This is a genomic window from Lacrimispora sphenoides (assembly GCF_900105215.1).
Lineage (GTDB): Bacteria > Bacillota > Clostridia > Lachnospirales > Lachnospiraceae > Lacrimispora > Lacrimispora sphenoides_A.
In genome coordinates this window covers 1,959,857-2,017,527 of record NZ_FOIP01000002.1, presented here as the reverse complement: position 1 = coordinate 2,017,527, position 57,671 = coordinate 1,959,857, and the positions used below count along the sequence as shown (strand labels likewise).

Sequence of the window (57,671 nt, the reverse complement as noted above, 5' to 3'; positions counted from 1 at the left end):
CCAGATGGAATGGACAAAGGAGCGGATGAAATATGTCATGTGTTTTTTCCCCCTTATCGGGGCAGTCATCGGTTTGCTGGAATTTGCAGTTTTTCGGGGCTGCGATGCCCTTGGCTTCCGTCATTTCGGGCAGATTCTCCCGGTAGTAATTCCGATCCTGATTACAGGAGGCATTCATATGGATGGATTTCTGGATGTGATTGATGCAAAATCCTCTCATGGGGACAGGAAGAAAAAGCTTGAGATATTAAAGGATCCCCATACAGGCGCTTTTGCCATCATCGGATGCTGCGTCTATCTGATACTCTATCTGACCGCCTTTTTAGAAATGAGTCCGGCCATGATCCCGGCCTATTCCATAATATTCGTAGTTACAAGGGCATTAAGCGGCCTGTCAGTCGTTACATTCCCAATGGCTAAGGAGAGCGGACTGGCGGCTTCTTTTTCTGGTGCTGCACAGAAACGGACCGTGGCAATTACTATGATTTTGTATCTGGCTGCGGCAGAATGGGGGATATGGTATTTGGGAGGAACGATACCAGCCGTCATGACTCTTTTCGTTTCCATTCTTGTTTATTGGTATTATTATGCTATGGCAAAGAAGGAATTCGGTGGAATTACCGGCGATTTGGCAGGATATTTTCTGCAGATATGTGAATTGGCTCTTGTGGCGGGGCTGGCTGTGGTTTCTCATCTGATGTCTTTATAAAAGCGGGATGTGCATTGCCCAGAAAACGTGGGCAGGAAAGAGGAGATATGATATTAATTATTGGCGGAGCATGGCAAGGGAAGCTGGCATTTGCCTTGGAGCTGGCAAAGAGTGCTGATAAAATAACGAATCCGCTTGATTCATTCGTGTATAAAAAAGGAAAAAAGGAAGAGTATGAGATTGCAGAAGGCAGTAGGGACAGCTTTGAAGCTGCCATGAAATTCCCAATCATCCATGGTCTTCATGAGTATATAAGGCGTCTTTTAAAAGAAGGAAAAAGCGTTGAAGTATTTATTGATGCGATTGAGGAACAAAATCCCAATGTTATTATTACCTCCAATGAACTTGGTTGCGGTATCGTGCCTCTTGACCCGGAAGACAGAGATTGGAGAGAAGTTTCGGGAAGGTCCTCTGTAAGATTAGCCCGGACTTCTAAGGAAGTTTACCGCATGGTGTGTGGCATTGAAACTAGGATTAAATAGACAGAAGGTCAGGAAATAAAAGAATGATACGATTACATTTAGCAGCAGTGCTAACAGGATGCTTTCTGGACCTGTGCTTTGGAGATCCCCGCTGGCTTTGGCATCCGGTCTGCGGCATAGGCTCTCTCATAAGCTGGCTGGAGAAAAAGCTAAGGGAAATGTTTCCTAAAGGAGAAGTGGGGGAAAGAAGAGCCGGTTTATGGCTGGTGATCCTTGTGCTATTAATCACTGGTACCGTATCCGGGGCAATTCTCTGGACTTCCTATTTCTTTTCCCCCTATGTAGGGTTTCTTATAGAAAGTATAATGTGTGGTCAGATGATGGCTTGGCGTTCCCTACGGGAAGAAAGCATGAAAGTCCATAAGGCCTTTTCCAATGGAGATGTGGAAGGAGCCAGGCAGGCCGTATCCATGATTGTAGGCCGCGATACGAAAGTATTGTCGGAAGAAGGGATCACAAAAGCAGCGGTGGAAACCGTAGCGGAAAACACTTCGGATGGAATCATTGCCCCTTTGCTCTTCATGGCTCTTTTTGGAGGAGTGGGAGTGTATTTATACAAAGCAGTAAACACTATGGATTCCATGGTGGGCTATAAAAATGATCGGTATCTCTGGTTCGGGCGGGCAGCAGCAAAGCTTGATGATGCCTGTAATTTCATACCGGCCCGGCTATCCGCAGCCCTAATGATAGGGGCAGGATATGTGTGCCAGCTTTTTTATGGAATCAGGAAAAAGAGGAACCCATACAGCGGCAGGAATGGCCTGGTAATATTTAAGAGGGACCGCTTCAATCACAAAAGTCCTAATTCAGCCCAGACAGAGGCGGTCTGTGCAGGAGCGCTGCAGATCCAGCTGGCGGGAAATGCCTGTTATTTTGGAAAGCTTTATGAAAAGCCTACCATTGGAGATGCGGTAAGACCGGTGGAATACGAGGATATCCCCAGAGCCAATTGCCTCATGACAGTTACCTATGTGTTAGCCCTGATCCCTGTATTCTTGCTGTTCCTTATAGTTTTTTAGAATAATCAATCGTTTGATCAGGAGAATAATAATATGGTATACCAGCATGGCGGTGATATATACACCAACAACGTAACAATGGACTATTCAGCTAACATAAATCCCCTGGGGCTTCCCCTTGGAGTAAAAGCGGCTCTTTATAAAGCGGCAGATAGTTGTTCCTTCTATCCTGACAGCCAATCCATGAGGCTTCGGAAGGAACTGGCAGGGTTTCACGGCGTTTCGGCAGAGAACATTATCTGCGGAAACGGAGCAGCAGATTTAATCTTTCAGGTCGTACAGGCATTAAAGCCGAAAAATGCCCTGCTGATCGCCCCTTCTTTTCTTGAATATGAACAGGCCCTTAAGGCCTCTTCCTGCAGCATCGTGCACTATTGTTTAAAAGAAGAACACGGGTTCCGGCTATCTGAAAAAGAATTGATCGACTGGCTGGAGAAAAACAGGATTGATGTTCAAATGCTGTTTTTATGCAACCCCAATAATCCCACCGGATATGCCGTAGAGAAGGAAGCGATGGAAGGGATTCTTAAATACTCCAGGGACCGCGGGATCTTTTGCGTAATAGATGAATGTTTTAATGAATTTTTACAGGAGCCTGAGAGATATTCGGTCCTTGATCTCATAGGAGACGGCGGTTATGAGAATGTCTTCCTTTTAAAGGCATTTACAAAGCTGTATGCTATGGCCGGTCTGCGCCTGGGCTATGGGTTATGCACTGGAAAAGAGGTCCTGGACCAGATGAATCTCATACGTCAGCCCTGGAGCGTTTCCAGTCTCGCCCAGGCGGCAGGAGAGGCGGCCCTATTGGAGACAGAATACGTGAAAAGGACAAGACAGGAGATCACCTGTGAAAGGGAATACCTAAAATCAGCCCTTTCTTCCCTTGGTTTTCTGGTTTTTGATTCCATGGCCAATTATATTTTTTTCCGGGATTTAAGACCAGAGGCTCTTGCAAAAGAGAAGCTTCTTTATAAACAGCTTCTGGACCGGAAAGTTCTGATACGTTCCTGTTCCAATTACAGAGGACTTGATGATACCTATTACCGCATCTGTGTAAAGCAGAGGAAAGAAAATGAAGAGTTTCTTTCCATATTAAAATCCATAGTGACAGAAGGGAAATAACCGTATGGCAAAGACGATCATGATACAGGGAACCATGTCCAATGCAGGGAAAAGCCTGATTGCGGCCGGTTTATGCCGGATCTTTAAACAGGATGGCTACCGGGTGGCCCCTTTTAAATCCCAGAACATGGCCCTAAATTCCTATATTACGGAGGAAGGGCTTGAGATGGGCAGGGCCCAGGCGGTTCAGGCGGAAGCGGCAGGAGTTAAGCCAGAGGCAGCCATGAATCCCATCCTGTTAAAGCCGACCAATGATATTGGGTCCCAGGTTATTGTAAATGGCATATCTATTGGCAATATGCCAGCCAGAGAGTATTTTGCATACAAAAAAGAGCTGGTGCCAGAGATAGAACGGGCATTCCAAAAGCTTTCAGAGGAGTACGATATTATTGTCATAGAAGGAGCCGGAAGTCCGGCGGAGATTAATTTAAAGCAGGATGATATCGTAAATATGGGTATGGCAAAAATGGCGGATGCGCCGGTTCTTTTAGTAGGAGATATCGACCGGGGAGGAGTGTTCGCACAGCTTTACGGAACCGTAATGCTTTTGGAGCCAGATGAAAGAACCAGGATCAAAGGCCTGATCGTCAATAAATTCCGGGGAGACAAGACAATTCTGGACCCGGGGTTAGAAATGATTGAAAAACAGCTTTCCATCCCGGTTGCCGGTGTGGTTCCATATATGGATGTGGATCTGGAAGAGGAGGACAGTCTTGGAGACCATCTGGCAGGAACCGTTAGAACGGACCGGACTGCAGTGGAAATCGCCGTGATCCGTTTGCCAAGAATCTCCAACTTCACGGATTTTCAGGTTTTTTCTACGATACCATGGGTAAGCCTGAGATATGTGGACCGAGTTTCTGATCTTTCAAATCCGGATCTGGTCATTCTGCCTGGCAGTAAAAATACCGTCCAGGATCTACTTTGGATGCGGGAGAGCGGCCTGGAGGCTGCAATCCTTAAGCTTCAGGCGAGAGAGGTTCCGGTATTTGGCATCTGCGGTGGCTTTCAGATGCTTGGAGAAAGCATATCCGATCCCTTCCAAATGGAAACGGATGGGGCTGTCCTGCCGGTCCGAGGAATGGGGCTTCTGCCCGTCCGTACTGTGTTTGGAAAGGAAAAGACAAGAACAAGAGTGGCAGGCTCCTGTACCAGCGTAGGAGGGATATTTGAGGAACTGTCAGGTATCGAGGTGGAAGGGTATGAAATCCACATGGGAGAAACCACCAGATCCGTACCGCCTCTTGCCTATGTCATGGAATGCCAGTCCGGTTCCCACCTAGCGAAAATGGACGGCTGCCAGAGGGGAAATGTATACGGTACTTATATCCATGGCTTCTTTGATAAAGAAGGAATTGCAATGACCATTGTAGAAGCTCTTGCAAAGAAGAAGGGCATTACCCTGGATCTGGATGGCAGTTTTAACTACCAGGAATATAAAGAAGAGCAATATGAACGGCTGGCCGCCCTGCTAAGGGACAGCCTTGACATGGAACGGATCTATGGGATAATGTTCACGAAAGCAATGAGCAGTGTGAAATAGGACAGGAGAAGATTTTCGTTGTGCTTGCACATAAGAAAATCTTGTCATGGCCTATTTCAAAGGGCGAATGCCCGTGAGCTCGCAAAACCGCAGGTTTTGCGAGCGGCACTGCGGACTTATAAGGAGAAACAAAGAGAAACAAGGAGAAACAGATGGAGCTTAAAGAACTGGAGCGGGTACTTCCCGAGGAAATAGAGAAGAGAAGTTTTGAACTGATCACCATGGAGCTTGGAGAAAAAGTCCTTGATCCGGAATGTGAATTGGTGATCAAACGGGTGATTCATACCACCGCCGATTTTGAATATGCGGATAATCTGGTATTTTCTCCCCACGCCGTACAGGAAGGGATCCGGGCATTAAAGGAAGGCGTGCGGATCATTACGGATACGAATATGGGAATGGCCGGCATTAATAAGGGTGCCTTAAAACGCAATGGCTGCAGCGTCAGCTGCTTTATGGCCGATGAGGATGTTGCAGAATACGCAAAGCTTCACCATACCACCCGGGCCTGTGCCAGCATGGATAAGGCAGCAGAGCTTTCGGAGAATTGTATTTTTGCAGTAGGAAACGCCCCCACAGCTTTAGTGCGCCTTTATGAATTAATAAAGGAAGGGAAAATCCATCCCCGGCTGATCATCGGCGTTCCGGTGGGCTTTGTCAATGTGGTACAGTCTAAGGAAATGATCATGACCCTTTCTGATATCCCCTATATTGTGGCCAGGGGAAGAAAGGGAGGAAGCAATGTGGCAGCGGCAATCGTTAATGCCCTGCTTTATCAGATACAGCAGCAGTAACCTGGTTTATTGCCCATGGTTTTGGGTTTTAAGTATACCCGACAGGATTATTAGAGGGGAAGAACAGCATGGACTTATACAGCATAATTTTAGTAGATGACGAAGAAGAAGTACGTAAAAGCATTATAAAAAAGATCGAATGGCAGGCAGCCGGATTCCGGGTGGTGGGAGATGCGGAAAACGGGGAAGATGCCATGGAAAAGATCGAGATTTTGGAACCTGACGTGGTTTTAACGGATATCCGGATGCCATACATGGATGGCCTGGCACTTGCAGAAAAGGTACGGCAGCGGTATCCTTCCATGAAGGTGGTGATTTTTTCCGGCTATGATGATTTTGAATATGCCCAGAGGGCAATCAAGCTGAATGTGACGGAGTACATCTTAAAGCCGGTCAATGTGGAAGAACTGACCTCCATATTAAAAAGGATCAAGGGGAATCTGGATCAGGAAATAGAAGAAAAAAGGAATCTAATCCGTCTTCGGGAGAATTACCGGAAAAGCCTTCCCATCATCAGGGAGCAGTTTTTTAATGATCTGGTACACAAAAATCTTCCGGAAGAGCTGGTGGAACAAAAGCTTAGGGAGTATGGGGTGCCTGTCATGGGTGCAAGGAAATGGATCATCGTAGCCATTGATGTGGAAAAGGGGGAGGTCAGGGAAACTCTGTCCCTTCACAATGAGGAGGAACTCATCCCCATATCCGTCATGCAGATTGTAAGGGAAAAATTAGAGGGTTATTGCCGGTTTGCTCTTTTCCAGTCTGTTTCAGAGGCGGAAATGGTGGTGATCGTTGCTCTTGATGATGACAACTCTACCACAGGGCTGATCGATGTACTGGGGGATATCTGCAAGGAAACAAAGCGGATTCTGGAGGTCCCGGTCTCCATGGGCATCGGCAAAAGCTTCCGGGAGATGACCGGTTTTAGAGAAGCTTATCAGTCTTCCATTGACGCTCTAGGCTATAAAGCTATAGCAGGAAGAGGGACCACCATTTACATCAATGATATGGAGCCGGTGGGAGTAGGAAAGCTGGAATTTGATAGTGTAACAGAAGCGGATTTAATCTCAGCCATAAAATTCGGCCCCGACGAAAAGATCGAAGCAGCGGTTTCCAGGATCATTGAAAAGATGGAATCCGCAAAAGTCCATTACCGCCAGCAGCAGGTTTACATGTTCGGTGTATTAAACAGCGTCCTTCAGATGATGCAGCAGTATGACCTGGCCCTTGAGGATATTATGGGCGGAGAGCTAAAGGGCATGGAAATCTTTGATAGGACAAAGAAGAAAGAGGAATTTGGCCAGTGGCTTTTTAAGATTGCAGGGAAAATGAACCAGTTCATTAACCAGGAGCGTGATTTCACCACACGCCAGGTAATCCAGGAAGCAAAGCAGTATATTATGGACCACTACCAGAATCCTGATTTGTCTGTGGAAATGATTTGCCGCCACCTTCATATGAGCCCGGCATATTTTTCTACCATGTTTAAAAAAGAAACCGGACAGGCTTACATCGCCTATCTGACAGATATCCGTCTGAATAAGGCAGTAGAACTGCTTAACAAAACCGACGATAAGACCTATGTGGTGGCAGCGAAGGTGGGATATCAGGAACAAAACTATTTCAGCTATGTATTTAAGAAAAAATTCGGAGTATCACCGACTAAATTCCGCGGAGCCAGGTAATGGAAACACCCTCCGGGTATCCCTTTACACCCGGTGCCCGATAAAGCGGGGCAGGCTCTAAAGCGGGGTGGGCCCTGTCCAAAAGGATAGACGATAATATGGAAAGAAAGAATATAAGCATTCGTTATACTATTTTTGTATATTTTACCGTGACTGCTTTGGCAGCCAGTCTTTTAATAACCTTTTCCTTATATCAGCGCCTTTCCACCCAGGTGGGAGAAATGGTGCAGGAGGAAAACCAGAGCCTTATTCATCAGGTAGCCAGGTCTGTGGAGTCCTATCTGCTTACGGTCATGAAGCTGTCGGATTCCCTGTATTATGGCGCCGTAAAAAACGCCGATCTTTCTTCGGAATCCATTAATAACGAGATCACGCTCCTGTATGACAACAACAAGGATAATGTGGACAACATCGCTCTCTTTACCCAATCAGGCACCATGGTGGAAGCGGTTCCTGCCGCAAGGCTTAAAAGCGGCCTTGATGTGACCAGGGAAAATTGGTTTTTAAATGCTTTGGAGAAGACGGAAAACCAACACTTCTCTTATCCCCATGTCCAGTATGTTTTTGACAGTAATGAAAACCAGTACCGGTGGGTGATATCTTTATCAAGGGCCGTGGAGCTGACGGAAGGCACCTCTACCACCCAGGGCGTGCTTTTGGTGGATTTAAGCTATTCCAGCCTGGAACATCTTTTTGACGGAGTGACCACAGGAAAGGGCGGCTATGTGTATCTGATCAGCAATGACGGGCAGATCCTGTACCATCCCAAGATCCAGCTTATCGATTCCGGCCGGATGCAGGAGAACAATCTGGTGGCAGCCGGCTATAAAGATGGAAACCACCGGGAGGATTTTCAGGGAGAGACCCGGAACATTACGGTAAAATCCATTGGCTATACGGGCTGGAAGATCATTGGAGTGACGCCTAAAAATGTGGTTTCTTTAAATTCCATTAAGACCAGGCTTTTTATCGTGTTCCTCATAACCCTGATCCTGTTTATACTCGCCCTGATTAACTCCTATATTTCATCCCGTATCACCAATCCCATCAAGGATCTGGAAAAATCCGTGGGAATTCTGGAAGAGGGGAATTTGCAGGCGGCAATTTCCATCGGAGGGTCCTATGAAATCCAGCATCTGGGAAATTCCATTAAAAATATGGCAAAACAGATCCGGGTCCTGATGGATGACATCGTAGCGGAGCATGAGGCCAAAAGAAAACAGGAATTTGATACTTTACAGTCACAGATCAATCCCCATTTCCTTTATAATACTCTTGACATCATCGTGTGGATGATTGAAAACGAGCAAAAGGCGGAGGCGGTCAAAGCGGTGACGGCCCTGGCCCGGTTTTTCCGGATCAGTTTAAGCAAAGGAAAGAGCATTATTACAGTCAGGGATGAATTGGAGCACGTGCGGAATTATTTGATGATCCAGCACATGCGTTTTAAGAATAAATTCTCCTACGAGATTGATGCATCCGAGGAATGTATGGAGCTTTCCTGTTTAAAGCTGGTTTTACAGCCGCTTGTGGAAAATGCCATCTATCACGGAATGGAGTTCATGGATGGAGACGGAGAAATTATTTTAAAGGTCTGGAAAGAAGGAGATGACTTATTCTTTATGGTGAAGGACAATGGCCTTGGAATGACAGAAGACCAGGTGGCGGGCTTATTTTCCGATCAGGTCCATGTCACTTCAAAAAAGGGTTCAGGGATTGGTGTGAAAAACGTCAATGAGAGGATCAAGCTGTATTTTGGGGAAAAGTACGGCCTGATCATTGAGTCAGAGCCTGATGAAGGAACGGTGATTACCATCTGCCTTCCCGCGGTTCCCTATAGTTCTGCCTCTATGCCCGAAGAGAATGGGCGATGAAAAGGAATCACCCTTCGGGTATACCTCTATGCCCAAAAAGCATGGGCGATGAAAAGGAAAGTAGATTATGACAAAACAGGAAAAAATATTGTGGACTCTGCTGGCGGGAGTGCTTGTGTTCCTATTTCTTTTATCCTCCACGGATTTGATCATCAAGGAGAAGAAAACAGAAATATATCCGGTTTCCGTCATCATCGGCGATACTTCCGATGACTATTATGTAAATTTCAGAAAGGGTGCTGATAAGGCGGCAGAGGAGTACAACGTAGATATCAGCTTTATTACACTCTATGAGAAAGGGGATGCCTATCAGCAGATAGAACTGGTTCAGAGGGAAATCAACGATGGCGCATCAGCTGTGGTCCTGATTCCCGTAAAGCCGGTAGAATGTGTAAAAAAGATGGATGATATGGTTTTAAACAGTCCTGCCGTTATGTTGGGAAACTTACCTCCCAATGATCAGGTTAAAAGCGGCATATCTCCGGATTATGAGGAGGAAGGAGGATTGCTGGGGCAGGCAATTGCAGCGGAGAATTCTCCGGATATCCCTGTATGGATTTTTACGGAAGGGCTTGAGTACGGGTATAACAGGGAGGTATATGACGGACTGGTATCCGCTCTTTCAAAATCCGGATTTTCCATGAAGCTTTTTGAGAAAAAGGAGGAGGGGATCTTCCGGGAGGCCATAGAGGGCATGGTTTACCCCGGAAGCGGAAAAGCAGTCATTGCAGCGATTGATGTCAGGAGCCTTGATGAGTCTGCGGATATCATTTCAGGGAGCCCGGTATACGGCAATGTCATTGATGGACTTTACGGAATCGGCAGCACGACCAAACTTTTAAAGGAACTGGACAATGGGATTATTAAGGGACTGGTGGTAAGTGACCAGTTTGATGCGGGCTATATGAGCATCGAAAAGGCTGTGGAAGCGGTTCATGGGGGGCTTCAAAGAACACAAATTGTTTTGGATTCTTACTATATTCAGAAGGCCAATCTACGGGAAAGCAAATTTGAAAGGATTTTGTATCCAATTGATTGAGATGGGGGATGGAATATGAAGAAACGATATGGTATCCTGGCGGTGGTGGTTATCCTGCTGCTGACACTTTGGGGAGTGTTTTATCAGAGCAGGAAGGCTGGTGGAAAGGAAGAAAAAAAGTCCATACGTATCGGGGTGACCCTATACCGTGGAGATGATTCATTTATCAATACGCTCAGGGGAAATATTGAGGAACAAGCCAAGGAATATGAAAAGGAAACAGGAATTAAGGTAGTCATGGATATTGTGGATGCCAAGGGGAATCAGAATACCCAGAACAGTCAGGTGGACCGTTTCATTTCCCTTGGATATGATGCCATCTGCGTAAATATTGTGGACCGCTCCGTGGCCTCCAATATCATCAGCAAAGCCATGGATGCCAGCCTTCCGGTAGTGTTCTTTAACCGGGAGCCGGTGGAGGAGGATATGCGGCGCTGGGAAAAGCTTTACTATGTGGGAGAAAATGCGAAAGAGTCTGCAACCTTACAAGGCAACATCCTGGTGGATGCTTATAAGAAAGATCCTTCTTCCCTTGACTTAAATGGGGATGGAAAGGTCAGCTATGTTCTTTTAGAAGGAGAAAACAGCCATCAGGACTCCTTAATCCGTACGGAATGGTCCATTCAGACCTTAAAGGATGGCGGAGTTCCGTTAGAAAAGATCACTGGAGGAATTGCCAATTGGGACAGAAGCCAGGCATCTGCCTGGATGGAGCAGTGGCTTTTGGAGTATCCGGATGAGGTGGAAGTGGTGATATGCAACAATGATGACATGGCTTTGGGAGCTGCCGATGCTCTGGACCGGAAAGGGGACATGAGGCCGGTTAAAATTGTAGGGATAGACGGGACGCCTCAGGGGCTTGAAGGGCTGCGTACGGGAAAACTGTTTGGAACAGTTCAATGTGACAGCCAGGAATATGCAAATGTTATTTTCAAAATCGCTGCTGCGGAATCTCTTGGTCAAAATGTACAGGAAATTGTAAAATTGGACCGGGATAAGTATTATGAATGCAGGCAGAAGGCACTGACCGCCCAGTAATGGGCGGTCAGTTGTGCATAGTGAGTAAAAATATCGAATTTTTTTGATAGAAAAAGGAAGAATCTAAAAAAATCGATACATATCCAAAAAATATTATATGGAAAAATGCACAAAAGAAAGCTATAATGTGCATGTCGGTAAGGTAAAAACACCAATCGATAACAATATAATGATAAGGGAGGATTTATCATGAGATTACTCAAAAAAGCATTAGCAGTAGGCCTTGCGTCAGCAATGGTATTTTCCATGGCAGGCTGCGGAGCAGGCTCCAAGGGAACAACAGCTGCACCAGAGGCGACTACAGCAGCAGAGACCAAGAAAGAGGACACAAGCGCAGAGACCACCGCAGAAGCAGTTAAAGATGCTGTTGGCGGAGATGTAGCGGATAAGAAAGTCGGTATCTCAATTTACAAATTTGATGATAACTTTATGACACTTTACCGTACAGAGCTTCAGCGCTATCTGACAGAGGACTTAGGCTTTAAGAAGGAAAATGTTGTAATCCAGGATGGTAAGGGTGATCAGGCTGAGCAGACCAACCAGATCCAGAACTTCATTACCCAGAAATACGATGTATTGATTTTAAACCTTGTTCAGGCTTCTTCTGCTCCTGAAATCACAGATATGTGTAAGGAAGCAGGAATCCCGGTTGTTTACATTAACCGTGAGCCAGATACTCAGGAAGAGCAGAGATGGAGTGATGACAAGATTAACGCTACTTATGTAGGTTGTGACGCTAGACAGTCCGGTACCTATCAGGGAGAAGAAATTTTTGAAACTTCCAACAAGGGCGATATTAACGGTGACGGCGTTGTTTCTTATATCATGATCCAGGGTGACCCGGAGAACGTAGATGCTCAGTACAGAACAGAATTCTCTGTTAAGGCTCTTACAGATTCCGGCATGCAGGTAAAAGAACTGTTAAAGCAGCGCGGTGACTGGGATCAGGCAAAAGCTCAGCAGATCGCTCAGGATGCTTTAACACAGTATGGTGATCAGATTGAAGTAATCTTCTGCAACAACGATGCTATGGCACTTGGTGCTCTTCAGGCAATCGAAGCAGCAGGACGTACAGTAAACAAAGACATCTATTTAGTAGGTGTTGATGCTCTGACAGAGGCTGTTCAGAACGTTATCGAAGGCAAGCAGACAGGTACTGTATTCAATGACCACTTCTCACAGGCTCGTACAGCAGGCGATATGGCTGTTAAATTTATCAAGGGTGAATCCGTTGATAATGTAAACATGGTAGACTATATCAAGGTTACTAAGGATAATGCTCAGGAAATTCTTGATAAATTAAAATAATTTCCAGCAGCCGGTAAAAGGAACGGGTGTGTCGGTAAGGCACACCCGATTTTTAAAGGCATCCGGAGTTACAGGTATACCTTAATGCCCAGAGAACGTGGGCAATAAAAAGGAAAGGAGAAACGGGATGGCAGAGGAATACAGACTGGAAATGATAGGGGTCAGCAAATCCTTCCCTGGTGTTAAAGCGCTTGATAAAATCAACTTAAAAGTACGTCCCGGTACCGTTCATGCCCTAATGGGTGAGAATGGAGCAGGTAAGTCGACCCTTATGAAATGCCTTTTCGGCATTTATAATATGGATGAAGGAAAGGTTCTAATTGACGGGAAGGATGTGAGCATCGCAAATCCCGATGATGCCCTTCGCAAAGGGCTTGCCATGGTGCATCAGGAGCTGCAGCCGGTTCCGGCGCGTTCCATTGCGGAAAATATGTACCTTGGAAGGTATCCCTTAATAAAAATAGGTCCGCTAAAGATGATTGACCATAAGACCATGAACCAGGAAGCGGAAAAGTGGTTAAAAGATGTAAAAATGAGTTTTAATCCCAGAGCAAAACTTGGGACACTATCAATCGGACAAATGCAGTCAGTGGAAATTGCAAAGGCAGTGAGCCAGAATGCAAAGCTGGTAATTTTGGATGAACCGACCTCATCACTGACTGATAATGAAGTGGAAGCACTGTTTCGGATTGTCAGAGATTTAAAATCCCGCGGTGTTTCTATGATATATATCAGCCATAAGATGGCAGAAATCCGGCAGATCGCCGATGACATTACAATCATGCGAGATGGAACGTACGTAGGCTCCTGGGAGGTCAAGGACATTTCGGATGATGAAATCGTAAAGCAGATGGTGGGCCGGGAATTAAGCAACGTCTACCCTCCTAAGGAAGATTACCGGACAGATGAAACTGTTTTAAAAGTAAGCCATGTAAGCAGCATCCACGCACGCTCCTTCCGGGATTGTTCCTTTGAATTAAAGAAAGGAGAGATTCTGGGATTTGGAGGCCTGGTAGGTGCTCAGAGAACAGAATTGATGGAAGCGATTTTTGGAATGCGCCATATTGCAAGCGGGGAGATCGAGATCCTTGGTAAAAAGGTGACGATCAGGCGCCCCCAGGATGCCATTAACGATTCTGTGGGAATGATCACAGAGGACAGACGTGGAACCGGCATTATTGGCTGCTTAAGCATTGCAGATAATACGGCTATTGCCTCTTACCGGAATTATACCAAAGCCGGAACCATTAACAGCAAAAAGGTGGGGCAGGTTGTAAAAGAGAGCATCGCAAAGCTGAGCATCAAGACGCCAAATGACAGGACCCTGATACAGTCTCTGTCAGGAGGGAACCAGCAAAAGGTGATCATCGCCAGATGGCTGGCGAATAACCCGGATATTCTGATCATGGATGAACCCACCAGAGGAATTGACGTCGGTGCAAAATATGAGATTTATCAGATCATGATAGATCTGGTAAAGCAGGGAAAATCGATTATCATGATTTCTTCCGAAATGCCGGAACTGATCGGCATGTCAAACCGGATTATCGTTATGTGCAATGGCCATATTACCGGAGAGCTGGAAGATGATGAGGCGACTCAGGAGAAAATAATGGCATATGCCACTAAATTCGATTTAAACGATAAAGAAACAGAAAATTTCACACAGGAGGTTAAATCATGACATCGAAGAAGGTTAACTCTAAAGATTTACCTATGCAAACAAAAGAAGTTAATATAAAGGATTTTCTAATTAATAATGGAATCATCGTCGTTCTCATCATGCTGGCGATTTTTACTGCAATTAAGCAGCCATCCTTTGGTACCCCTGATAACTTAAAAAACATCGCTTTAAACGTAGCGCCCCGATTTATTATTGCCTGCGGCGTATCCGGATGTCTGATCACCAGAGGTACGGACCTTTCCGCCGGGCGTATGGTAGGGCTCTCCGCCTGCCTTGCAGGTACCTTGCTTCAGAAACCAGGATACAGCGGAAAGTTTTTTCCCAATCTTCCTGATTTCGGAATCTGGTGGGTGTTCGTTGTGCTGTTAATCTGTATCGCTGTTTGTGCGATTTTCGGCCTGATCAATGGTATGGTTGTTTCTTTTCTTCAGGTTCCGGCTTTTATCGGAACTTTGGGCATGCAGCTGATTGTTTACGGTGTCTGCCTTGTTTATACCAATGCGACTCCAATCGGCGGTTACCGCCCAGCTTATACAGAGGTAGCAAAGGGCAGGCTTTTTGGATTCATTCCTTATCTGTTCTTAATTGCCCTTGTAGTCGGGTTTGTGATCTGGTTTGTTTATAATAAAACACCTCACGGCAAATATATGTACGCCATCGGTGGAAATGAGCAGGCAGCAGAAGTTTCCGGCGTTAATACAAAGAAAACGAAAATCATCATTTATGTAACAGCAGCAGCTCTTTATGCATTGGGAGGTTTCCTTGTAGGCGCAAAGTCCGGCGGTTCCTCTGTTAATATGGGAATGGGCTGGGAGCTGGAAGCCATTGCTGCATGTACCATCGGTGGTGTATCTGTAAACGGTGGTATTGGTAAGGTATCCGGTGTTCTGATCGGAGTACTGGTATTTGAAATCTTGAAGACCTGCCTGCAGTATCTGGGTGTTGATACCAACTTCCAGTATATTGCACAGGGAGTCGTAATTGTAGTTGCGATTGCTCTGGACATCAGAAAGTATATTGCAAAGAAGTAAATCCTTTAAGGAGCGCCCTGCAGTTTTTGCCGGGGTTTTTAGAAAAAGGAATAGGAGCATATGATGTTCCTATAAAAGGCGAGCCGCAAGAGTCTGAAAAAGAAGTATCCTTTGGACCCCTGCGGCTCGCTTTATTCATAAAATATTATGGAAGCTGGCTTAGCCTGCTGTTCTGATATTCTCCTGAAAACGTTACGTCTTCTCCAAACCAGGATGGGGGAATAAATCTTTCGGCTTCTTCTCTTTCCGGAAATTCCACTTCAGCCAATATTAACCCTTTAAAGCGTCCATCAAAGACATCTAACTCTATGGTCAGATGATCGGAACCTTCCAGGGGGATCAAATACCGTTTTTTCGTAAGGATATGGCCATCCGCTTTTTTGATTAAGTGTTCATAGGACTCTGGTGTCAAAGGTAGATTGTATTCCTCCCGTTCCAAAAGTCCCTTTGATTTGTAGGTAAGGTAAAAGGAGTCATCCTCCCTGCGGATCCGGACTACCGGTTCTGTTGAGAGATATCCCTGTTCTATGAAGTGACAAGGGTAGGCGGTGTAATCCGCCGGCGGGTGGGGTATGAGATATTTTCGTTCTATTTCCATGGGAAAGTCCTCCTGCTACAATGTTTTGTACTGCCATATGCGGCCAGTATATCATGGGCACTAAGTTTGTTAATACCTGGCCAAGTTTTTCTATTATACCATAAAAGCAATGAGCCAGGCGCCGCAAAGCGGTATATGGCAAATGCAGCATGATAACAGATGCCTGCGTCATTATACCACATGGAAACAAAAAGTAGAAGGTGGTGGCAAAAAAAGAAAAAACGTGGTAATATGGGGAAAACAGTGGAATTCAGGAGATTTTGGACATGAAACGTTTAAGTAAACGGATTTTTGTGGTTTTTCTGATTGTATGGGCTGCTTTTCTGCTTCATGGATGCGCTCCACGGGAGCAAGAGAAGAATACCGAAGAAAGTAAAGCATCAGAAGCAGGCACGGAAGGGGTTCGTGAGGAGACAGGCCCTAAGATTGGGATAAGTATATACCGCTATGACGATACATTCATGAAGCTGTATCGTTCGGAATTAAAACAATATCTGGAGGAAACCTACCATGCGGAGGTGATCATGCGCAATGCCGGAGGAGATCAGGAAGAGCAGAACCGGCAGATCAGCCAGTTTATTTCGGACGGGTGTGACGGGATCATAGTAAATCCAGTGGAGGTGTCGGCTGCGCCTGGGCTTTCCGATGTCTGCAGCCGTGCAGGGATCCCTTTGGTTTTTATTAACAGGGAGCCAAACGAGGAGGAACAGAAGCGGTGGAAGGACAACCACATGGCAGTGTCCTGCGTTGGAACGGATTCCAGGCAGGCAGGGACCTATCAGGGGGAAATCATCCGGGAAATGCCTGATAAAGGAGATATAAACGGCGATGGGGTGGTATCTTATGCCATGCTCATGGGAGAGGACGGCAATGAGGACAGCCGTTACCGGACGGAATACTCCATAAAAGCCCTGGAAGAAGGTGGAATGAAGACAGATAAACTGTTTTCCGGCAATGGAGACTGGAACAAAGATAAAGGGAAGAAGCTTGCGCAGGAGGTGTTAAACACCTACGGAAGCAGGATAGAGGTGATCTTATGCAACAATGATTCCATGGCAAACGGTGCCTTGGAAGCTGTGGAAGAGGCGGGCCGCGTCCCTGGAAAGGATATTTACCTGGTAGGGGTAGACGCCCTTCAGGATACGGTAAAATATATAAAAGAGGGAAAGATAGCCGGGACTGTTTTAAACGATCTAGAGGGACAATCCCAAACAGCTGCCGATACTTTGATAAAGATGATTGACGGGGAAGATGTGGACACAAGGTATCAGGTGGATTATATCAAGGTCACTGCAATCAGTACCTTTCATACGTTAAAAGGAGAGGATTAAGATGAGTAAAGTATTTGCGTTTTTCGCTGATGGATCAGAGGAAGTGGAGTTATTGGCAGTTGTGGATATTTTAAAGAGGGGTGGCCAGGAGGTGACCCTTGTTTCCGTTACGGGGAAAAGAGATGTGGTAAGTGCCCATCAGATAAAAATCCAGGCGGATTATGAATTTTCCGAAGTAGACTGTAAAGATGCTGATGTTCTGTTTCTTCCCGGCGGAATGCCGGGAACCAGGAATTTAGGTGCCCACGAGGGACTGTTAAATTCTTTAAAGGAAGCTCATAAAGAGAACCGGAGAATCGCGGCGATCTGCGCTGCTCCAAGTATATTAGGAAGGCTTGGTATCCTGGAAGGGAAAAGAGTAACCTGCTTTCCCGGCTTTGAACCGGAGCTTAAAGGTGCCTTGTATACAAAACAGGGAGTTGTTACGGATGGGAATATAACGACCGCCAGGGGGTTAGGCTATGCGCTGGATATGGGAATTGAACTTCTGGGCCTTCTGACGGATAAAGAACATGCCCGCCAGGTAAAGGAGGCCATCCAATACGACCATAGTTCCATGTGATGGGGTAGGTGAGCGTATGAAAAAAGGATGGGTATTGCCGGTTCTGGCTGCTGTTTTCATCGGGCTGCTTACCGGATGTGAAAAGAAAGATCCATACGGATTATCGGAAAAAGATCCGGTCACCATTACCATCTGGCATTATTACAATGGCGTCCAGAAGGAAGAATTCGACCGTCTGGTGCAGGAGTTTAATGAAAACAAAGGAAGAGAAAAAGGGATCATCGTCAAGGCGTTTAACAAGGGAAGCATTGACGAATTGAGCGATCTGATTAATGAAAGCATTGATAAGAAGATTGGATCGGATCCTCTGCCTGATGTTTTTTCTGCTTATGTGGATAAGGTGTATGAAGTGGATCAGATGGGATTGGCAGCAGATTTAAGCAGCTATTTGACTGCGGACGAAATATCGGAATATGTGGATGCCTATATAGAAGAAGGCAAATTTGACAGCACAGGGGCGATTAAGGTATTCCCTATCGCTAAGTCTACCGAGATCCTTACTGTGAATAAGACGGACTGGGACAAGTTTGCAGAGGCAACAGGAGAGACCGAGGAGGCTCTTTCCACCTGGGAAGGGATCACCCGTGTGGCAGAGTCCTATTATAAATGGACGGACAGCTTAACGGACGAACCGGATGATGGAAAGGCTTTTTTTGGAAGGGATGCGTTTGCTAATTATATGATCATCGGCAGCCTTCAGCTGGGCCATGAAATCTTTAAAGAAAAGGATGGGAAAACCGTTCTGGATCTTGATAAGCAGACCATGAGGAGGCTATGGGACAATTATTACGTTCCCTATGTAAATGGATATTTTGGTTCCTACGGGAAGTTTAGAAGTGATGATGTAAAGACAGGCCAGCTGGCAGCCTTTGTTGGGGCGACCAGCGGAATCTCTTACTTTCCAACCTCAGTGACCCTTGAGGATGGGACCAATTATGCCATAGAAAGCAAGCTTTACCCTCTTCCCAATTTCCAGGGTACCGTTCCCTGCGCAGTACAGCAGGGAGCCGGTATGATGGTGTTTAAATCTGAGGAAAAAAGAGAGTATGCAGCAACACTATTCCTAAAATGGTTTACATGTGTGGAACAGAATATGAAGTTTGCAATTGGTTCCGGTTATCTTCCGGTTAAGAAGGTTGCCGGTAATGAAGAACTGCTAAGACCCTTCCTGGAGGAAGCCGGCGAGGACAGCGGGGTATCACAGAACCTTCTGATAGGTCTTGACACGGCGAATCAGTACCGGCTTTACACTTCAAAGCCTTTTAACGGCGGCGACCAGGCCAGAAGCGTACTGAATTCCGCAATGGCTATAAAGGCAAAAGAAGATTACGAAGAGATATGCACCCTTATGGGACAGGGAGTGAAACGGGAAAGTGCAGTTGCAGATTTTGTAACAGAAGAAAATTTTGATAACTGGTACAGAGACACAATGGAGCAGTTGGAAGCGATTATTGGAGAGTGATTTATGAAGAACAAGAGAAGTGAATCCATTCGCACCCAGCTTCTGGGACCATTGCTGATCCTGCTGGTTCTGCAGGCTGCGGTCATTGCAGGTCTGGTACTGTTTGGCGGAGTTTCCATCAAATTAAAGAATAATGAAATCCACATATTAAGTGAAAATACAGAGAGCACAAAACTGAGCCTTGAGAAAGAGACCTTTCACCATTGGGTCGTTATGTTTAGTAATTCTGAATTCATAACCGCCGGGATCCAGCAAGTGCTTGACAGTGAGGGACGCAGGTCAAGAGATATCCTTACGGATTATGAACTGAATCGGAAAATCGTTGATAAGGTTATGGAAAAATCCATAGAAATGCTCCACTTAAGCCATGCAACGGGAGTTTTTATGGTCTTAAACGGCCCAGCGGCCAAGAACAGTCCAGTTGAAATGAAAGCAGGCTTTTATATGCGCAATTCCAATTCTGGAGGATATTTAAAGGATAATTCGTCCCTTCTTATGGAAAGAGGGCTGCCATCCATAGCGGAAAAATACGACATTCCTCTGGATTCCTTCTGGGAACTTGGCTTTCAGGAAGATGAGGAGAATAAAGCCGCCTCCTCTTTTTATAAGAAGCCGTATCTTATGGCGGTTCAGAATCTGGCAGCCAAGGATGATGCCATGAAATTTGCCTACTTAAGCCCCCCTTTCCGCTTAAGTCCCAGGGATATGCAGGTAATAACCTATTCCATCCCAATCATTCTTAATGACGGCACCGTTGTGGGGGCATGCGGGCTGGAAATCACCTTAAACCAGCTTGAGCAGATTATGGGAGAAGACCAGACAAGCGGAAATTTTGAAGAATGCTGGCTTTTAGGCATTCGGAACAAGGGAACAAAAACCATTATCCCTGTCGCCTATTCCGGATATCTGTATAATCAGTATTTTAACGAGAGCCAAAGAATTGATTATGAGGATAATGAGGAAGAAAACATCAGTGAGCTGACATCTTCTGAAGGAACCAAATGGTATGCCAGTATAAGAAGCTTAGATGTTTATGGAAACAACGGACCTTTTGAGGAAGAAGAGTGGGTATTAGCCGGTATCGCTCGCCAGAAGGATCTGCTGTCTTTTTATAATGCAATCCGGCGCATGCTTCTTGGCTCCATGGCAGTACCGCTTATATTCAGCCTGTTAGGGGCGTTTGTTATAGGCAAGATCATGACGGAACCTATCCGCAGACTGATCGTAGAATTAAGAGGAAAGTCAGGAAGCAGGGGACTTTCCCTTAAAAGAGTACATATCAGAGAAATCGATGAACTGACAGAAACCATTGAACAATTAAATCAGGATGTAGAAAGGGCGTCGTCTAAGATTTCAAGTATCCTGGAACATGCCAATGTCCTGATCGGCGTATTTGAATACGAGGAGGAGGCTGACCGTGTATTCTGCAGCCGCTCTTTGTTTCAGATGCTGGACTGGGGCAGCATGGAAGAGCCATACTGTTATATAAAATCAGAAGAATTCAAGAAATACATGGAGAATACCTTTACCGGAATCAAGATAAAAGGGGACCGTGTTTTGCAGTGCCTGGAGGGCCCGGAAGGGACGCGCTGGGTAGAATTTATTCTGGACGGATCAAAGATAGGAACAATCCTTGGGGTGTGCTCGGATGTGACTGCGGATGTAGAGGAAAAGGAAAAGCTGGAGCGGGAGAGGAATTTTGACCTGCTGACGGAGATTTACAACCGGAGAGCATTCCGGGAACAGGTCGCGGCTGTTATGAAGAGGCAGAAAGGGAAGGTTTCCGCACTGATCATGTGGGATCTGGATAATTTAAAATATATTAACGATACATACGGGCATGACGAAGGAGACCGGTACATTGTCCTCTTTGCCAACTGCTTAAAGATATTCTCGGAAAAGGGAGGGATTGTAGCCAGATATTCCGGAGATGAATTTGTTACCTTTATGGAAGCCGATGAAAAGGAAGAAATCAGAGAAAAAATCCGGGAATTCATGATACATATTCAAAAATTCTCACTGAATACGGGCGGGGGATACCAGTTTCCTATCCGCGTGTCGGGAGGGCTTTCCTGGTACCCGGATGATGCGGCAGACTTTGAGTCCCTGTTTAGTTATGCTGATTTTGCCATGTATATGGTTAAACACAGCGTTAAAGGAGTGGTAAAGGAGTTTGATTTAAACGAATACACCCATAATTCCTATATGCTTGCAGGCAGCGAAGAGCTTAACCGGATGCTTGATAAAAAAGAAGTTCGTTTTGCATTTCAGCCAATTGCAACAAGGGAAGGAAGGATTTACGGATATGAATTGCTGATGCGTCCGAAATTTGCAAACATGAAGGGAATCAGTGAAGTGTTAAATCTGGCAAGAGCACAGGCAAAGCTTTCCCAGATAGAGGCTCTCACCTGGTTTGCAGGACTTAAGGCGGTTGTGGCGGAGGCTATGGCCGGGCAGCTTGGAACTGACGAGAAGCTGTTCATCAATTCCATTGCCAGCGTATGCTTAACGGAAGCAGAGCAGACGGAGCTGGAAGAAACCTATGGAGATCTGCTTCACCGGATTGTCATCGAAATGACAGAAGGCGAACCGGTAAGCCACGATTTCATGCATCGCAAGGTTGACATGGCGAGGCGGTGGAAGGGGCAGGTCGCTGTTGATGATTTCGGGACGGGATATAACAGCGAATCCATTCTCCTGCGTATGAGGCCGGATATCATTAAGGTGGATATCAACCTGGTAAAACGGATCCACGAAGACCAGAACCGTCAGATCATTTTAAGGAATCTATTGGATTTTGCAAAGCAAAACAACATAACAGTTCTTGCCGAGGGCGTTGAAACTCCGGAAGAGCTGGAATTTCTTATGAAATGCGGGGTTTCTCTGTTCCAGGGATATTATATTTCAAGGCCGCAGATGGAGATCCGGCCCCTGGATCCCTATATCGTAAAGCGCATGCAGGAGTTTTCAGGAAAAACCTGATTTAATCGTAAATAATACTGGAATTTACGGGACGAGTATGCTATAATGTTAAATTGAAGTGTAACGCCCTGTTGATTTGGCGGTTCACATATATTTCAAGGAGGAACCCTTTAATGAGTTTACAAGTAGAAAAATTAGAAAAGAACATGGCAAAATTGACGGTAGAAGTGTCAGCGGAAGAGTTTGATAAGGCTCTTACTGCGGCTTACAATAAGAATAAGGGCAGATTCAACATCCCTGGTTTCAGGAAAGGGAAAGCTCCTCAGGCCATGGTTGAGAAGATGTATGGAGCAGGCATTTTATATGAAGATGCAGTAAACGAGGCTCTTGACGCAACTTATGGTGATGCAGCGGAAGAAAGCGGACTGGACATCGTTTCCAGACCTGAGATTGACATCGTGCAGGTAGAAAAGGGTAAGACCCTGATCTATACGGCTACAGTAGCCGTTAAACCGGACGTAACACTCGGCGAGTATAAGGGAATTGAAGTGACCAAAGCATCTGCTGAAGTAACCGATGAAGATATTGATTCCGAGTTAAAGAGAGTTCAGGAACAGAATTCCAGACTTATCTCCGTAGAGGACAGATCCGTAGAGGACGGTGACCAGACGGTTATCAACTTTGAAGGTTTTGTAGACGGAAAGATATTTGAAGGCGGAAAGGGTGAGGATTATCCTCTTACCATTGGTTCCCACTCCTTCATTGATACCTTTGAAGAGCAGCTGATTGGCAAGAACATCGGCGAAGAGTGTGAAGTCAACGTAACCTTCCCAAATGAGTATCATGCAACAGAATTGGCAGGAAAGCCTGCATTATTTAAGGTGACTGTTAAGGAAATCAAGAAAAAAGAACTTCCTGAATTAAACGACGAGTTCGCAAGCGAAGTTTCTGAATTCGAGACATTGGAAGAATACAAGAACGACATCAGGGAAAAGGTTGCTTCCAGAAAAGAGAAAGAAGCAGCAACAGAGAATGAAGATCATGTGGTAGAGAAGGTTGTTGAAAATGCTACCATGGAGATTCCTGAGCCAATGATCGACAGCCAGGTGAACAACATGGTTAATGATTATGCCAGAAGAATGCAGAGCCAGGGCTTGTCTCTTGACCAGTATATGAAATTTACAGGCATGACTCTTCAGTCCTTAAAGGAGCAGATGAAGCCACAGGCTCTTAAGAGAATCCAGACAAGACTGGTACTGGAAGCAGTTGTGAAGGCAGAGAACATCACTGCATCTGACGAAGCAGTTGAGAAAGAAATTGCCAGCATGGCAGAAGCTTACAAGATGGAAGTCTCTCTGGTAAAAGAATCTCTTGGAGAAGTCGGCATCCAGCAGATGAAGGAAGATCTGGCAGTTCAGGAAGCAGTAGATTTTCTTGTTGCAGAAGCAAAATTAGTTTAAGAAGTATCCCTTGAATAGATTCCTGGCATTTTGTCCGGAGTCTATTCGACTTTGATAAGAGATATCCTACGGGTATCCCTTTATGCCCGGAAAGCATGGGCAAAATATAGGAAACACCCTACGGGTATCCCTTTATGCCCAGAAAGCATGGGCAAAATATAGGAAAGAACAGACAGGAGGAAGACAGATGAGTTTAGTACCTTATGTCATTGAATCAACCAGTAAGGGCGAGCGCTCTTACGATATTTATTCCAGACTTCTTAAGGAGAGGATCATTTTCCTTGGGGAAGAGGTATCCGATGTATCAGCAAGCCTTGTTGTGGCCCAGCTGTTATTTTTAGAGGCAGAGGATCCGAATAAGGACATCAATCTCTATATCAACAGCCCTGGCGGTTCCGTTACCGCAGGCATGGCAATTTATGATACCATGAACTATATTAAATGTGATGTATCTACTGTTTGTATGGGCATGGCAGCCAGCATGGGAGCATTTTTGCTGGCCGGCGGAGCAAAGGGAAAACGGTTCGCGCTTCCAAATGCGGAGGTTATGATTCATCAGCCATCCGGCGGAGCAAAGGGCCAGGCCACTGAGATCCGAATTGTAGCTGAGAATATACTGAAGATAAAGAAGCGTTTAAATGAAATCCTGTCAGCAAACACAGGCCAGCCTTATGAAGTGATTGAACGCGATACAGAGCGCGACAATTACATGAACGCGGAAGAGGCGAAAGCATATGGCTTGATCGATGATATCATCTACAGCCATGACCGATAAGCCTTTACGCTTAAGCAGCCGGGGCGATTTATAGGAAACACCCTGCAGGTATCCCCTTTACACCCGGTAAAACGGGGCGGGCGCTGCCAGGAAGCAGGGCAATGTATTAGGAAACACCCTGCGGGTATCCCTTTATGCCCAGAAAGCAGGGCAATTGTATTAGGAAAGAAAGAGGTGTGTATATGCCGGTCAGAACAGACGACAAGATCCGATGCTCTTTTTGTGGGAAGACCCAGGACCAGGTAAAGAAGCTCATTGCCGGTTCCAATAATGTCTACATCTGTGACGAATGCATTGATTTGTGCGCAGAGATATTAGAGGAAGAATTTGACAGCCATGAGGAAGAAGTGCCTGATTTTGGTGATATCAACCTGATGAAGCCAAAGGAAATCAAGGCTTTTTTAGACGATTATGTCATTGGTCAGAACAACGCAAAAAAGGTATTGTCTGTAGCAGTCTATAACCACTACAAAAGAATCACTTCCAGGAAAAAAATGGATGTAGAAGTGCAAAAGAGCAATATTCTGATGTTAGGTCCTACCGGCTCTGGTAAAACCTATCTTGCGCAGACGTTGGCAAAGGTTTTAAATGTTCCGTTTGCTATTGCAGATGCCACCGCCCTTACAGAAGCTGGTTATGTTGGCGAGGATGTTGAGAATATCCTTTTAAAGCTTATCCAGGCGGCTGATTATGACATCAGCAGGGCAGAATATGGAATTATCTATATCGATGAGATTGATAAAATAACAAAGAAGTCGGAAAATGTGTCTATTACCAGAGATGTTTCCGGCGAAGGCGTACAGCAGGCTCTTTTAAAGATTCTGGAAGGTACGGTTGCAAGTGTTCCGCCTCAGGGAGGAAGAAAGCATCCTCATCAGGAGCTTTTACAGATCAATACCACCAATATTCTGTTCATCTGCGGAGGCGCTTTTGATGGATTGGAAAAAATTATTGAACGTCGGTTAAGTGCCGGTTCTATCGGCTTTAATGCGGAAATCGTAGATAAGAACAAGACAGATATTGATGATCTTCTGAAGAAGACCCTTCCTCAGGATCTAGTGAAGTTCGGATTGATACCGGAGTTTATCGGCCGAGTGCCGGTTACCGTATCCCTGGAACTTCTGGATCGGGAAGCACTTGTGAAGATATTAACAGAGCCGAAGAACGCCCTGGTCAAGCAGTATCAAAAGTTGTTTGAACTGGATGATGTGAAGCTTGAGCTGACCAGTGAAGCAGTTGAACGGATTGCGGAACTGGCAGTGGAGAGAAAAACAGGGGCCAGAGGCTTGCGTTCCATTATGGAAAGCGTAATGATGGAGATGATGTACGAGATTCCATCTGACAGCAGCATCGGAATCTGCACGATTACCAGGGATGTTGTAGATAAAAAGGGTGAGCCGGAGCTGATTTACAGGGACACGGCAGTCCCAAGAAAATCACTGGCTCAGAAGTTAAGAAAAGATAAGACAGGCGAGATCGCATAGGTCCCTGCATGAGTCAGGAAGGTGTTACAGCGAGAAAATCTGCTGGAACACCTTTTTGAATGCAAAGGAGAGAACACAATGGTGGATAAGACAATCATAATGCCAGTTATCGCCCTGCGAGGCATGACTGTTCTTCCCAAAATGATGCTGCATTTTGATATCAGCCGGACAAAATCCATTGCAGCTGTGGAGAAGGCAATGGTGGGAGATCAGAAAGTATGTCTGGTTACCCAGAAGAATTCTGAGGAAGCTGACCCTGGAATCGAAGATTTGTATCAGATTGGTACAGTGGCTCTCATCAAGCAGCTGGTAAAGCTGCCGAATAATGTGATCCGTGTTATGGTGGAAGGTATGGAGCGGGCAGAGCTTTTAACTCTTGACAGCGAGGAGCCCATGCTCATAGGTGAAATTGAAAAGGCTCTGGAAGCAGATGATTCCATTGATTATATTACAAGAGAGGCTATGATTCAGATCATTCAGGAAAAGCTGGAGGAATACGGCAGGGAGAATCCCAGGGTCGCTAAGGAGGTACTTCCGGGTCTTATGGTGCTTAATGACCTTGGCGAGCTTTTGGACCAGATTGCCGTACAGCTTTCCTGGAATTACCGGGTGCGCCAGCAGGTGCTTGAAAGCGCTCTTTTGGAGGACCGGTATGCGCTGGTTATAAATCAGCTGATGACAGAGATCGAGGTCACAAAAGTAAAACGGGAATTACAGTCCCACGTTAAGGAACGGATCGACAAGAACCAGAAGGATTATATCTTAAGGGAGCAGCTTAAGGTGATCCGTGAGGAGCTTGGTGAGGACAACCCTTTGTCCGATTCCGACGAATATTTAAAGAAGCTGAAGGCTTTAAAGGCTGATAAGGAGACTAAGGATAAGATTCAAAAGGAGATTGAACGCTTTAAGGCGATGCCTGGAGGAAGTCAGGAAGCCAATGTGGTCCGTATGTACCTTGAGACGGTCTTAGAGCTTCCGTGGAAGAAGCTGTCAAAGGATGATAACAGCATCGCCCATGCAGAGGAGATCTTAAATGAGGATCATTATGGCCTTGAGAAGGTAAAGGAACGGATTCTGGAATATTTAGCAGTCCGCGTCCTTACAAAAAAAGGATCCAGCCCTATCATCTGCCTGGTAGGACCTCCTGGAACAGGAAAGACTTCCATTGCCAGATCAGTAGCAAAGGCGTTGAATAAGGAGTATGTAAGGATCAGCCTGGGAGGAATCCGGGATGAAGCGGAGATCCGCGGACACCGGAAAACCTACGTAGGCGCCATGCCTGGAAGGATTGTAGAGGCATTAAGGCAATCCGGAGTCAGCAATCCCTTAATGCTTCTTGATGAGATCGACAAGGTCAGCAGGGATTATAAGGGTGATACTTCTTCCGCCCTTTTAGAGGTGCTGGACAGCGAACAGAATATAAAATTCCGGGATCATTATGTAGAGATTCCCATTGATTTATCCAATGTACTGTTTCTGGCAACGGCCAATACCACAACCACCATACCGGGGCCGCTTCTTGACCGTATGGAAGTAATTGAAGTAAATAGCTATACGGAGAATGAAAAATTCCATATTGCAAAGAATTACTTAGTAAGAAAGCAGCGGGAAAAGAATGGGCTTAAGCCAGGTCAGGTGACCATATCGGATGAGGCTCTTGAAAAGATCATTCACCACTACACCAGAGAGGCCGGAGTCAGGAATTTAGAAAGGCGGATCGGAGCTGTTTTCAGAAAAGCTGCAAGAGAATTCCTGGAAGATGGGAAAAAGGCCATAGAGATAAATTCAAACGACCTGGAGAAGTATTTAGGCAAGGAAAAGGTACTCTTTGAGGATGTAAACGAGGAAGACCAGGTGGGAATTGTAAGAGGTCTTGCATGGACCAGCGTCGGCGGCAACACCCTTCAAATCGAAGTCAATGTCATGCCAGGGAAGGGAAGCCTTCAGATGACCGGACAAATGGGCGATGTCATGAAGGAATCCGCCCAGACTGCTTTAAGCTATGTCAGATCGGTATGCCCGGAATATAAGGTAAAGGATGATTATTTTGAAAAGCACGATATCCACCTTCACATACCGGAAGGAGCCGTGCCAAAGGATGGCCCATCGGCAGGAATCACCATGGCGACGGCTATGCTGTCTGCGGTCACAAAGCGGAAGGTAAACGCCAAGGTGGCCATGACAGGAGAGATTACTCTTCGCGGCCGTGTTCTGCCGATCGGTGGCCTTAAGGAAAAAATCTTGGCTGCCCGTATGGCCCATGTGGAGAAGGTTCTGGTTCCTGACAGGAACCGCCCGGATATTGCAGAGCTGTCAGAGGAAATCATCGGAGATCTGGATATCATATATGTGAAGAACATGCCGGAGGTTTTAAAAGAAGTTTTCATCAAGGAATAGAAGCACAGGTATGCCCAAAGAACAATGGGCAGGAAAGAGGAAATACCCTTCGGGTATACCTTTATGCCCAAAGAACATGGGCAGGAAAGAGGAAACCATATGATCATTAAATCAGTAGAGCTGGAGACTGTGTGCGGGATAACCAGTACGCTTCCGGAGAATACAAAGCCGGAGTTTGCCTTTGTGGGCAAATCCAATGTGGGAAAATCTTCTCTCATAAATGCCCTGATGAACCGCAAATCCTTTGCCAGAACCTCGTCCCAGCCGGGGAAGACCCAGACCATTAATTTTTATAACATCAATGATGCTTTGTACTATGTGGATCTTCCAGGCTACGGCTATGCTAAGGTATCTCTGGAAGTGAAGGCGAAGTGGGGGAAGATGATAGAAAACTATCTTCATAAGTCCTCCATGCTCCGATGTGTGTTTTTGCTCATCGATATCCGCCACGAGCCATCGGAGAATGATAAGACCATGTATAATTGGGTCGTGCACAATGGCTATCATCCGATCATCATTGCGACCAAGCTGGACAAGATCAAGAGAAGCCAGGTGCAAAAAGCGTTAAAAGTCCTTCGCACGGGGCTTGGGATCGGAAGCGAAGTAACGGTGATTCCCTTTTCCGCCGAGACCAAGCAGGGCAGGGAAGAAATATGGGACATCATTTCAGAATCCGTAAATGAGGGAGCAGTTGATCAGCATAAATAACCTATGGATTAATGCTTCTGTATTGAGGCGATCCATTGACAAATTTTAATTTTTAAGATAGGGTAGAAAAAACAGTAAGGGACAGACTATATCAAGATCACCGGAGGACATTACGCATGAATTATGAATCGCAAGGTATGCTTGACGATGCACAGGATAGGCTCTCATGGCTTATGTCCCGCGGAGAATTTGAAGACGCAATGCAATTTTTTATTGAAAACAGGGCGCAGATAACACCATTGCGCCGCCGATTCTACTTAAGCTGCATCCTGGACGGACTCGTGGGCCATAAGTCCTACCGTCGTATAGTCCGAACAACTGTGATCATGCTGGCTTTCAACTTTTTGATTCAGCCCGTGTTTCCGCTGAAGTTTCTCGACCTTTTTGCGTTTCTGTCGCAACGCTTTTTGTATTACAACTATTTTGCGGTGCTTCTGCCGAATGTTATCAACGCTCTCTTCATTCTTGGACTGATATTCCAATGGCATACCTGGGTAGCCCTGCCGTGTAGGCTGTTCGAACGGAGAGTCGAACCGGCTTACCGCATTGTCTTTTTCATAACAATCACTCTTGTTTCTGCATTTGTGGCTGTGCAATTTATTTCCTTGGCAAAAGACCTTCCAAGGGTAAGGGATGGTGGATACCTTACCCGAACGGTTACCGAGGAGGATGTGATAGCAATGGCATACGGACAGATCATCCATGAAACAGACCGGGAGGATGTGGCGTCTGAATTGCGGCGGGTGCTCCATGACGAATACGGATGGGATTATTACGCTGACGATTACCCGGTCTATTATTATAAAAATGGAAAAGACTTCTTGGGTCGTGACACGGTTCTTATCTATCTTGACGCCGAAGAAGAATATTATGTCATGAGCCGTTTGCAATATAAGGCGACGGTCTATGATGACGGAATCTACCCTTTCGTGATCAAATACTTGCCGGGCAGCAAAGTAATACTACAAATTGTAAACGAATGATTTTAAGGATGGATATATATGGAGATTCGATACACCCGGTCCAAAGTCGCCGGTTCAGAATCAAAAAAAGGGAAGAAGTTCTGGTTGCTGCCGCTTATGTCCAGTGCAGTGTGCTATGCACTGATGCCGCTCGCCAAACCTGTCTGCAGACTTTTGTTTTCTTTTGGTGAGGAACCTGTTTCAGCACAGCTGCATGCAGAGTTTTATGGCAATTTCGCTTCTATTATATTTCTGCTTCTGCCCCCGGTAATCTGTCTACTGCTATACATAATCGCCTCGATTATAGGTCCCATACGGGAAAAAAGGGAGCTGCTGCGCGTTTCAGACTTGCTGGCTGCAGAAGAACGCCGCAAGACATACCTCATGCAATATGAGCGGTACATAGAGCATAAATCCACGGGTTGGAAGATACGTGTGTTTTTCTATGTACTGCTGGCAATAGAAATCACGTTTGTAGTACAATGCCTCTTTTTCAGTTCTGCGCCGCGTGAGACAATTTCACTCTACAGCGATCTCTCTCTGTTGCGTTCAGGTAAACCCCTTATATACAAGGGGAAATTCCTTCCCACGGACCGTCCGCTCGACAACACAAATGATTATGTGATTGTTCCGGATAAGGAATACTACTATTTCTCTTCCGATGTGGGGACACTCCGTTGTGTAAAGCGTAACCTTCAGTCTGATACTCTGATGCAGACCGAATACTGTGTGGAGTATCTGCCCGGTACCAATACGGTGGTGTCAGTCACCAATGCTGCCGGAACCACATTGACCGGTCCGTCCGGTTTATCCTCTGCCAGTTTGCCTGACGGTTCATGGCTGTATGGAGATCTGATTGTCAGAAGGTGTACTGAGATTTACGGTTATGATCTGCTGACGACCGATGAGCAGAAGGCTTTCGATTTGTTGTATGGTGAATATTATAGCGTGGCTGTGGCGCGAGGCGAGGAAAGCACCCATAGCTTTTATCTCCCCGAACCGCTCACAGCAGAGGGATACCAGCGAGTGCTCTCACTGTACGGGGCCGTAACTTACTATCAGAAAAACAGGCAGCCCTGGCGTTATGCCACCGACGATGCTGGTCCAGTTCGGAACGTATATGCAGGCAGGATCATCAGCGATACAAATCCCCAATATTTTGAGACCTGGGACGCAGCAGCTGAACTTGTCTCGGGTATGCCGCCAGACTTAACCGATCGGGAAAAATGTTATTACCTTGCACAGTACCTGGTGGAACATGTGACGCCATACAGTGGCGAAATGCCACAGACAGAATTTCAGGACAGCAACGGCGTTGCTATCAGGGTCGCGGTTCCTGATCCGGAATGGGCCACCGCATATGGTGCGCTAGTGGAGGGCAGGGCCAATTACGAGGGACTTTCCGCCGCCTTTGCGCTGCTTTCCAGAGAAGCGGGCGTGGACTGTATTTGTATTGTCGGGGAAACTGTTGATGGCGCTCATGTATGGAATATGGTGCGAATCGATGGCAACTGGTATCATGTCGATACGGTGTGGATGAATAAGGACGGAGTGGTTGACGAGACGTATTTTCTGGCTGATGACAGCCAGATGGAGATTACTCATCGACCTGTTTCGTATGGAGGCTGCGCATTTGTGCCGGTTCCGGCATCCGGTCCGCAGGAGCGCAGTCGGTAGTATGCCCGGTGTTTTATAAAACATCGAATAATCTCAGAACCCGCGAATAGTCTTGACAAGGAGTGAAAATCTTTTTATAATGAATCTATTTATTGTATAGAAATTAATTTGGTTGGAAGAGGAGAAAAAAGTTATGAAAAAGTCAATGAGAAAAATCGTATCAACTCTTATGGCAGCGACCCTGGCAGCGTCCTTTATGACTGCCTGCGGAAGCGGTAATGCCGGTACAGGTACGTCTGCGGCAGCCGGCAAGGAAACAGGAGATAACAAGGTATTAAAGGTTGCCATGGAGTGCAGCTACGCACCATATAACTGGACTCAGCCGACAGATGCAGGCGGAGCCGTTCCTATTTCCGGAAGCTCTGATTTTGCTTATGGCTATGACGTCATGATGGCAAAAAAGATAGCAGAGGAACTGGGCTATGGACTGGAGATCGTTAAGCTGGACTGGGATTCCCTTGTTCCTGCCGTTCAGTCCGGAAAGGTTGACTGTGTTATCGCCGGTCAGTCCATTACAGCAGAGCGTATGCAGTCTGTTGATTTTACAGATCCTTACTATTATGCGACCATTGTGACCCTGGTGAAAGCCGGAGGCAAGTATGAGAATGCAAAGAGTGTTTCCGATTTTTCCGGAGCAACTTGCACTTCCCAGCTAAATACAATCTGGTATGACAACTGTCTGCCTCAGATTCCAAGTGCAGACATTCAGCCTGCCCAGGAATCCGCACCGGCCATGCTGGTATCTTTAAGCTCCGGAAGATGTGACCTGGTAGTGACAGACAAGCCTACCGGACAGGCAGCGCTGGTTGCTTATCCTGACTTCAAGCTCCTTGATTTCACCGGAACAGAGGGCGATTTTAAGGTTTCTGATGAAGACGTGAACATCGGTATTTCTTTGAAAAAGGGCAATACGGAATTAAAGGATGCCATAAACGGAGTACTTGCCAAAATGAGCAAGGACGATTTTAACAAGATGATGGAAGAAGCAATTTCCGTTCAGCCATTATCAAAGTAATCCAGGTAAAATACCTTAAGGCATAGTTAGGATTCAGGAATGTAAACATTCCTGCACCTGGCTCATCGCTTGCAGGAATAAAATAGAATCAGGGCTTGCAGGCACGGGAGAAGAGTGTTCTAATTTCGTGCCGCTTGTTCTGTTTCGACGAAGTACGAGAAGGAGAAGGTAGTATATGTCTTTGCCATCAGATTTTTTTGGAAGAATAGTATTTATACTGCAGCATTATGGCCCGTCCTTTTTAAATGGTGCGGGAAAGACTATGGCAATCGCCATTGTCGGCACATTCATCGGCTGCATCATTGGTTTTGCCGTAGGAATTATCCAGACGATTCCGGTTATAAAAAGTGACAATCCAATAAAAAGGTTTTTGTTAAAGTTAGTAAAATTCATTTCAAATGTTTATGTAGAGGTATTCCGCGGAACGCCCATGATGGTTCAGGCCATGTTTATATTTTACGGTTCTTCCGTATTGTTTGGCATTAACATGTCCACCGCTTTTGCTGCTTATTTCATCGTGTCCATTAATACGGGGGCTTATATGGCTGAGACCGTGAGAGGAGGAATCCTTTCCATTGACCAGGGACAGACTGAGGGAGCCAAGGCCATCGGCATGACCCATTTTCAGACGATGGTCAATGTTATCATGCCCCAGGCACTGCGCAATATCATGCCTCAGATCGGCAATAACTTAATCATCAACATTAAGGATACCTGCGTGCTTTCTGTGATCGGCGTTGTGGAGCTGTTTTATGCCACAAAGGGCGTTGCAGGCGCATATTATACCTATTTTGAAGCATTTGGCATCACCATGATCATTTATTTCATCTTGACCTTTACCTGTTCCAGAATCCTTCGCTACTGGGAGAAGAAGATGGATGGTCCGGACAGCTACGATCTGGCGACCACGGATACCCTGGCTTATACCAGCGGCATGGTTAAATTCCCAGATCCTAAAGAGAAGGAGGATAAATAAATGGCAGGCGGAAAAGTTTTAGAGATTCATCATTTGAGCAAGACCTTTGGGACGAATGTAGTGCTGCGGGACATTGATTTCTCTGTCAATGCCGGAGATGTGACCTGTATTATCGGAGCCTCCGGTTCCGGAAAGTCAACGCTGCTGCGCTGCATCAATCTGCTGGAAACTCCTACTACCGGCGAAATCATGTACCATGATGTAGACATTACGGACCGGAAGATGAACGTTCCTTCCTATCGTACGAAAGTAGGTATGGTATTCCAGAGTTTTAATTTATTCAATAACATGACTGTTTTGGAAAACTGTCTGGTAGGCCAGGTAAAGGTCTTAAAAAAAGATAAGGTAGAAGCCAGAAAGAAGGCGATGATGTATCTGGAGAAGGTAGGTATGGCTCCTTACATCAATGCAAAGCCAAAGCAGCTTTCCGGCGGGCAGAAGCAGAGGGTGGCCATTGCAAGAGCCTTGGCAATGGAACCGGAGATCCTGCTGTTTGACGAGCCAACCTCCGCACTGGATCCCCAGATGGTAGGGGAAGTACTGGCAGTTATGAGAACTTTGGCAAAGGAAGGCCTTACCATGATCATCGTAACTCATGAAATGGCATTTGCCAGGGATGTGTCCAGCCGTGTGGTTTATATGGCAGGTGGCGTCATTGAAGAAGAAGGCGCTCCGGCTGATATTTTTGGGAATCCAAAGAAAAATTCAACAAAAGAGTTTTTAAACCGGTTTATGCAGGGATAAGAAAAAGCTGATTCAGGATGATAAAACTGAATCAGCTTTTTTATTAATTTAAGTGAGAATTCTCTGACAAAATCCTTTCATCGATACGGCGCACAACACCATGGGTATAAGCTGTAAAATATTTTGACCAGAAACTATATGCCGTTGGATTGATGCTCTCAAAGTCTACACCCAGGTGAGTGTAACCCTCTGCCTTCAAGGTTTTTATCACCTCATTCAGCAGGCTTTGATATAATCCTTTGCCTCGATGCTCTTTAAGACAGAACGCACTGTTAATATGGCGGTAATTCGGATGTTCCGTTATAAAGGTTTCGCCAGATTCTGAAATTTTTAAATAAGCGCATATTTTGCCCTGGTATAGAGACACAAAACACCGTTCATGATTTTTTATGCACGTTTCACAAAAGGCTTCCAATGTTTCCTGTTCACGGTTCATGAAAGTCGGACTATTGTTAAAATGTTTGTTTAACATGAGTTCAAGCGGATATGCCAAAGCGTACTCGCTTGGTTGAAGTTCTATGAACTCGTATCCTTCACTGGTCCTGCAATCAAATGGCTCCATAGGGCGGATTGAATCAACGCAGCGAAGACCAAAACCGTATTTAAAAAGCTGGTTTTGAACAATTTCGTCATGTGCATATAAGCAAATACCATGACTGACTGCGCCTGCACGCACCCATTTGCGGGCAGCATCCTGATACATGGCCGCATAAATATTTGCTCTGTTCTTAAGGGTCGCCGCATTGGCACACATAGGTGAAAACACACCCTTAACGTCAGTAGAGTGAAACGCATTGTCAAAAGGCTTGATGCCGCATAAAAATCCAACCATTTCATCATCTTCAAACGCTGCAACACCCATACCGTTATCGGAAAAGCAGGTTAAATCAGGGAAGGCATCAACATATGGCAGAGCCGGCACCTGACAAAGTTCTTCTTTGTAGCAGGCCAGTGCCAGTGCATTTGCCTTGCTGATATGCTCCCTGGCAAAATCGACTATAATCATCGTTTCATTACTCCTCTTTTCGTTTATGGATAATGAGCCAATTTCACTTGGGCTCATCGGAAACACGCTGTGGTTGAATCGCTTCCTTTTTAACCGGCTCTCCCTGGATGGGGACCGGCACTTCCTGTTTCTCGGGTATACACTTATGAACCGGCTTGGAAAAAAGATTTCGTATTTTGATCCTGATAAAGGTATTTGCTGCTTTGATAAAAACCACAAAAATAAAAACGGGCAGGATGACGGTTAAAATCAACCTTACCTTGAAATGGAACTTTTTTTTCTCTAATTGTTTCAAATGTAACTGATATTGTTCATTTATCTTCGGAAATAATGTTTTCTTTGTCTGAATTTTACTCAAAATAAATCCCCCTTATGTTTCTGCTAGATGAAATGTTAAGAGCCGCTCATCAGTGCTTTCATGGCAAATGCATATATTTCCTGACTCTTAGATTTCCAGTGGTCACACATGATTTCCGCCTGGTCCTTATCCGGAACAGACAGTTCCAGGTTTATCAGGCAGTTTTTTCCTTCCCGGACCTGACAGTGGACGACGTAGTCATGGCTGGTGGATTTATAGAAATCAGCGGTTACACCCACCTCGTTGCGGAGACGGAACTTGTTCTCTTTTAAATATTCATCCATATCATTGATGATAGCCGGTGAAATCTTGCTGCCGAAAAAGGAAAGGGTTTCTTCCCCTTCCCTGGTGATCTCGTACCGGCTGCTGTTATGGTTTGTTTCCACATGAAGCAGTCTGGCCTCCAGCAGTTCATTCAATGCCTGATTGAGCGTAAAATATGTGGTATATTCATGCTCCAGAAAAAAGTTTGACAGTTGTGCGCTTGTCAGGGGGAAATTAACCTGTTTAAGCATGTATAAAATCATTAGTTTGTACAGGGTCATAGGTTCTGACAGCATAGTTACCTCTTTCCTGCCCGCGCTTTTTGGGCATTTTGGTATCCCTGTAAGGGGATACCTCCATTGTCGCGCTTGCTGCGCCGTAAATTCTAGGATTGTGAAAGCCGCTTTCAACCAGATCCTTCATATTTTTTACTGCCGGATATATTCTTTGACGGCCTGGCTCACGACAGATGCAACACGAGGGTCAAAGGCCTCGGGCAGGATATTGTTTTCGTTCAGTTCTGAAGGCGCTACAAGGCCAGCAATAGCGGTTGCGGCAGCAAGCTTCATATCTTCCGTAATAGCGGTTGCCCTTCCCTCCAATGCACCTTTAAAGATGCCGGGGAACACAACTACATTATTGACCTGGTTGGGGAAATCAGACCTTCCGGTTCCAACTACTTTTGCGCCGGCTGCTTTGGCAAGATCAGGCATGATCTCAGGAACCGGGTTTGCCATGGCAAACAGAATGGCGTCAGGATTCATGGAAGCGACCATTTCTTCCGTTACGATTCCAGGAGCGGATACTCCTACGAAAATATCACTGCCTTTCATGGCATCTGCCAAAGAACCATGGGTTCCTTCCAGATTCGTCACATCCATCATCTTTTCCTGCATCCAGTTTAAGCCTTCAATGCCCTTTGCCAGGATTCCTGCACGGTCACACATGGTGATATGAAGAAATCCGTAGGACAGAAGGAGTTTTGTAATGGCGATACCGGCGGAGCCTGCACCGTTTACAACAATTTTGCATTCCTCTTTTTTCTTTCCTGTCACTTTTAAGGCGTTTATAATGCCGGCAAGAACGACGATCGCCGTTCCGTGCTGGTCATCATGGAATACGGGGATGTCAAGAAGCTCTTTTAACCGTTCTTCGATTTCAAAACAGCGGGGGGCGGAGATATCCTCCAGATTAATTCCGCCGAAAGCGGGTGCAATATTCACCACGGTCTTAATGATCTCTTCGGTGTCCTGGGTATCCAGACAGATCGGGATAGCATTGATTCCCCCAAACTCCTTAAAGAGCACCGCTTTTCCTTCCATAACGGGCATGGCGGCCAGAGGTCCGATGTTGCCAAGTCCAAGAACAGCGCTTCCATCTGAAACGACAGCAATGGTGTTGGATTTGATTGTGTATAGGTAGGCAGCTTCCGGATCCCCGGCAATAACTTTGCAGGGTTCCGCTACGCCTGGAGTATAGGCAAGGGCCAGATCCTCCCGGCTTTTTACCTTTGCTTTGGAAATAATTTCCAGCTTTCCTTTCCATTCTTTATGCAGTAATAAAGCTTTTTCGTTGGTTGTCATGATCGTTCGTCCTTTTTTTCACAGTTTTATTTTATCATACCAATTTTAGGGTTTTAAATCAATAGAAAATATGTTAGAATATAGAGTAATTAAAATCAAATAGCTAAATAAGATAAGGAAATTAAAGATACAGGTGGTACTATGAGAGAACGGATCAACAGGCTGGCAAAGGGCATCATTGATTCAGAGATTCCAAAGATTAAGGTGACACCGTGGGAAATTGATGATGTGGTTCGTTCCGGCGGAGCTACCAGGCGGGAACTTGTCGTTACCAGTGAGAATAATTTACATATAAAAGGACTTGCATATTCGTCAAATTTCCGTGTCAGACTCATAAGCGGAGCGTTTGGCGGAACATATAACCATCTGGTCTATGAGATAAACAGTAGTTACCTGGAAGATGGAGATGTGATTAAGGGCTCTTTTTATCTGGTTACCAATGGCGGCGAGAGAGAAGTCCCTTATTCTTTTTGCGTGGAACTGAGCACGTCAGGAAAAGCGCTGAGTGATTTAAAGACAGCAGAGGATTTTGCAGATACGGCTAAAAAAGATATGGATACGGCTCTTCGGTTGTTTGAGTACCGGGATTTTGTCACGGCTCCCTTTATGCAGGACCTTCATGTAAGGGCAATCTACGATGGATTAAAGGGGAGACCTGACAGAAGAAAGGAACTGGAAGAGTTTCTGACCGCTTTAAAGGTAAAAGAGCCGGTCCAGTTATGGACGGAAACCGAGGAGCGGAGATTTGGAGAACTGGAAGAAGTTGTAACGGACTGGGTGATTATAAAGCGCAGCGACTGGGGCTATGTGAACCTGGAAGTTACAACGGACTGTGATTTTATAGAGCTGCCAAAGAAAAGCGTTGGGGAGCAGGACTTTGAAGAAGAGGAATGCAGGGTCCCCTTTTTGGTCCATCCGGAACGCATGCACCAGGGAGAGAATTCCGGAAGGATTCTCATAACTGGAGTTGAAGATCGTTTTGTCATCCCTGTTACGGCGGTCAATAACCCTGGAGGAGGGGTATCCGCAGAAAATGCATTTGCAAAAGAAGCCTTGAGCCGGTTTTTACGGCTCCGCCTGGAAGAAGAGTACGGGCAGAAGGATATAAATAATCTATATGATGAGATGGAAAAAGCCCTTGATGAGATTGAACTGATGAAGGGTGAAAACAGCCTCCTTAAACTGCTTCGGGCTGAGATATTCCTTGGCCAGGGAAATCCTTCCAAAGCGGCGTTGCTCCTTGACGAATGCAGGGATGATGTCCTTAAGGTGCGTCAGGAAAAAAGGGAGCTATACTGCTATTACCAGTACCTGCGGTTAAAGGTGCAGCCGGACGAATACCAGAAGGAATCCCTGATCCGTCTCATGAAAAAATATCTGGAAGAAGATAGAAGGCTCTTCTGGCTTTTTTTGCTGCTTATAAAGCTGGATGACAAGCTGTTTGAGAATCTGCCTTCATTGTTAGCCATGATGAAGAAGCAGTTTCAAATGGGGGTCAGAAGCCCGTTTTTCTACGTATGGGGCTGCAAAGTGCTGAACAGTTCACCGGAGATCATAAGGGCCATGGGTTCCATGGAACTCCAGATCCTTTATCATTGCGCCGGAAAAGGGATCGTAGATCAAAAGCTGGCTGTGGCCGTATCCAAACTTACCTTAACGGCAAAGCATTTTAACCGGCTGCAGTACCGGATGTTAGTTAAGCTTTATGAGGAGCACCCCATAAAAGAGGTGCTTGAGGCGATCTGTGCCTTGTTAATCAAAGGGGAATGCCGCATGGCGGAATCCTTTTCCTGGTATGAAAAAGGGGTAAAGGCAGGGATCAGCCTGACGCGGCTGTATGAATATTATTTGTATGCTCTGCCGGGGAATTACTGCTATCTACTCCCAAAGGAAGTGCTTCTTTATTTTTCCTACGGAGGAAATGAACTGGATCTCCATAGCAGGGCGATCCTTTATAAGAATGTTCTGGTTTATCTGGAACCGACTGACCCTCTGTATCAGGCCTATGAGCGGACGATCGAGAAATTTGCTACGGAGCAGCTGTTTGAGTCACGGATTGACAAGCAGCTGGCCGGAATTTATGAGCGGATGATATTAAAGGATGTGATCGATCTTCCTATGGCAAAGGTGCTGCCCTCCATACTCCGGTCCTACCGGGTGGAATGCAGCAATAAAAAGATGAAGTATGTCATTGTGTGCTATGAGGAAATGACAGAGGAGGATGCATTCCTTCTCGATGATGGTGTCTCCTATGTACCCTTGTTTTCAGAGCACAGCATATTGCTTTTCCAGGATGCCTTTGGCAACCGGTATGCCAACATTCCCTATGAGAAAGAACCTGTTATGGACCGCCCGGAACTGGAAGAGCGCTGCTTTGAACTATATCCGGAGCATTCCATGCTCCGGCTCCGGGCATGTGAACGGATTCTGGCGGACGGGGCCTCAGATATAGAAGAGGTGAAGATTCTAGAAGGCACGCTTGAGGATAAAAACCTGCGGCCTCTTTATCAGAAGCTTCTCCTTTCCAAAGTCATCGAGTTTTACGGCAGACAGGCCTCTGACGGTCTGGAAGGAGATGAAGGAGCCGGGTATCTGGTTAAGCTGGATAAAAAGGTCCTCTCCAAGGAAGAGCGGATAAACGTCTGTGATACGCTCATTCATAACAACCACATGGAAGAGGCGTTCTTAATGATCCGGGAATTCGGAAGCGAAGGAACTAGGACGGAGCGGCTTTATGAATTGTGTATGAAAATGATACTTAAGAACTTATTTGACGAGGATCCTTTGCTTTTACATCTGGCATATGATGTTTTTAAGGAAGGAAAAAGTGACGGCGTGATCCTTGACTACCTGTGCGAGCATTTTAACGGGTTGACGAGCCAGATGTATCAGGTGCTTATGAAGGGAGTTTCCGAGCATGTGGAAACATATGATCTGGAAGAACGCCTGACGGCTCAGATGATGTTTTCCGGATGCAGCTCTAAACTTGACAAGGTGTTTGGCCTTTACCGGAGCCGCAAGGAAACCGGTGATATGATAGTGAAGGCTTATTTTACCATAAAATGTACAGAGTACTTTATGGAGGATAAGGAGCCGGAGGAAAAGGTTTTCGCTTATTTAGAAGGAACGGTTAAGGCAGCATCTGTAAAAGGCCGTCTCCCCACCATTTATTTGCTGGCCATAACTAAGTATTATTCGAAACTTTCTGCGCTTGATGAAGAGCAGCAGATGTTGTGCCGGACTACGGTTTCCTTCCTGTTAGAAGAAGGTCTTGTGTTTCCGTATTTTAAGGATTTGTCAAAATATATTCCTATGCCGGAAGATATTATGGATAAAGCCATGATCCAGTACTGTGGGGACCGGGATTCCAAAGTGGAATTGCAGGTCAGAATTCTTCCGGATGAAGAAGAGTTTCACAGTGAGGATATTTCCCGGATGTACCAGGGAGTTTTCGTCAAGCAGAAGATACTGTTTGAAGGCGAGATCATGGAATACCGGGTGAGAGAGCTGATCGAGGAAGCGTGGGTTCTAAAAAAAGAAGGCAGTGTAAGCTGCGATACCGGAGTCTCCCGAAAGGCTTCGGACAGCAAGTTTGCCTGTTTAAATGATATGAGTCTGTCCTTAAGCTTAAAGGATGAAAACGGGCTCAAAAATCGGATGCAGGAGTATTTAAAAAAGAATGCTGCTGCAGAAGAATTATTTCCACTGATGTAAGATAAGGGGGCTGTCAATGGACGGACTGATAATAGGGCTTGACCTTTGCGATGCCTATACCCGCATATGCTGCCATGACAGGGAAAAAACATGGTGCTTTCCTACAGTGATCTGCAGGAAAAAGGATGAAGATGCCTGGTTTGTAGGAGAAGAGGCTTATGCCTATACTCTTGTAGGCGAAGGCATTATAATAGACAAGCTGATAAAAATGGTTAGGAAAGAGGGAACCGCCACTCTGGGCGGAACCAAATACGAAGGTCTTGACCTTTTAAAGATGTTTTTAAAAAAGATATTAAAGCTTCCCATGGAAGAGTTTTTCTGCGATGAGGTGAAACAGTTGGTGATCACCATGCAGAAGGTGGATGTAAAGCTGATGGATGCCCTTATGTACTGCGCGGACTACTTAGAGATTCCAAGAGATCGTGTGCACATCATAAGCCATACGGAAAGCTTTGTATACTATACCCTCAGCCAGAAAAAAGAGGTTTGGAGCAATCAGGTAGGTGTGTTTGACTTATCAGAAGACTCTTTTCACTATCATGAGCTTAAGGTACAGAGAGGCCTTCGGAAGATGGTGGTGATTGCAGAGGATGAGGCTTTGGAAGAAAGTTTTAATCTGGATATTTTAGATACGCCTTCCGGAGGAAAGTTGGCGGATAAAATCTTAAGCTCCTGCGCGGACAGGCTTCTCCAGAAGAAATTATTTTCATCTGTCTTTCTGACGGGAAAGGGCTTTGAACGCCATGACTGGGCGGGAGATTCCATGAAGATACTCTGCTCCCGACGGAAGGTGTATATGGAACCGGAGCTGTTTGCCAGAGGTGCGGCTTTTAAGGGAATGGATTATCTTCAGGATAAGACCTCTTATCCATTTACCTGCATTTGTGAGGGGCGGCTTCATTCCACCATTTCCATGAAGGTGCTCCATAAGGAACGGGAAAGCCAGCTGGTAGTAGCTGCAGCCGGGGACAACTGGTATGAAGCAAAGAGCAGCGTGGATTTAATCGTGGATCATCAGGATTACGTAGAATTCATGGTAACGCCCATGGATCCAAAGCAGAAACGGCTGGTGAAGATTCCGCTGGAAGGATTTCCAAAACGTATGGAAAAAACCCTCCGGATAGGGATCAGCTTTGGGTTCTTGGATGCGAAAACCATGGCAGTAGTACTAAAAGACAAGGGCTTTGGTGAAATATTTCCGGCCACAGAGGCCGTGATAAGGCAAGAGGTTATGCTATGAGTTTGATTCTTTGCCGGCAGGAGCCGGTTAAACATCCTTTTTATTTTGAAGGCCTGGGAATCCGCCTGTTTTCATCCCAGGAGCTTTGCTATGTGATTTATAATAATCCTCTTTTGGTCATGGATCAATTTGTGGATAATAACCTGATCCAGTTTATCAGAGAGGATCTGGATATGGGGTTTCTGGCTGCAAAACTGGAAAAATGGCAGCAAAGCGACGAGGAAACGGATGAGCTTCTTGCCATGATCCTTCACGAATGCGATTATTATACTGCTTCTGAGGTCGGACGGTTCCGGCAGAATCTGTCCACTTACCGACGGATGCCTGTCCAGGAGTTTTTAAAGGCAAAGGCGGATTACTTATTTTCCAGAAAGCAATATGGAAAGGCTGAGTCAGAATACCGGAAGATCCTGGATCTTCCAAAGGGAAACCGGGGAGATGATGCCTTCCGGGCTAAAATATATAATAATCTGGGAGCGGCTTATGCCAGGCTGTTTATGACGGACAAAGCCTGCCAGGCCTACCAGAAATCCTTTGATCTGGTGAAAAATGCGGAGATTTTAAAAAGAATATGCCATCTGGCCCAATGGAATCCGGGCCTGGTGTTAAATGAACGGTTTCAGTCTCTCATTACAGATGAAATGAGGCAGGAATGCGAAATAGAAAAAGAAAAGGCGGAGGAGCTGGCGGCCGGGGCGGACAGCTTAAAAGAACTTGAACAGCTGTTTCAAAAAGACCCGATCAAGCGGCTTCAGGGAGCCGGTGAGTTTATCCAGAAGTGGAAACAGGAATACCGGAATATTATGTCATAAAACGGATTCTGTTTCAGATTGCTAAACGGTGCTCAATATGCTAGTATATTAGTCTAAAGAATGATTACTTTATAATAAATTGAAAAAATATACAGAGACAGGAGTTTAAAAATGCAGGTGAAACCTCGTAAGTCAGGAGAGATCGCAAGGGAGTATGCGTTACGGATTATTAAAGACAACATTATTTCCCTGGATTTAGAGCCGGGGAGTAGTCTGAACGATATGGAGGTTTCCGCAGAACTTGGGGTTAGCAGAACTCCGGTAAGAGAAGCCATCATGGAACTCAGCAAAAGCAAGATTATTGAAATTTATCCCCAGAAGGGGAGCCGGATTGCACTGATTGATTTGGAACTGGTAAATGAAGCACGTTTTTTGCGCCTGGTGCTTGAGAAGGCAATTGTGGAGCTGGCGTGTGAGATGGCAACACCGGAGGATATTGTGCGGCTGGAAGAAAACTTAAAGCTGCAGGAATTTTATGCTGCACAGGGCTGGTCGGGAGAATTGCTGCATTTTGACGATCTGTTTCATGAAATGCTGTTCAGTATCTGCAAAAAGGATTTGATTTATAATATCAGCAATGGACTTTCCATTCATTCGGACCGTTTAAGGCGCATGGCGCTGTTTGCGGTAAAGGATTTGAAAGTGGTTTCCGACCACAGAAGGATTGTTGATGCAATCAGGGCCAAGGATAGGCAACTGGCGGGTACAATTTTAGTAGAACATTTAACCAGGTATATTGGTGAGGAAAAGGAAGTAAGAGAGGTTTATCCTCATTATTTTAAAGATTAATAAGATTAGTCGTAAAAGTAAGATTAGGGCATAAAAATTTGCATCCTGCATTTTTATGCTTTTTTTGTTGCCAAAAATGGAAATATGTACAAATTATACAAAAAGAAATTGTAGATTTTGTTATTTTAGTAAATAGACTGTCGTTTATAAAAATGTTATCCTTAGAAACAGATATACTAATATATTAGAATACTAATATATGCAACGCGGTGGATGTCTTGTAAATTGAAGGGAGACGAAAAGTTTGAAGCAGGTAATTATTACAGAGCCTTTTCAGTATCAGGTGATTGATCTTCCGATTCCGGAGCCGGGAGAGGGCGAAGTGTTGGTGCAGATGAAGGCGGCAGGAGTGTGTGGGTCTGATATTCATCTGTTCCTGGGAGAAAATCCTCAGGCAGTATTTCCAAGAGTTCCTGGTCATGAGAATGCAGGAGTGATTGTAAAGACCGGAAGCGGAGTGACAAAGGTACGGGAAGGCGACCGGGTGGTAGTGGATTTGGTTGTTGCGTGCGGCGAGTGCCCGCAGTGCAAGAGCGGAAGGCGGAATGTATGCCGGACGGTCAAGGCAAGAGGTGCGGTGATCGACGGCGGCTGGCGGGAATATTTTGTGGTTCCTGAACATGAGGTATACCTGATTCCGGATACCATGGAGTTTAAGGATGCAGCGCTTGTGGAGCCCTTTGCCATAGGAGGACACTGTACAAAAAGAGGACGAGTCGTGGAAGAGGATCTGGTGCTCGTGCTGGGAAGCGGTACGATTGGTGCGATCATTCTCCAGACCTGCAAGGCGAAAGGATGCCGGGTAATTTGTGCCGATATTAACGAGAGTTCGCTGGAACGGGCGCTTTCCTATGGTGCTGATTATGTGATTAACACGAGAGATGAAGACCTGGTTAAACGGGTTCAGGAGATTACGGAAGGAGCCGGAGTAGATGTTATCTTTGATTCGGCCTGTTACCCTGGTTCTCTTTTTCAGGTTATGAAGCCTGGGATTATTGCAAACGGCGGAAGGATTGTTCCATTGGGATTTTGCACAGAGCCGGAGAATATCACTCAAGCTATGATCAATGGAAGAGAGCTGGAGATCATTGGAACCAGAATGTCCTGTGGGCAGTTTGTTCCGACGATTGAAAAGATGACCGCAGGGGAGTTTCAGATCGATGGAATCGTCAGCCATTACATTCCGTTTTCTGAAATCGGTAAGGTGTTTGAACATATGAAGCAGCCGCCGGCGGATTTAAGAAAGATGGTTATCCTGTTTGACTGAGTCAGGCAGAAACTATAAAAAAACTTATACTTATTAGGGAGGTATTTATTATGTTCAAAAAGATTAGTGCAGCAGTTCTTTCGGCAGCTATGATTTGTTCGCTGGCAGCATGCTCACAGCAGAGCTTCACTGAAACCACAACCGCTGCAGCATCACAGACGGCAGCCGGCTCATCTGCTGAAACGACTGCCCAGGCTGCCGGTACAGGCGGTGAGTTTATTCTCGGTTCCCCACAGCCCTTAACCGGCGTGAACGCCCAGGCAGCCCAGGCAACCTTAAACGGAATCATGCTGGCAGTAGAAGAGCTGAATGCAGAAGGCGGTTTAAACGGACAGACGATCAAGCTGGTAACTTACGATGACCAGGGCTCACCGGAAGAGGCTATTAAGATTGCCAACAAGATGGTAGAGGTGGACAAGGTGGATGCGGTAATTGGGCCGCTTCTCAGTACCTGCCAGATGGCTCAGGGCGCGCTATTAAATGACGCAAAGATCCCAACGATCGGAATCGGCTTAAGCCCGTCCTTTATGGAGAATGGGTGGGATTATATCGTTAGATCATCTTTGAACAGCGATTATGTTATGAAGATCCTGGCTCAGAACATGGTAGATTTAGACGTTCATTCCCTGGCGATCTTCTCCGGTCAGGATGATTCTTCCAAAAAGGCAGCCGGATCTATGAAAACAGAGGCGGAAGCGGTAGGAATAACGGTTACTACGACAGAGACATATGTGGATGGAGACACAGATTTCTCCGGACAGGCAGCAAAGCTTATCAACACAAAGCCGGATGCAATCTATGCAGCAACCTATGCCAATGTACAGCCGATCATCGCAAAGCAGCTACGTCAGTTTGGTTTTGAAGGACTGTGCTTTAATAAAGAGCTGTTCCAGGCAGACAGCTTAAGAGTAGCCGGTTCTGCAGCCAACGGCTGGATTTTTGCTTATCCTTACATTTCCTACAAAACGGTAGATGAATGTGATATTCCTAACATGAAGGAATTTATCGTTAAGTACGATGAAAAATACGGCGCTCTGCCATATCATGAAGGCGCCATGAGAGGATATGATGCGGTAAAGGTTTTAGCTGAGGGAATAAAGAATGCCGGAAGCACCGATCCTGATGCTATTATGGCGGGCATTAAAAGCATAAGCGGATTAGAGGGTCTTGGCGGCACCTTTGATTACAGCAGCGGAGACGGCGAAGGATTGCATTCCTGCAACAGCTATGTAATTGCCGATGAGAAGTATACTGTGCTGGATAAATGGGTAGACGACGGCGGATTTGATGCATTTAAGGCAGGAAAGTAACATTGATACATAAATCCGGTGTAAGAGTCCGGTTTGTGCCGGGCTCTTTTGCCGATTCATTTTAATCAGGAAGGATGATAATGATGTTAATACAAGTAGTGATATCAGGGCTTGTAATCGGCTGTGTGTACGGGCTTATTGCACTGGGATACAGTCTGATTTATAAAGCGTCCGGACTTATGAGCTTTGCCCAGGGAGATATGCTGACTTTGGGAGCGTTTCTTGGTTATAGCTTTTATGGAATTTTTAAGCTTCCTTTTGTAATTTCTCTGGTATGTGTGGTATTGTGTATGTTCTTTCTGGGCCTGTTTCTGGAAAAGGCCATTATTCGTACACTGCTTAAAAATCATGTTTTACCGGTTTATATTGTACTTGCAACCATCGCTATATCCTATATAATCCAAAATGCGGCAATGTTAATCTGGGGAACACAGACACTGTCATTTCCGCAGATTTTCCCGATTCCGCTGGTAGGCGTGCTTGGAGTTAAAGTACAGCCGGAAGCACTTTTTTGTATCCTGATGAGTCTGGTATGTATGGTGGCATTACATATATTTATGAAATATACCCGCTTTGGTACGGCAATGCGTGCGGCTGCCATGGATGCGACAGCTGCGCGGGCCTGCGGAATCAATGTTTCCTTCAGCACCGGCGTAACCTGGGGCTTATCAGCCGGCGTTGCGGCAACAGGCGGAATTTTACTTGGGCCTATTTACGGCGTTTATACCATGTTAGGAGCCATCATCGGAAGAAAAGGATTTTCCAGTGCGGTAATCGGCGGTTTTGGAAATATGTATGGCGCAATTGTAGGAGGAATTCTGCTTGGACTAGTGGAGACCTGTACTTCGGCGTACATCTCCTCTGCTTATAAGGATATTATATCCTATTCAGTGCTGCTTTTGTTTCTGTTTATAAAGCCTACGGGTCTTTTCAATGAGCAGGCGCTGACAGACTAAAGAAGGGGGAAATGGGAATGAAATTAAAACAAGTTTCAAAAATACTGCTTGCAATTCTGCTCCTGCTGGTTCCGCTGCTGTTTCGGAATTTTAATTACGGAATTTTAATCTGCGGATTTATCGGGATTTATATAATTGCAATTTCCGGGCTTGACCTGGTGTTTGGATACTGCGGGCAGATTTCAATGGGGCATGCTGCCTTTTTCGCTATTGGAGCTTACGGTTCGGCGCTTCTCCACAAGTATCTGCATCTGCCTATTCTGTTTACCATGGTGATTGCGGCTGTGATTGCCACACTGATCGGTGCTTTGCTTGCATATCCGGCCTCTAAGCTGGTCTTTCACTTTCTTTCACTGGCAACGGTAGCATTCGGAGAGATTGTTTACCAGTTGGTCGCCCAGTCACCGGGAGGAATCACAGGTAACTTTACAGGCTTCTATACCGATTCTATCAATTTATTAGGTTTTAAGATTAATACCAATGCCAGATTTTATTATTTTGCACTTATTTGCGTATGTATCTTCTTACTGATGAAACACCGGCTGGTGAAATCCAAGGAAGGACGTGCCTTTTTAGCCATTCGTGAAAATTCCCATGCTGCGGACGGAATGGGAATTGATGTGAAGCGGTACAAGATTATTGCCTTTGCTACCAGTGCTTTTTATACGGCTTTTGCCGGTTCCATGTATGCACACTATGTACGTTTTATCAGTCCGGAGACATTTTCCAACAGACAGTCGGTTATGTTCTTAACGATGCTTCTTTTTGGCGGCACTGCTTCTTTAAGCGGACCGATTATGGGAGCTGCAGCCGTACTCCTATTGAATGAAGGACTTCGTTTTGCTGAGCGGTATCAGATGCTGATCTATGGATTTATGTTGTTAGCCGTTATTCTGCTGATGCCGGGCGGAATCTATGGCATCATTAAAAAGCAGATTGATAAAAGAAGGGTGGTGAGCTGATATGCTGACAGTAAAAGATGTTACCTTGCGCTTTGGCGGGCTGACAGCCGTAAATAATGTGTCCCTTACGATTAAACAAGGCACGATCAATGGCCTGATCGGACCTAACGGAGCTGGAAAGACGACCTTTTTTAACCTGATCAGCGGTGTCTATACACCCAATGAGGGAGAGATTGTATTTGATGGTGTGAAGCTTAACGGGAAAAAATGCTTTGAGATCAATCACATCGGTATGTCCAGAACTTATCAGGTTATCAATTTATTCCGGAAGATGACAGTTGTGGAAAATGTAATGGTAGGGCTGCACCCTAAGATGAAATCAGGATATTTTTCCGCCATACTGGGAACAAAGGGTCAGAGGGAGGAAGAAAAGGAAGTGCTTGAGAAGGCATTGGACTGGCTGGATTTTGTAGGGCTTCGGGTTAATGCTTATGAGATGTCCGGTTCTTTATCCTACGGGAAACAGCGTCTGTTGGAGATTGTCCGTGCTCTGGCCAGCAATCCTAAGCTTCTGCTCCTAGATGAACCGGCAGCAGGAATGAACTCCAAGGAGAAAGAGGAGCTGTTTGATATTCTGCGCAAGATCCAGAATCTGGGCGTGACAATTTTAATGATTGAGCACGATATGAAACTGATGATGGGAATTACGGATTATATATTTGTTCTTAACTACGGCAAGAAGCTGGCGGAGGGAACGCCTGTCCAGATTCAGAATAATCCGGAAGTAATTGCAGCTTATTTAGGGGAGGATTAATCTATGGCGCCATTGCTTGAAGTAAAGAATTTGAATTATTCATATGGGAATATCCATGTGGTAAAGGATGTCAATCTCTATATTAATGAAGGTGAGATCGTAACCCTGATCGGAGCCAATGGAGCCGGAAAGACTACGACTCTGCGGACGATTTCCGGACTTACGGATGCCTCCGGAGTCAAAGGTGAAATTATCTTTAACGGAAAGAACATCCAGAAGATGCCCGGTAATAAGATTACTGCCCTGGGACTTTGTCAGGTTTTAGAGGGACGCCACATCTTTTCAAAGCTGACGGTCCGGGAAAATCTGCTGGTTGGTGCTTATACCCGTAAGGATATGGATAATGTAAAAAAGGAACTGGAAGAGATCTATACATTGTTTCCCCGTCTGCGGGAAAGAATGGAGCAGTTGGGCGGAACACTAAGCGGTGGAGAGCAGCAGATGCTTGCAATCGGAAGAGCGCTGCTTGGAAAACCGAAACTGCTGCTCTTAGACGAGCCTTCCCTTGGACTGGCTCCGTTGGTGATCAGAGAGATTTTTGAAGCGATTGTACGGATCCGTAATACCGGTATGACGATTATGTTTGTAGAGCAGAACTCTAAAATTGCATTAGAGACTGCAGACCGGGGATATGTGGTTCAGAACGGCCAGATTGTTATGGAAGATACCTGCGAAAATCTTGCCAGTAATGAAGAGGTGAAAAAGGCATATCTGGGAGAAGATTAGATTTCTGAAATTCATAAGAGTATTGTACTTGACAAAACTATAAAAAGACACTATCATTACATGGTATAAGGAAATACCCTGCGGGTATACCTATATGCTCAAAAAACATGGGCAGGAACAAGAAAACACCCTGCGGGTATACCTGTATGCCCAAATTGCACGGGCAAGAACAAGGAAAAGGTAGAGAAGAAGAGGAGTACGCTTATAACCCTGAAAGAGAAAACCGTTCACCGGCTGAAAGACGGTTAAGGTAGTGTATGCGGAAGGTAGCTTCTGAACCGGAAGGCTGAAATTTTGTAATTCAGTAGGCTTTCACGTTTGGCTGCGTTATAGGCTATATGAGATATGGCAGGCTCTGCCATATGAACAAAGGTGGTACCGCGTTGATTCGCCCTTTGCATCCCAACGATGCAGAGGGCTTTTTTGTATACTGGGAAATCTATTTGGAATTTCCTGTTATACAAAGCGCTCCGCTTTGGAAGCGCAATTCCGCCCAAGGGCATACTAATAAGCCCGGAATATATGGCGGTCAGCAGGAAGGAGAACATGATGAAAGAATTGGAGAAGACCTATAATCCGGCAGGGATTGAAGGCAAGCTTTATGAGAAATGGCTGGATAAGAAGTATTTCCATGCAGAACCAAACAAGGATAAAAAGCCCTTTACCATTGTAATGCCGCCTCCTAATATTACAGGACAGCTTCACATGGGGCATGCACTTGACAACACCATGCAGGATATTTTGATCCGCTTTAAGAGGATGCAAGGCTACGAGGCCCTGTGGCAGCCAGGTACAGACCATGCGGCCATTGCAACCGAAGTAAAGGTCATTGAAAGCTTAAAGATGCAGGGGATTGACAAAGAGGAACTGGGCAGGGATGGCTTTCTGGATAAATGCTGGGACTGGAAAAAGGATTATGGCAGCAGGATCATCAACCAGCTTCATAAGCTGGGATCCTCTGCTGACTGGGACAGAGAGCGTTTTACCATGGATGAAGGCTGTTCAGCAGCTGTTCAGGAAGTTTTTATCAAGCTCTATGAAAAAGGTTATATTTATAAAGGTTCCCGTATCGTAAACTGGTGTCCGGTTTGCCAGACTTCCATTTCTGATGCGGAAGTGATACATGAGGACCAGAATGGCTTCTTTTGGCATATCAATTATCCCATTGCAGGAGAAGAAGGCAGGTTTGTGGAGATTGCAACCACCAGGCCGGAAACCCTTCTTGGAGATACTGCGGTGGCAGTTAATCCGGAAGATGAGCGCTATCAGGACCTTATCGGAAAGATGTTAGAACTTCCGCTTACAGGCAGGGAGATACCGGTGGTAGCAGATTCCTATGTAGATAAGGAATTCGGTACCGGCTGTGTGAAGATCACCCCGGCCCACGACCCCAATGACTTTGAGGTAGGTAAGAGACACAGCCTTCCTGAAATAAATGTCATGAATGACGATGCCACCATCAACCTTCCGGGAAGCAAATATCATGACATGGAGCGTTATGAGGCCAGAAAAGCCATTGTGAAGGATCTTGAGGAGCTGGGGCTTTTGGTAAAGGTGGCTCCCCATTCCCATGCGGTAGGAATCCATGACCGCTGTAAGACCACCGTAGAACCGATGGTAAAGCAGCAGTGGTTTGTTAAGATGGAAGAGATGGCAAAGCCGGCAATTGAGGCTTTAAAAACAGGAGAACTGAAATTCGTTCCGGATAGATTTGATAAGTCATATCTTCACTGGCTTGAAAATATCCGTGACTGGTGTATTTCCAGGCAGCTTTGGTGGGGACATCGCATCCCGGCATATTATTGTGACCAGTGCGGAGAGATCATTGTATCGAAAGAAGTTCCGACCGTATGCCCCAAATGCGGAGGAACCCATCTGACTCAGGATGAGGATACCCTTGACACCTGGTTTTCCTCTGCTCTCTGGCCTTTCTCCACCTTAGGCTGGCCGGAAAAAACAGAGGACTTAGAATACTTCTATCCAACTGATGTACTGGTTACAGGCTATGACATTATTTTCTTCTGGGTAATCCGCATGGTATTTTCCGGAATCGAGCAGACCGGAAAGCTTCCTTTCCATACGGTGCTGATGCATGGCCTGGTAAGGGATTCCGAGGGCCGCAAGATGAGTAAATCCTTAGGAAACGGTATCAATCCTCTGGAGGTTATTGAAAAGTACGGAGCCGATGCCCTGCGAATGACCCTGATCACCGGCAATGCGCCTGGCAATGACATGCGTTTCTACTGGGAGCGAGTGGAGGCAAGCAGAAACTTTGCCAATAAAGTTTGGAATGCTTCCCGTTTCATTATGATGAATATAGAGAAAGCACCGGAAGCAAAGGCAGAGCTTTCAGAACTTACCATTGCGGACAAATGGATCCTGTCCAAGGCGAACACCCTTGCAAAAGATGTAACGGAAAACCTGGATAAATATGAGTTGGGAATCGCCCTTCAAAAGGTTTATGACTTTATCTGGGAAGAATTCTGCGATTGGTATATCGAGATGGTGAAGCCAAGGCTGTGGGACGATAATGATCAGACAAAAGCAGCGGCCATCTGGACGCTGAAAACCGTGCTTATTAACTCCTTAAAGCTTCTTCATCCTTATATGCCATTCCTTACCGAGGAAATCTTCTGCAATCTTCAGGAGGAAGAGGAGTCCATTATGATTTCCAGCTGGCCGGAGTATAAGGAGGCATGGAACTTTGAAACCGATGAGCATGCGGTTGAAACCATTAAGGAAGCTGTAAGAGGAATCCGGAATGTACGTACCTCCATGAATGTTCCGCCCAGCAGAAAAGCAAAGGTTTATGTTGTTTCTGAGAATCAGGAGATTCTTGATATCTTTGAACACAGCAAGGTATTTTTCGCTACTCTGGGTTATGCCGGTGAGGTTTATTTACAAAAGGATAAAAGTGGCATAGCAGACGATGCCGTATCAGCGGTCATTCATCAGGCAGTCATCTACATGCCTTTTGCGGAACTGGTGGATATTGAAAAAGAAGTAGAACGTTTAAAGAAGGAAGAAGAGCGCTTAAGCAAGGAGCTGGCCCGTGTAGAGGGCATGCTTAACAACGAAAAGTTCGTAAGCAAGGCTCCGGCAGCCAAGCTTGAAGAGGAAAAGGCTAAGCTTGAGAAATATGCTCAGATGATGGCTCAGGTAAAGGAGAGACTTTCTCAGCTCTCTTAAATCCCCATCTTGGAAAATCGACAATCTTAAATAGAATGTGAAAAACAGTCGAACATGGCAGAAAATGCTGTGGCCGGCTGTTTTTTGTTGCGTAGCCATGGGAGAAAGCGTCCTTTTTGATTTTTGTCCATTTGTCAGGAAGAGAGGAGGAATGGACAAAAGGGGAACGTGTGGTCTGTAAGAATCTGTCGGCAAATGCCGTGGCAGGATGGAAAAAGGCGATAAAAAATTGGAATCATCCCCATGGTTTTGACAAATTCTGAATGGCTTACTGGCTATAATGTTCGTACAGGGCGGGAGGTGAAAGCGGCGACGGAAATAAACCTGTATATTGATGTGTTGTTCTTAACTAATTTTGCCATGGATTTCCTGGTATTATCCATTGTCAGGCGGGGGATGAAGTATCGTCTCATATGGTGGAGAATGATTCTTGGGGCTATTTTGGGGGCAGCTTGGGCTGTGTTTGCTGCCGCTTTTCCATTTTTACCCCTGTGGCTTGAGATGGTAATAACCTATCTGGCGGTGAGCACCCTGATGGTGATGACGGCTTTCGACGTAAAAAGACCAAAGGAAATAGGGAAAGCAGTATGTGCTCTTTATCTGGCTGCAGTAACAACGGCAGGCATAATGGATGCCCTATATCAGCATACGAAGGCCGGCTATTATATAGAACAGATTCTTAGAGGAAATGGTCAGAAAGCCATACCCTTTTACCGGTTGATTTTTATTGCGGCGGGTACTTACTTCGGAATCCGCTGCTTTCTGCGGCAGATTACCGCCATGCTAAAGGGAAAGAACAATTTTTATGAAGTTACCATGCATTACAGAGGAAAGAAAAAGGTAGTAACGGCTCTGCTTGATACAGGAAACAGACTGTATGAACCGGTAAGCCGTCGGGCCGTCCATGTTGTGACTTATGAGGCTGTCCGGGAGCTTTGCGAAAGTGTGTCGGAGGTCGTCTACATTCCCTACGGTAGCGTTGGGAAAAGTGACGGCATGCTGCCCGGAATCTTTTTGGATGAGATGGAGGTACGTCAAGGGGATGAAGTGAAGGTGATTGAAAGGCCTCTGGTGGCCGTAAGCAAAAAGACATTATCCGTAAATGGAGAATATCAGATGCTGCTGCATGAAGAGTGAGTGAACGAAGTAAAGGAGAGAGTATCTATGATTATAAAAGTATCCGTACCAAACCGTTTCCAGTTTAAGGCAATTCCAACATTTAAAACATTGATGATGCCGTCAAAGGGGGAGGTTCATTACATAGGAGGAGCTGATATTCTTCCTCCGCCTCTGGACAATGAAAAAGAAGCACAGATTATTGCGCTCCTTGGCAGTGATGATGATCAGAGAGCAAAATCAGAGTTGATTGAACATAATCTCCGTCTTGTGGTATACATAGCGAAGAAGTTTGATAATACCAGTGTTGGGGTGGAGGATTTAATTTCCATAGGTACCATTGGACTCATTAAGGCAATCAATACGTTTAATCCAAATAAAAACATTAAATTGGCCACCTATGCCTCCCGCTGCATTGAAAATGAAATACTCATGTACCTGCGCCGGAATAACAAGACCAAGATGGAGGTTTCCATTGACGAGCCTTTGAACGTGGATTGGGATGGGAACGAGCTCCTTTTATCAGATATTCTCGGAACAGAGGAAGACGTCATCTATAAGGATTTAGAAACCGAGGTGGAACGGAACCTTTTAAATACAGCCATCAGCCGTTTAAGTCCAAGAGAGAGAAAGATCGTAGAACTGCGGTTTGGACTCACAGATGAGGAAGGAGAGGAAATGACCCAGAAGGAAGTTGCGGATCTATTGGGGATCTCCCAGTCCTATATATCCAGGCTGGAAAAGAAGATTATGAAGAGGTTAAAAAAAGAAATAGTTCGGTTTGAGTAAGAAGGCAAACTTAACAGAGCAGAGTATATAGAATTTATATACCCTGCTCTTTTTATATTTATTAAAAATAAAGTCTTTCCTTTTTTTGTAAATAATGAAACTTTTTTGAGTTATAATACGTCTAATAGATAGAACCCCAGAGAGGAGGAAGAAATGAAACAAAAGATTGAAGAAGAGGCAGAACGAATCCTTTTGAAAAATTATGAATCTTATTACCGGCTTGCGTACAGCTATGTAAAAAATGAACAGGATGCTCTGGATATCGTTCAGGAGAGTGCATACCGGGTAATAAAGGAATGCAGGAAGCTGAAAGAAGAAACATATCTGTCGACCTGGATTCACCGGATCGTCATAAATGCATCCATTGACTTTTTAAGGAAGCAGAAAAAGGAAAGCGTAAGCTTTGATGAGGTGGAGATTCCACATGAAGACAGCTATAAGGAAGATGATCCCTTGGAGCTTTTAAGTTCTTTAGAGGAAAAGGATCGTACAATCGTGATCTTAAAATATATGGAGGAATGGAAACTGGAAGAAATCGCTCAAATTCTGGAGATGAACGTGAGCACCGTAAAAGCCAGGCTTTACCGGGCGCTGAAGAAACTGAAGATCATATTGGAACCAGAGGTTACTTAGGATAGAAAGGAGCAGTTATTATGGAACACAATGATGAGGAAAAACTGTTAAGGATGAAAGATAGTTACCATAATATTCCTGTGCCGGAGGCTGCCCGTGCAGGTGTGGCGGCAGGAATTGAGAGAGCAAAAAAAGAAAAGAGGATAACGAAGATGATGAAAATGACAAAAAGAACAGGTATATCAGCGGCAGCAGCGATGGCAGCTATTGTAATTATGGCAAATGCCAGCCCGGTTACTGCCAATGCCATGGAAGAAATCCCGGTTTTAGGCGCGATCGCAAAGGTTGTTACATTCCGTACCTTTGAGGATACCAATAATAATTATGAGGCTAAAATAGATATCCCAAAGGTTTCCATCAATGAAAAGGATAATGTAAAGGTTAACCGTTCCATCGAAGACTATGCCAATCAGCTGATTGCGGAATATGAAAAACAGGTGGCAGGAGATCAGGTTGGAGATGGCCACTATTCCGTGACCTCCAGCTATGATGTTGTGACAGACAACGAAAAGTACCTCTCCCTGCGGATCAATACAACCGTTATCATGGCCAGCGGAGCGGAGTATGTAAAGATCTTTACCATTGATAAAGGAACAGGATATGTAGTGTCTTTAAAGGATCTGATGAAGGATAAGGCCGACTACATTACTGCGATCAGCGATAACATCAAAAAACAGATGGAAGAGCAGATGGCTGCGGATGATTCTAAGATGTACTTTTATAATACGGGAGAGGATTACGTGGATGAATTTAACCTGATTACCGGGGATGAAAGCTTTTACTTTAATGAGAATGGAGAAATCGTAATCGTATTTGACGAATATGAAGTGGCGCCGGGATACATGGGCGCAGTGGAGTTTACCATACCAAAAGACGTGACAGGAATTTAAGCGATAGATCTGGAACCTAGTTCCTGATGGCAGCCAGAATGTAGAAAGAAATGCCGCAAACCTAAGGGTTTGCGGCATTTCTCACTTCAGGCACCATACCGCCTGGAAGGCTGCCATTTAAATATCAGAAACCTCTACGGCTGTTTCAAGAGTGTGCCACGGCATGGCGGCACACTTTACCCGCGCGGGCAGATTAGAGATGCTTTTCAATGCGGCTGCTTCTTCAAGCGGCTCTAAGTCCTTGTCATTTGTTGTTTTACGTTGTATCATCGCGGTAAACAACTCCGCGAGGTATTTTGCCTCAGAGAGAGACTTTCCTTTTATCAAGTCAACCATCATGGAAGCTGATGCCTGGGAAATCGCGCAGCCTGTGCCGGTATAGGAGGCGTCCATGATCCGGCCATGGTCGATCAGCAGCTCAAGTTCTATTTCATCCCCGCAGCTTGGATTTTTCCCTGCCAGGCTAACGCTGGCCTGTTTCAGATGGCGGCGGTTTCTTGTGGATATGCTGTGTTCGGTGATCATTTCCGTATAAATCTCATTTAGTTCCAAGTTTCAACACCTCCCTGACCTTGTATAAGGATTCTATCAAAACATCTATATCCTCTTTGGTATTGTAAAAGCACAGGCTGGCCCGGCAAGTGGCGTTCACGCCCATATGCCGCATCAGCGGATGAGCGCAATGATGCCCTGAACGTATTGCCACACCATCCGCACTGAGTATTGTCGATACATCATGAGGATGCGCTCCGTCAATATTAAAGGAAATGACGCCCGTGCGGTTAGGGCCGCTTTCCCTGCCGTAAACGGTAACATGGGGCATGGAATTAAGCTGTGCAAGCGCATACCCAGTCAGCTCATTTTCAACCTCTTCAATCTGCTTATAACCGATATTTTCCAAGTAATCAATTG

General features: G+C 45.5%; 50 protein-coding genes and 1 other annotated feature (2 of these 51 running past the window's edge). Of the genes, 43 read left to right on the top strand and 7 right to left on the bottom strand.

Annotated features, from left to right (window positions below; all coding sequences use genetic code 11):
• The 13 genes from BMW45_RS26100 to BMW45_RS26040 form a co-directional block, all read left to right on the top strand.
• On the top strand, positions 1-709 hold the 3' portion of the coding sequence (locus BMW45_RS26100) for an adenosylcobinamide-GDP ribazoletransferase (protein ID WP_092250786.1). Its footprint begins 59 nt before the window's first position; only the last 709 of its 768 coding nucleotides appear in the window; its start codon lies off the left edge, out of view; the stop codon is at positions 707-709.
• Between the two features lie 47 nt (positions 710-756).
• Entirely contained in the window at positions 757-1,191 is a 435-nt protein-coding gene (locus tag BMW45_RS26095; RefSeq protein ID WP_092250783.1) for a bifunctional adenosylcobinamide kinase/adenosylcobinamide-phosphate guanylyltransferase, read from the top strand.
• A gap of 23 nt (positions 1,192-1,214) precedes the next feature.
• Entirely contained in the window at positions 1,215-2,210 is a 996-nt protein-coding gene (gene cbiB, locus BMW45_RS26090) for an adenosylcobinamide-phosphate synthase CbiB (protein WP_092250780.1), read from the top strand.
• 33 nt (positions 2,211-2,243) lie between these two features.
• Positions 2,244-3,332, top strand: a complete 1,089-nt coding sequence (locus BMW45_RS26085) for a pyridoxal phosphate-dependent aminotransferase (RefSeq protein ID WP_092250777.1) — start codon at positions 2,244-2,246, stop codon at positions 3,330-3,332.
• 4 nt (positions 3,333-3,336) lie between these two features.
• Positions 3,337-4,875 (top strand): cobyric acid synthase, encoded by a 1,539-nt coding sequence (locus BMW45_RS26080; protein ID WP_092250774.1) that lies wholly within the window; start codon positions 3,337-3,339, stop codon positions 4,873-4,875.
• Positions 4,876-5,027: 152 nt separating this feature from the next.
• On the top strand, positions 5,028-5,669 hold the full coding sequence (locus BMW45_RS26075; protein WP_092250771.1) for a precorrin-8X methylmutase: 642 nt from the start codon (positions 5,028-5,030) through the stop codon (positions 5,667-5,669).
• A 68-nt stretch (positions 5,670-5,737) separates the two neighbouring features.
• Positions 5,738-7,354 carry a response regulator transcription factor gene (locus BMW45_RS26070; RefSeq protein ID WP_092250768.1) on the top strand — a complete coding sequence of 539 codons (1,617 nt, stop codon included), beginning with the start codon at positions 5,738-5,740 and terminating at the stop codon, positions 7,352-7,354.
• Positions 7,355-7,452: 98 nt separating this feature from the next.
• A complete protein-coding gene (locus BMW45_RS26065) occupies positions 7,453-9,228 on the top strand; it encodes a sensor histidine kinase (protein ID WP_092250765.1) in 1,776 nt (591 codons plus the stop codon).
• A 67-nt stretch (positions 9,229-9,295) separates the two neighbouring features.
• Complete coding sequence (locus BMW45_RS26060) at positions 9,296-10,267, top strand: substrate-binding domain-containing protein (RefSeq protein WP_207649153.1); 972 nt, start codon at positions 9,296-9,298, stop codon at positions 10,265-10,267.
• 15 nt (positions 10,268-10,282) lie between these two features.
• Positions 10,283-11,305, top strand: coding sequence for a galactose ABC transporter substrate-binding protein (locus tag BMW45_RS26055; RefSeq protein ID WP_242883246.1), 1,023 nt, complete (start codon positions 10,283-10,285; stop codon positions 11,303-11,305).
• A 189-nt stretch (positions 11,306-11,494) separates the two neighbouring features.
• Positions 11,495-12,613: a galactose ABC transporter substrate-binding protein gene (locus BMW45_RS26050; protein WP_092250759.1), complete on the top strand. Its 1,119-nt coding sequence runs from the start codon at positions 11,495-11,497 to the stop codon at positions 12,611-12,613.
• 127 nt (positions 12,614-12,740) lie between these two features.
• On the top strand, positions 12,741-14,297 hold the full coding sequence (locus tag BMW45_RS26045; protein ID WP_092250756.1) for a sugar ABC transporter ATP-binding protein: 1,557 nt from the start codon (positions 12,741-12,743) through the stop codon (positions 14,295-14,297).
• Between the two features lie 32 nt (positions 14,298-14,329).
• Positions 14,330-15,328 (top strand): galactose/methyl galactoside ABC transporter permease MglC, encoded by a 999-nt coding sequence (locus BMW45_RS26040; protein WP_092251195.1) that lies wholly within the window; start codon positions 14,330-14,332, stop codon positions 15,326-15,328.
• A gap of 145 nt (positions 15,329-15,473) precedes the next feature.
• Here the strand turns inward: BMW45_RS26040 and BMW45_RS26035 are convergent, their stop codons facing one another.
• Positions 15,474-15,926, bottom strand: a complete 453-nt coding sequence (locus tag BMW45_RS26035) for a CYTH domain-containing protein (RefSeq protein WP_092250753.1) — start codon at positions 15,924-15,926, stop codon at positions 15,474-15,476.
• A 266-nt stretch (positions 15,927-16,192) separates the two neighbouring features.
• On the opposite strand from BMW45_RS26035, the gene BMW45_RS26030 reads away from it, so the two are divergent.
• From BMW45_RS26030 to BMW45_RS25965, 14 genes are all read left to right on the top strand, one after another.
• Positions 16,193-17,257 carry a galactose ABC transporter substrate-binding protein gene (locus BMW45_RS26030; RefSeq protein WP_092250751.1) on the top strand — a complete coding sequence of 355 codons (1,065 nt, stop codon included), beginning with the start codon at positions 16,193-16,195 and terminating at the stop codon, positions 17,255-17,257.
• A gap of 1 nt (position 17,258) precedes the next feature.
• Entirely contained in the window at positions 17,259-17,819 is a 561-nt protein-coding gene (locus tag BMW45_RS26025; protein ID WP_092250748.1) for a DJ-1 family glyoxalase III, read from the top strand.
• Between the two features lie 16 nt (positions 17,820-17,835).
• Positions 17,836-19,281, top strand: coding sequence for an extracellular solute-binding protein (locus tag BMW45_RS26020; protein WP_166433479.1), 1,446 nt, complete (start codon positions 17,836-17,838; stop codon positions 19,279-19,281).
• Between the two features lie 3 nt (positions 19,282-19,284).
• Positions 19,285-22,263, top strand: coding sequence for a GGDEF and EAL domain-containing protein (locus BMW45_RS26015; RefSeq protein ID WP_092250745.1), 2,979 nt, complete (start codon positions 19,285-19,287; stop codon positions 22,261-22,263).
• A 113-nt stretch (positions 22,264-22,376) separates the two neighbouring features.
• Positions 22,377-23,663, top strand: a complete 1,287-nt coding sequence (gene tig, locus BMW45_RS26010; RefSeq protein WP_092250742.1) for a trigger factor — start codon at positions 22,377-22,379, stop codon at positions 23,661-23,663.
• Positions 23,664-23,850: 187 nt separating this feature from the next.
• Entirely contained in the window at positions 23,851-24,438 is a 588-nt protein-coding gene (clpP, locus tag BMW45_RS26005) for an ATP-dependent Clp endopeptidase proteolytic subunit ClpP (protein WP_013273024.1), read from the top strand.
• A 182-nt stretch (positions 24,439-24,620) separates the two neighbouring features.
• Positions 24,621-25,922, top strand: a complete 1,302-nt coding sequence (clpX, locus tag BMW45_RS26000; protein WP_092250739.1) for an ATP-dependent Clp protease ATP-binding subunit ClpX — start codon at positions 24,621-24,623, stop codon at positions 25,920-25,922.
• A 78-nt stretch (positions 25,923-26,000) separates the two neighbouring features.
• Positions 26,001-28,319 (top strand): endopeptidase La, encoded by a 2,319-nt coding sequence (gene lon, locus BMW45_RS25995; RefSeq protein WP_092250735.1) that lies wholly within the window; start codon positions 26,001-26,003, stop codon positions 28,317-28,319.
• A gap of 99 nt (positions 28,320-28,418) precedes the next feature.
• Entirely contained in the window at positions 28,419-29,027 is a 609-nt protein-coding gene (yihA, locus tag BMW45_RS25990; protein WP_242883244.1) for a ribosome biogenesis GTP-binding protein YihA/YsxC, read from the top strand.
• A gap of 116 nt (positions 29,028-29,143) precedes the next feature.
• A complete protein-coding gene (locus BMW45_RS25985; protein ID WP_092250732.1) occupies positions 29,144-30,010 on the top strand; it encodes a hypothetical protein in 867 nt (288 codons plus the stop codon).
• A gap of 18 nt (positions 30,011-30,028) precedes the next feature.
• Entirely contained in the window at positions 30,029-31,666 is a 1,638-nt protein-coding gene (locus tag BMW45_RS25980) for a transglutaminase domain-containing protein (RefSeq protein ID WP_092250729.1), read from the top strand.
• A gap of 133 nt (positions 31,667-31,799) precedes the next feature.
• Complete coding sequence (locus BMW45_RS25975; RefSeq protein ID WP_092250726.1) at positions 31,800-32,681, top strand: transporter substrate-binding domain-containing protein; 882 nt, start codon at positions 31,800-31,802, stop codon at positions 32,679-32,681.
• Between the two features lie 181 nt (positions 32,682-32,862).
• Entirely contained in the window at positions 32,863-33,657 is a 795-nt protein-coding gene (locus tag BMW45_RS25970; protein ID WP_207649192.1) for an amino acid ABC transporter permease, read from the top strand.
• A complete protein-coding gene (locus BMW45_RS25965) occupies positions 33,658-34,401 on the top strand; it encodes an amino acid ABC transporter ATP-binding protein (RefSeq protein ID WP_092250720.1) in 744 nt (247 codons plus the stop codon).
• Between the two features lie 43 nt (positions 34,402-34,444).
• Here the strand turns inward: BMW45_RS25965 and BMW45_RS25960 are convergent, their stop codons facing one another.
• The 4 genes from BMW45_RS25960 to BMW45_RS25945 all read right to left on the bottom strand — a co-directional run bounded on the left by BMW45_RS25960 (position 34,445) and on the right by BMW45_RS25945 (position 37,612).
• On the bottom strand, positions 34,445-35,407 hold the full coding sequence (locus BMW45_RS25960) for a GNAT family N-acetyltransferase (protein ID WP_092250717.1): 963 nt from the start codon (positions 35,405-35,407) through the stop codon (positions 34,445-34,447).
• 43 nt (positions 35,408-35,450) lie between these two features.
• A complete protein-coding gene (locus BMW45_RS25955) occupies positions 35,451-35,765 on the bottom strand; it encodes a hypothetical protein (RefSeq protein WP_092250714.1) in 315 nt (104 codons plus the stop codon).
• 35 nt (positions 35,766-35,800) lie between these two features.
• Positions 35,801-36,325, bottom strand: coding sequence for a DUF4364 family protein (locus BMW45_RS25950; protein WP_092250711.1), 525 nt, complete (start codon positions 36,323-36,325; stop codon positions 35,801-35,803).
• Positions 36,326-36,457: 132 nt separating this feature from the next.
• Positions 36,458-37,612 carry an NAD(P)-dependent malic enzyme gene (locus tag BMW45_RS25945; protein ID WP_092250708.1) on the bottom strand — a complete coding sequence of 385 codons (1,155 nt, stop codon included), beginning with the start codon at positions 37,610-37,612 and terminating at the stop codon, positions 36,458-36,460.
• Between the two features lie 141 nt (positions 37,613-37,753).
• Here BMW45_RS25945 and BMW45_RS25940 point away from each other — a divergent pair, with 141 nt between their 5' ends.
• The 16 genes from BMW45_RS25940 to rsiV all read left to right on the top strand — a co-directional run bounded on the left by BMW45_RS25940 (position 37,754) and on the right by rsiV (position 56,759).
• Complete coding sequence (locus BMW45_RS25940; RefSeq protein ID WP_092250705.1) at positions 37,754-41,326, top strand: DUF5717 family protein; 3,573 nt, start codon at positions 37,754-37,756, stop codon at positions 41,324-41,326.
• A 16-nt stretch (positions 41,327-41,342) separates the two neighbouring features.
• Positions 41,343-42,566, top strand: a complete 1,224-nt coding sequence (locus BMW45_RS25935) for a DUF5716 family protein (protein WP_092250702.1) — start codon at positions 41,343-41,345, stop codon at positions 42,564-42,566.
• Positions 42,563-43,378 carry a hypothetical protein gene (locus BMW45_RS25930; RefSeq protein WP_092250699.1) on the top strand — a complete coding sequence of 272 codons (816 nt, stop codon included), beginning with the start codon at positions 42,563-42,565 and terminating at the stop codon, positions 43,376-43,378. The genes BMW45_RS25935 and BMW45_RS25930 overlap by 4 nt, the downstream gene beginning before the upstream one ends.
• A gap of 111 nt (positions 43,379-43,489) precedes the next feature.
• Entirely contained in the window at positions 43,490-44,167 is a 678-nt protein-coding gene (locus tag BMW45_RS25925; RefSeq protein WP_025233520.1) for a GntR family transcriptional regulator, read from the top strand.
• Between the two features lie 244 nt (positions 44,168-44,411).
• Positions 44,412-45,434: an alcohol dehydrogenase catalytic domain-containing protein gene (locus tag BMW45_RS25920; protein ID WP_092250696.1), complete on the top strand. Its 1,023-nt coding sequence runs from the start codon at positions 44,412-44,414 to the stop codon at positions 45,432-45,434.
• Between the two features lie 50 nt (positions 45,435-45,484).
• Complete coding sequence (locus BMW45_RS25915; protein WP_092250693.1) at positions 45,485-46,744, top strand: ABC transporter substrate-binding protein; 1,260 nt, start codon at positions 45,485-45,487, stop codon at positions 46,742-46,744.
• An 80-nt stretch (positions 46,745-46,824) separates the two neighbouring features.
• On the top strand, positions 46,825-47,700 hold the full coding sequence (locus tag BMW45_RS25910) for a branched-chain amino acid ABC transporter permease (protein WP_166433478.1): 876 nt from the start codon (positions 46,825-46,827) through the stop codon (positions 47,698-47,700).
• Positions 47,701-47,717: 17 nt separating this feature from the next.
• On the top strand, positions 47,718-48,662 hold the full coding sequence (locus BMW45_RS25905) for a branched-chain amino acid ABC transporter permease (RefSeq protein ID WP_166433477.1): 945 nt from the start codon (positions 47,718-47,720) through the stop codon (positions 48,660-48,662).
• 1 nt (position 48,663) lies between these two features.
• Positions 48,664-49,416, top strand: a complete 753-nt coding sequence (locus BMW45_RS25900; protein ID WP_092250684.1) for an ABC transporter ATP-binding protein — start codon at positions 48,664-48,666, stop codon at positions 49,414-49,416.
• Positions 49,417-49,419: 3 nt separating this feature from the next.
• The gene (locus tag BMW45_RS25895; RefSeq protein WP_166433476.1) at positions 49,420-50,142 is read left to right on the top strand and encodes an ABC transporter ATP-binding protein; all 723 of its coding nucleotides are present in this window, start codon (positions 49,420-49,422) and stop codon (positions 50,140-50,142) included.
• A 174-nt stretch (positions 50,143-50,316) separates the two neighbouring features.
• Positions 50,317-50,541, top strand: a binding site (T-box leader).
• Positions 50,505-50,717, top strand: a complete 213-nt coding sequence (locus BMW45_RS28175) for a hypothetical protein (RefSeq protein WP_092250681.1) — start codon at positions 50,505-50,507, stop codon at positions 50,715-50,717. It overlaps the preceding feature by 37 nt.
• Complete coding sequence (locus tag BMW45_RS25885; RefSeq protein ID WP_092250678.1) at positions 50,692-53,331, top strand: valine--tRNA ligase; 2,640 nt, start codon at positions 50,692-50,694, stop codon at positions 53,329-53,331. The genes BMW45_RS28175 and BMW45_RS25885 overlap by 26 nt, the downstream gene beginning before the upstream one ends.
• Positions 53,332-53,574: 243 nt before the next feature.
• Positions 53,575-54,468 (top strand): sigma-E processing peptidase SpoIIGA, encoded by an 894-nt coding sequence (locus tag BMW45_RS25880; RefSeq protein ID WP_025233517.1) that lies wholly within the window; start codon positions 53,575-53,577, stop codon positions 54,466-54,468.
• Between the two features lie 27 nt (positions 54,469-54,495).
• On the top strand, positions 54,496-55,236 hold the full coding sequence (gene sigE, locus BMW45_RS25875; RefSeq protein ID WP_092250675.1) for an RNA polymerase sporulation sigma factor SigE: 741 nt from the start codon (positions 54,496-54,498) through the stop codon (positions 55,234-55,236).
• A 153-nt stretch (positions 55,237-55,389) separates the two neighbouring features.
• Positions 55,390-55,869, top strand: coding sequence for an RNA polymerase sigma factor (locus tag BMW45_RS25870; RefSeq protein ID WP_025233515.1), 480 nt, complete (start codon positions 55,390-55,392; stop codon positions 55,867-55,869).
• 20 nt (positions 55,870-55,889) lie between these two features.
• Positions 55,890-56,759 carry an anti-sigma-V factor RsiV gene (gene rsiV, locus BMW45_RS25865; protein WP_092250672.1) on the top strand — a complete coding sequence of 290 codons (870 nt, stop codon included), beginning with the start codon at positions 55,890-55,892 and terminating at the stop codon, positions 56,757-56,759.
• Positions 56,760-56,876: 117 nt separating this feature from the next.
• Here the strand turns inward: rsiV and sufU are convergent, their stop codons facing one another.
• A complete protein-coding gene (gene sufU / locus BMW45_RS25860; RefSeq protein WP_092251191.1) occupies positions 56,877-57,311 on the bottom strand; it encodes a Fe-S cluster assembly sulfur transfer protein SufU in 435 nt (144 codons plus the stop codon).
• Positions 57,298-57,671, bottom strand: partial view of a cysteine desulfurase gene (locus BMW45_RS25855; protein WP_092250669.1) — the final stretch only. It continues 859 nt past the right edge of the window; the window shows 374 of its 1,233 coding nt (coding positions 860-1,233); its start codon lies off the right edge, out of view — the gene reads right to left on this strand; its stop codon occupies positions 57,298-57,300. The genes sufU and BMW45_RS25855 overlap by 14 nt, the downstream gene beginning before the upstream one ends.

Excerpts from the sequence above, each read along its gene's own strand:
- clpP (WP_013273024.1), top strand. The coding sequence starts at position 23,851 with ATGAGTTTAGTACCTTATGTCATTGAATCAACCAGTAAGGGCGAGCGC.
- BMW45_RS25900 (WP_092250684.1), top strand. The coding sequence starts at position 48,664 with ATGCTGACAGTAAAAGATGTTACCTTGCGCTTTGGCGGGCTGACAGCC.
- BMW45_RS25925 (WP_025233520.1), top strand. The coding sequence starts at position 43,490 with ATGCAGGTGAAACCTCGTAAGTCAGGAGAGATCGCAAGGGAGTATGCG.
- BMW45_RS26065 (WP_092250765.1), top strand. The coding sequence starts at position 7,453 with ATGGAAAGAAAGAATATAAGCATTCGTTATACTATTTTTGTATATTTT.
- BMW45_RS26070 (WP_092250768.1), top strand. The coding sequence starts at position 5,738 with ATGGACTTATACAGCATAATTTTAGTAGATGACGAAGAAGAAGTACGT.
- BMW45_RS25965 (WP_092250720.1), top strand. The coding sequence starts at position 33,658 with ATGGCAGGCGGAAAAGTTTTAGAGATTCATCATTTGAGCAAGACCTTT.
- BMW45_RS25930 (WP_092250699.1), top strand. The coding sequence starts at position 42,563 with ATGAGTTTGATTCTTTGCCGGCAGGAGCCGGTTAAACATCCTTTTTAT.
- BMW45_RS25870 (WP_025233515.1), top strand. The coding sequence starts at position 55,390 with ATGAAACAAAAGATTGAAGAAGAGGCAGAACGAATCCTTTTGAAAAAT.
- BMW45_RS25935 (WP_092250702.1), top strand. The coding sequence starts at position 41,343 with ATGGACGGACTGATAATAGGGCTTGACCTTTGCGATGCCTATACCCGC.
- BMW45_RS26080 (WP_092250774.1), top strand. The coding sequence starts at position 3,337 with ATGGCAAAGACGATCATGATACAGGGAACCATGTCCAATGCAGGGAAA.
- BMW45_RS25880 (WP_025233517.1), top strand. The coding sequence starts at position 53,575 with ATGGTTTTGACAAATTCTGAATGGCTTACTGGCTATAATGTTCGTACA.
- yihA (WP_242883244.1), top strand. The coding sequence starts at position 28,419 with ATGATCATTAAATCAGTAGAGCTGGAGACTGTGTGCGGGATAACCAGT.
- BMW45_RS25940 (WP_092250705.1), top strand. The coding sequence starts at position 37,754 with ATGAGAGAACGGATCAACAGGCTGGCAAAGGGCATCATTGATTCAGAG.
- BMW45_RS26015 (WP_092250745.1), top strand. The coding sequence starts at position 19,285 with ATGAAGAACAAGAGAAGTGAATCCATTCGCACCCAGCTTCTGGGACCA.
- BMW45_RS26020 (WP_166433479.1), top strand. The coding sequence starts at position 17,836 with ATGAAAAAAGGATGGGTATTGCCGGTTCTGGCTGCTGTTTTCATCGGG.
- BMW45_RS25980 (WP_092250729.1), top strand. The coding sequence starts at position 30,029 with ATGGAGATTCGATACACCCGGTCCAAAGTCGCCGGTTCAGAATCAAAA.
- BMW45_RS26030 (WP_092250751.1), top strand. The coding sequence starts at position 16,193 with ATGAAACGTTTAAGTAAACGGATTTTTGTGGTTTTTCTGATTGTATGG.
- BMW45_RS26075 (WP_092250771.1), top strand. The coding sequence starts at position 5,028 with ATGGAGCTTAAAGAACTGGAGCGGGTACTTCCCGAGGAAATAGAGAAG.
- BMW45_RS25960 (WP_092250717.1), bottom strand. The coding sequence starts at position 35,407 with ATGATTATAGTCGATTTTGCCAGGGAGCATATCAGCAAGGCAAATGCA.
- BMW45_RS26055 (WP_242883246.1), top strand. The coding sequence starts at position 10,283 with ATGAAGAAACGATATGGTATCCTGGCGGTGGTGGTTATCCTGCTGCTG.
- BMW45_RS26040 (WP_092251195.1), top strand. The coding sequence starts at position 14,330 with ATGCAAACAAAAGAAGTTAATATAAAGGATTTTCTAATTAATAATGGA.
- BMW45_RS25885 (WP_092250678.1), top strand. The coding sequence starts at position 50,692 with ATGAAAGAATTGGAGAAGACCTATAATCCGGCAGGGATTGAAGGCAAG.
- BMW45_RS25975 (WP_092250726.1), top strand. The coding sequence starts at position 31,800 with ATGAAAAAGTCAATGAGAAAAATCGTATCAACTCTTATGGCAGCGACC.
- BMW45_RS26060 (WP_207649153.1), top strand. The coding sequence starts at position 9,296 with ATGACAAAACAGGAAAAAATATTGTGGACTCTGCTGGCGGGAGTGCTT.
- BMW45_RS28175 (WP_092250681.1), top strand. The coding sequence starts at position 50,505 with ATGAACAAAGGTGGTACCGCGTTGATTCGCCCTTTGCATCCCAACGAT.
- BMW45_RS25950 (WP_092250711.1), bottom strand. The coding sequence starts at position 36,325 with ATGCTGTCAGAACCTATGACCCTGTACAAACTAATGATTTTATACATG.
- BMW45_RS25905 (WP_166433477.1), top strand. The coding sequence starts at position 47,718 with ATGAAATTAAAACAAGTTTCAAAAATACTGCTTGCAATTCTGCTCCTG.
- BMW45_RS26095 (WP_092250783.1), top strand. The coding sequence starts at position 757 with ATGATATTAATTATTGGCGGAGCATGGCAAGGGAAGCTGGCATTTGCC.
- BMW45_RS25945 (WP_092250708.1), bottom strand. The coding sequence starts at position 37,612 with ATGACAACCAACGAAAAAGCTTTATTACTGCATAAAGAATGGAAAGGA.
- cbiB (WP_092250780.1), top strand. The coding sequence starts at position 1,215 with ATGATACGATTACATTTAGCAGCAGTGCTAACAGGATGCTTTCTGGAC.
- lon (WP_092250735.1), top strand. The coding sequence starts at position 26,001 with ATGGTGGATAAGACAATCATAATGCCAGTTATCGCCCTGCGAGGCATG.
- tig (WP_092250742.1), top strand. The coding sequence starts at position 22,377 with ATGAGTTTACAAGTAGAAAAATTAGAAAAGAACATGGCAAAATTGACG.
- BMW45_RS25915 (WP_092250693.1), top strand. The coding sequence starts at position 45,485 with ATGTTCAAAAAGATTAGTGCAGCAGTTCTTTCGGCAGCTATGATTTGT.
- sigE (WP_092250675.1), top strand. The coding sequence starts at position 54,496 with ATGATTATAAAAGTATCCGTACCAAACCGTTTCCAGTTTAAGGCAATT.
- BMW45_RS26085 (WP_092250777.1), top strand. The coding sequence starts at position 2,244 with ATGGTATACCAGCATGGCGGTGATATATACACCAACAACGTAACAATG.
- BMW45_RS26045 (WP_092250756.1), top strand. The coding sequence starts at position 12,741 with ATGGCAGAGGAATACAGACTGGAAATGATAGGGGTCAGCAAATCCTTC.
- BMW45_RS25985 (WP_092250732.1), top strand. The coding sequence starts at position 29,144 with ATGAATTATGAATCGCAAGGTATGCTTGACGATGCACAGGATAGGCTC.
- BMW45_RS26025 (WP_092250748.1), top strand. The coding sequence starts at position 17,259 with ATGAGTAAAGTATTTGCGTTTTTCGCTGATGGATCAGAGGAAGTGGAG.
- BMW45_RS26035 (WP_092250753.1), bottom strand. The coding sequence starts at position 15,926 with ATGGAAATAGAACGAAAATATCTCATACCCCACCCGCCGGCGGATTAC.
- BMW45_RS25895 (WP_166433476.1), top strand. The coding sequence starts at position 49,420 with ATGGCGCCATTGCTTGAAGTAAAGAATTTGAATTATTCATATGGGAAT.
- BMW45_RS26050 (WP_092250759.1), top strand. The coding sequence starts at position 11,495 with ATGAGATTACTCAAAAAAGCATTAGCAGTAGGCCTTGCGTCAGCAATG.
- BMW45_RS25910 (WP_166433478.1), top strand. The coding sequence starts at position 46,825 with ATGATGTTAATACAAGTAGTGATATCAGGGCTTGTAATCGGCTGTGTG.
- clpX (WP_092250739.1), top strand. The coding sequence starts at position 24,621 with ATGCCGGTCAGAACAGACGACAAGATCCGATGCTCTTTTTGTGGGAAG.
- rsiV (WP_092250672.1), top strand. The coding sequence starts at position 55,890 with ATGGAACACAATGATGAGGAAAAACTGTTAAGGATGAAAGATAGTTAC.